We start from the raw sequence: 57,671 nt of genomic DNA on the forward strand, positions 1-57,671 counted from the left end.
TGTAGCTAACGGCAGGACTCTTCATCCCACCGTCTCTAGGCCCAATTCACTGACGCCGCGTTTATGTGACAACACCCAAAAATGTACCGGGGTTAGAAAAGCCCTAGCGTGCGCAACATGCCTTCGAATGTGAGCGCGTGCTGATCATTGTTTTCCCCATGCGGTCGGGGATGGGCGCCTCGTTGTTCGAAACCATGCCTATAGACGTTGCTGGGGCTGTATCCGAACTGTTGCGTGAAGGCGCGGCTGAAGTTCGCGGGGGAATCGATGCCGATCGCCGCACCGATCTCCGCGACCTTCCGGCCATCGGCCGGGTCCGCCAACATGGCGTGAGCCGCAAGGAGTCGGCGGCGGCGAATGTAGTTCGCAACGCCGCCCGAAGTCTCGAACAGTTCGTAAAGCCGCGTCCGGGAGATGGCCAGTTCCTTGCAGAGCGCCTCGGTGGTCAGGTCGGGCGAGGCGATATGGTTTGTGATGAAACGCCTCGCCCGTGTTATTAACCCAATATCCGAGACGTGATCCGTGCCGGCATTGCGATCCACCAGGGGCGTTACCGCCTCGAACACCATTTCCCGCAGGCGTTCCCTGACACCGGGCAGATCCTCCTGTGTGAAGAAAGGCAGATTGGTTTCGACGCTTGCGATATAGTCCGTCAGCAACCGGGCGCGATGGCCGCCCAGGACAATGTTGTTGCTGGCGGTTGGCAAGCCGCCATGATCGGAAAATAGGTCGACAGGTGCAATCAGGCTCAGCGATTCCGTTGCCAGTTTGCGCCCTCGGAAAGGGCGGCCGAGCGAGCGGATTTCCACCAGTCCCGGTTCATTCTCCGCGACGCGGCCATCGACCTCGGTCCAACTGCGACCGGACTGCAGAAAAAGGATGTGCCAGTGATCGAGGGGGCTGAGCCGCACCTTCTCGGGCGGGCGCATATAGGTGAAAGCGGGGCTGCTTTGCCTGGTCATCAGCATGCCACCCAGATTCCAGACGCTCTGGCGGGCGACAAACCCGTCGCTGGGATAAACGTCTTCCGGCAGTTGGATGTCGACTAAAGGGGAGATGTATTCCTGCCAGGCCGCAAACTGCTGGGACGGCGGTAGATTGCCGGTTTCGAAATGCAGGGGAACCAGCACGTCGCTTTGCATCTCATCCACACCCAGCGGAGCCTGGACCACGCGTGCAAAACGCCTACGTTCGACGAATTCCGACCGCGACCGAATGTCGACCATTGTCCTGACCTTGCTTACTCCGAAATGCTGGAACGTCTCGTCCCGACGCGGTTTTCAGTGGTACGCATCCTACTCTGTCACGCGCTTTGGTAGGCACCATGTGCAGAGGTGGTATTGTCTAGCTTCTTTGTACAATACTCAATTGCCCAAGAGTTAAGTGTCGATTTGCGTCTATTGTATATATACCGCACTTTCGATTTATTCAATAGTATGATTTTTTATCGTTAATTTCTATGAGTTCGCGTGGCCGTTTCATTTGAAAATAAGTGCCTAAATTCCCTCGAGCGGACTGATTCTCAGCTAGAGCGCTGGTATTGCTTGTCAAGGGTAGTGGATCATCGATTCAGGCCTGTGTCTGCGATTGCCGTACGTGCCGCGCGGTTGTGTGGCTTAAAACTTCAAGTAGAACAAATCCGAAGTAGACAAAAACCCTCATGTCACAGGAATGGATGATTCGAAAAGTTTCCGGATTTAATGATATTGTGTTAATACAATTTAGCTAATATATACATTTTCAGAGTTAATAAAAGGTAAAAATCCCTGCAAGTACTGAAAGGTATTTGCGAGATCGCCCCATTGTTTGGAGTATTGTGGGTATGCCGTACAAAACTCTCAACGCAAGCATGAATAAAAAAGCCAAGCATCGTGTTCTTGTGGCAGGTGGTGCGGGGTTTCTGGGATCACATCTCTGTGAGCGCCTCCTTAGAGGTGGTAATACCGTGATTTGCGTGGATAATTTTTCCACGGGCCGGATGGAAAATCTGCACCACCTGCTGCGCTTCGACACGTTCAGCTTCGTGCGGCACGACATCGTCGAGCCGATCGATTTCGCGGTTGATGAAATCTACAATCTCGCCTGCCCAGCTTCGCCACTGCATTATCAGGCCGACCCGGTCCATACGATGATGACCAGCGTCTTGGGCGCGCTCAACCTCTTGGAACTTGCGGCGCACTACAAGGCGCGGATTTTCCAGGCGTCGACGTCGGAAATCTACGGCGATCCCCATGTGCATCCGCAACCTGAGACCTATTGGGGCAATGTCAATTCCTTCGGCCCGCGCGCCTGCTACGACGAGGGAAAGCGGTCTGCCGAGACGCTGTTTTTCAGCTATCACCAGCAATACGGCGTCGATATCCGCATCGGGCGCATTTTCAACACCTACGGGCCGCGTATGCGTGCCGACGATGGCCGGGTTGTCTCAAATTTCATCGTTCAGGCTTTGAAGGGTGAGGACATCACCGTCTACGGCGATGGATCCCAGACCCGTTCCTTCTGTTATGTCGACGATCTGATTGAGGGCTTCTTCAGGCTGATGAACAGCCCGACGTCCATTCAAACACCGGTCAACATCGGCAATCCGGGTGAATTCACCGTCAGTCAGCTCGCCGAGCAGGTCATCGCCATGACGGGGTCGTCTTCCAAGATCGTTTATCGCTCGTTACCGGTCGACGATCCCCACCAGCGCAAGCCCGACATTACCGTGGCAGAGCTGACGCTGGGGTGGACGCCGACGGTTGCGCTGACGGAGGGCCTGAAGGCGACGATCGCCTATTTTGAGCACCAGTTGGCGCCTCTCTCCAAGGAACTCGCCATCGTTGCTTAGAGCATTTCCAGTCGAAGCAGAACCGCTTCGGCGCCGTATGATGCATTGAAAACAATGCTTTATGTCTGATCGCGCAAGAGCGGCGGACAAACCGAACCGAAAACAGTGAGGCAGCGATACTGTCGCTCCCGCCCATGCGCGGAGCGCACGGATCGTTCTATGCCTTCGAGAAGGCACTGATATGGTCAGGAAAAGGGTACTTGTCGTCGGTGGTGCCGGCTTCATTGGAAGCAATACGGCAAAACTGCTGAGCGGGCAGGGGTTCGAACCCGTCGTCTACGACAATCTTTCGACCGGAAACCGGCAGTCCGTGTGCTGGGGACGCTTCATCCAGGGCGATATCCTGGATACGCGGCGACTGCGGGCGGCGATCGAAGAGGATGAACCGGTCGCCGTGATCCATTTCGCGGCCTCGGCCTATGTCGGCGAATCCGTGGAGAATCCGGCAAAATACTATCGTAACAATGTCAGCGGCACGCAGTCGCTGCTCGATGCCTGCCTCCTCGCGGGCGTGCGCAATCTCATCTTCTCCTCAAGTTGCGCGACCTATGGGATTCCCGACAGCCTGCCGATCCGCGAGGAGGCAGGCCAGCACCCGATCAATCCCTACGGACGCACGAAGCTGATCGCGGAGCAGATGTTGGCTGACTACGCGGCTACCTACGACATGCATTATGTGGCCTTACGTTACTTCAACGCGGCGGGGGCGGATCTCGATGGGGAACTCGGTGAAGCGCACGATCCCGAAACGCATCTCATTCCGCGCGCCATGATGGCTGCCGCCGGCCGTATCGACGTCCTCGACGTTTACGGTGACGATTACGATACGCCCGACGGCACCTGCATCCGCGACTATATCCATGTCACCGATTTAGCGCGTGCGCATGTGCTGGCGATGGAACACCTGCTGGGGGGAGGCGGCAATCTGGCCGTCAATCTCGGTACGGGCCATGGCACGTCCATAAAAGAAGTCCTGGAGGCGATTCATCGCCTTACGGGCCGCAAGGTGCCGATCGCAATACGCGAGCGCCGCGTTGGCGACCCTCAGGCGCTCTATGCCGACCCAACGCTTGCAGCCGAAACGATCGGTTTCAAGGCGGTCTATTCCGACCTCGACACCATCGTCCGCTCTGCCGCCCCGTTCTTCGGCCTGGAGGTCCGGCAATGAGGACCGCTTGGATCACCTCGAGGGGAGAGAGGAACGAGCCGCTAATGGCGTCGATATTCACGGGCCGCAAGCGCGTGGAATATCTCGCCGGCGTCGCGCTCTGGGCCGCGAGCATCGTCTATCTCTGGCAATGGTGGCTGGCCAGCGTTGACGACACCCAGCTCGCCGGCGCGCTCCTGGTGACGGCGCTTCTGGCTTGGATAACGCTTCTGCCCGTTTATTTCATCACCGTCTTCTTTAATGCGCGGCGTCCCGTCGGTCCCTTGCGGATTCCCGTCGGCAGCCGGATCGCTATGGTGGTCACGAAGGCGCCGTCGGAGCCGTTCAAGGTCGTGGCCGCGACCTTGCGCGCCATGCTGGCTCAGACCGTGCCGCACGACACCTGGCTCGCCGACGAGGATCCGACGCCCGAAACGCTCGCCTGGTGCAGGGCCAACGGCGTGCACGTCTCGACGCGCAAGGGCCGCGTGGATTATCACCGCCAATCCTGGCCGCGCCGCACGCGCTGCAAAGAGGGTAATCTCGCCTTCTTCTACGACCATTACGGCTACGAGCGTTATGATTTCGTCTCGCAGCTCGACGCGGATCACATTCCCGAGCCGGACTATCTCTTCCACATGCTGCGACCCTTTGCGGATCCTGCCATCGGCTATGTCTCTGCACCCAGCATCTGTGACCGCAACGCCGCCGAAAGCTGGTCCGCGCGGGGCCGCCTCTATGTCGAGGCCAGCATGCACGGTTCCCTGCAAGCCGGCTACAATGGCGGCTTTGCTCCGGTATGCATCGGTTCCCACTATGCGGTCCGAACGAGCGCCCTCAAGGAGATCGGTGGCCTGGGGCCGGAGCTTGCCGAGGATCATTCGACGACGCTCTTCATGAACGCCCATGGCTGGCGGGGCGTGCATGCGCTCGATGCCATTGCGCATGGCGACGGGCCGCGGACCTTCACCGACCTCGTCACGCAGGAATTCCAATGGTCGCGCAGCCTGGTGATGATCCTTCTGCAATATACGCCCAAGCTGATCGATCGCTTGCCGTTGCGCCTGAGGATCCAGTTTCTGTTCTCGCAATTCTGGTATCCACTCTACGCCTTCTTCCTGGCGGTGACGTTCGTGCTGCCGACCGTCGTTTTGCTTTATGGCCACAATTTCGTCAGCGTCACCTATCCGGATTTCCTGCTCCACTTCATGCCGCAGTCCCTGATGATCCTGATCATGGCGTACTGGTGGCGCGCGAGCGGCACGTTCCGGCCCGTCGACGGCAAGATTTTCAGCTGGGAAGCTATGCTGTTCCTGCTCGCCCGCTGGCCCTGGGTTCTTGCCGGCACCTTTGCCGCGTTCCGTGACTGGATGACAGGTTCGTTCGTCGATTTCCGCGTCACGCCCAAAGGCACGACCGAGGCCGATCCACTGCCGTTTCGCGTGCTCGCGCCATACGTGTTCGTGGTGCTGATCTCGATTGCTCCGGTGCTGTTGGTTCGCGACGCCGGCGAAACGCGCGGGTTCTATATCTTCGCCATCGTCAACGCGTTCTTCTACGTGTTCCTGGTGTTCATGATCCTGCGGCAGCACGCGCGGGAGAACCGGATTCGCTATCAGGTGCGCATGTCTCAGCCCGCTTTTGCGACCTACATGCTCGTCCTCGTCGCCGTGCCAGGCTTCGCGATGATTGACCGGGGCAGGGAAGGCGTCGAGGCGCTCGCCTGGGGCACGCAAAGTTTCACCCTGTTCGACGACCGTTTTTCCGTGGCCGGCGCGGGTATCGGTAGCCATGACGTTCACCGCACCGTCTTCAATCCGCGCTGGCGCACAAGCGCGGCCAGCCGTGCAAGCCAGCCGTAAAGGGGATGAGACATGAAGATCGCAGTCATCGGGACCGGTTATGTCGGATTGGTCAGCGGCGCGTGTTTTTCCGGTTGGGGTCACGGCGTCGTCTGCATGGATAAAAATGCCCAGAAGATCGCCAGTTTGGAACGGGGCGTGGTTCCGATCTACGAACCGGGCCTGGACGAACTCGTGGAGAGAAACTTCGCGGCCGGCCGATTGCGTTTCACCTGCGATCTGGTTGATGCCGTGAGGGGGGCATCGGTCGTGTTCATCGCGGTCGGCACGCCGCCCCGTGCGGGACACGGCGATGCGGATCTCAGCTTCGTATACATGGCCGCACAAGAGCTTGCCTCGTTGATCGAAGAGAACGCTATCGTTGTCATCAAATCCACCGTGCCTGTGGGCACCGGCGATATCGTGCAGAAAATCATCGGATCGGTGCGCAGGGCTGGCTCCTTCTCGGTGGCGTCCAATCCCGAATTCCTACGCGAGGGCGTCGCCATCCGCGATTTTCTGGAGCCCGACCGCGTCGTGATCGGGATCGAGGACGACCGTGCACGTGACGTTCTGACCAAGCTCTACGGCGCGTCCCTCGACCTGCGCAGGACGCCGATCGTCGTCACGCAGCGGCGCACGTCGGAGCTGATCAAATACGCCGCCAACGCTTTTCTCGCCACGAAGATCACTTTCATCAACGAACTGGCCGATCTTTGTGAGCAAGTGGGCAGCGACGTCAGCCATCTGGCGCTCGGCGTTGGGCTCGACAAACGGATCGGGACGAGCTTCCTGAACGCCGGGCCAGGTTATGGGGGATCATGTTTCCCGAAAGACACGATGGCGCTGCTGCGGACCGCGCAGGACCATGGTGTGGCGCTGCGCATCGTGGAAGAGACCGTCACCGCGAATGAGGCGCGCAAACGTCGAATGGCTCTGAAGGTCGTGGACGCGCTGGGCGGTGACGTCGAGGATCTGACCATCGCCATCCTCGGCCTCACCTTCAAGCCGGATACGGATGATATGCGCGAGGCGCCGTCCGTCCCGCTTATCGAGACGTTGCAGCGTTTCGGTGCCCGCGTTCGCGCCTACGATCCCGCGGGTATCGAGAATGCCAGGCAGATCTTTTCGGATGTCGAGCTGCATCGCGATCCCTATGAATGCGCGCGCGACGCCGATGCGGTCGTCGTCGTCACCGAATGGGACGATATCCGCCACCTCGATCTGGCAAGCCTGAAAGCCGTGATGCGCCAAAAGATCCTGGTCGATCTGAGAAACGCATTCGAGCCGGGTGCCGCCGAGCGAGCGGGCTTTCGCGTTTCCGGCATCGGTCGCCCGACGGTGGCGCGGCATGACGCCACCACCGCGACGCCGTCCTTAGCGGCTGTGCACGTTTCCGCCGCACGCAAAACGAATCTTGCATATTTCGGGATGGCAGGAGGCTCCAATGACAATAGCTAGTTTTCTATCGCGTGCGCGGGGTCTGCGTATGCTGGCAAAGGTCGCCGCTACCGCGACTTTGCTCGCCGGATCCGCACAGACGGCACTTTCGCACGATTCCGCGTTACCCGCGGGCGCGCGCGCCATGAGCGCCCTCGAGCTTTACAAGCTCTACAGGGGCAAGAGCTGGCGCTGGGAAAACGGCGCCGGGATGATGGCGGATGTGAACCGGCGCTTCAGCGCATGGTCGAATGGCGAGACGGGCAAGACCTGGGCCGAGGGGCGATGGGTCATAACCGAGACGGGCCTCATGTGCCTCAAGGCGACGTGGCACACGGACAAGGGCGCTTTCCCTGCCAAGACCTGTTTCTCCCACCGGATCGCCTCGGGTGCCATCTACCAGAAACGGGAGCCGAATGGCGGTTGGTATATCTTCCGCCACGCGACACCCCGGAAGGAGGATGAAGCCAGCAAGCTGATCGCCGCAGATCTGGTTTCCGAACAACGCGACACTATCCAGGCTGCACTGGGTGTGCCTCTCGTAACTGAACAGTAAGCGATGAGGAGGAGGTTATGACCAATATCTTGAAAGTGGCCGTTACCGTTTTCTGCGGCGGCCTTGTCATTGCCACGGGCGGACACGCCGCCAGCGGCGTGTCGGGAGCAAACGTGGATAGCCGGGGGCGTTTTCTCGACAAGCGGCCCGTTATCGAAGCCGGCGCGGTGACGCCAGGCGCCTATGATCCCCACGGCGACTATGCCAGCGATTCCAATTCCAAGATCGAGCATCTGTTCCTTCCCTGGGAGGACGTGGATCTTGCCACGCTCGGCGCCGCTGACGATTATGCGCGGGCGCGGGGGCGAGCCTTGCTCGTGACGGTCGAACCCTGGTCCTGGGCGCGCGACTGGCGCGTCAGTCCCGGCGATCTTTTGGCGGGCATTCTGTCCGGTCAATACGATTCCAACATGGCGAGTGTCTGCTCAGCAGCGGCAAAGCTGAAGAGCCCCGTCACCATTCGCTGGGCCCAGGAAATGGAGGACGCCGACGGCCAGTTCACCTGGGCCTTCTGGAAGCCGGCGGACTATGTGAAAGCCTACAAGCGCGTCGTCGACGTATGTCGAAAGCATCTGCCGGCGGCCCAGTATATGTGGTCGCCGAAGGGGGAGAAGGGACTGAAGGCCTACTATCCGGGTGACGACTATGTCGACGTTATCGGTCTATCGGTTTTCGGTTATCAACCCTATGACAAGCTGGAAGTCGGCCGCGATACAACCTTCGTTGAGCGCACGACACCGGGTTACGATCGGGTGAAGGATTTTGGAAAGCCGGTCGTCATCGCCGAACTCGGTTATGCCGGCAGTGACGACTACGTGCGCGCCTGGGCTCTGGAAGTCAACAAGCCGCATACGGAGTTTCCGGCCTTGAACGCCGTCGTCTACTTCAACGACCTCGAGGTCTACCCTTGGCCGCGTAAAGTCGGTCGACCGGATTGGCGTGTCGCCAACCATCCGCTCGTTCCGCTGAATTGACGGTCCGCTATGAGAGAGGCGCGCGCTATCCGTAGCGCCGGGCCTCTCCATCACCGCCCTTGCGTAATTCCAGATGCAGGATCCCGAACCTTCTTGCTGGAGTTTTTGTTCAAACAGGAGGTAAAAATGTTTTCGATCCGCTTCATGTTCATCAACGCCGCGCTTTCTGCGCTGCTTTTGGCCGGTAGCGCGACCGCTGCCTCCAAGCCCAAATCTGTCGACGAAACGGCGAAGCTTGCTGAGGCCGCTTCGCCGATGAAGGCTGATGCACTTGTAAAACTATACGCCGGCAGGACTTGGAAGTGGAAAACCGGAGGCGGCTTCTTATCTGCCGAGTCGAGCAACAGTTGGTTCGTGCCCGCCGATTGGAAGCGGTTCGCCGCCTGGTCTCGCCAGGGCCGTAAATGGTCCTATGGGGAAGGGAGCTGGTTCGCAACCAATGGCGGAAAACTATGCTTGCATGCGCTTTGGACCGACGAAGATTGGCGCTCTTCCGCCCGTACCTGTTTCCTGCACCGGGAAAAGGATGGTGTCATCTACCAAAAGCGTTCCGTTGGCGGCAGATGGTATGTGTTCAGCCACAATCCAGCTCAGATGACCGATGAGGCACGCAAGTTGATTGCAGGCGATCGTGTCAGCCAGGAACTTGCACGCATGAAGACCACGCGCCGGTGAAACAAAAGCTGCCGGTGGACACACGACAGCCCTGTCTCGCTCAGTTGTCGTCGCGGGAGCGGTGCCTGGAGCCTTTCCAGCCGAAGCGGTACTGCTTCGGCGTCTAGATAGCGCGGCAGAACGCCTTCCTGCCGAAGCCGCTGGGCGTGCAGACATAAGAATTGTTGCTCATATATTCCCCGACGGTGATTTTCACGACATTGCCGGCAGGGTTCTTGCCGTAGCGTACTTCGCCACCCACACGATACTTCACAAGATAGACGGATTTCGTTTGTTTTTTCCTGCCGGTTTCTCCCGCCTGGGCACCCGCGCCGAGAACTGCGGAGAGAGCGACTCCAAGCGCAACCGTCACAGCCCACCTCAGCCGCGCCTTCTGTCCCAAGGGAAGAGTCGTATGCGAATTCATGTTTCGTCTCCGGTGCTCTTTGTCCTAGAGCGAGGTCTATCGCAGCCGGCTTAATATTTCGGCCAAGATGTTGCGACAAATTTTAGCAGGCTGAGGATTATCTCGGGCAGGTCGTTCATCGTAGGGAACTTGAATCACCCTACAGGGCGGTTCTTCACGGGAGCAGTTTCGATTTCAGCGACCGCTGATAAATCGTCTGTAGGCAAAAGTCGAGAACGAGTTCCGCCAGGTGTGGCAAGTGCATCACGACGGGGCTGCCCGGGAACGAGCGCTGGCAATAACCCGCTTGGTTGTTGCTTTCATCAACCCTGATGGGCGCCACCGCATCTGCGTCATCGCCCGGCTGCTGGAAGCCCGCGCCGGCATCGGGATAGTAACAAGAGCAGTCCAAAATCGTACGCCGCCCTCATCAACCAGTGGATTTATTGGCGATACCATCGTCGCGGCTTTGGCGCATTTTCCGGTCGCAACGATTGAAGGCTTAGTGGTTTGACTGATGGCTCCTCTCGCTTTCATAAATTAGTGTTATATATCAAATGTTTAGTTCCATAATGGAGCTTGCGCGATCTTCGTTTGTAACCCAAAGTTGAAGCGTCCTGTTTCTGCAAAGTTGGAATGTCACTCTCCACGGGTCTGAACGGCGTCAGGGAGATTGCAGATGGAACTGATTGCGATGAGCGAGCGTGATCTGCAGCGGATCGAGGTTTTGTCGTAGGTGATCGCCGGCCGCATGACGATGGTGTCGGCGTCCCATGTGCTTGACCAGAGCGTGCGCAGATCCGTCGTCTCCTGGAGCGGATGCGCACCAGCGGCGCGGCATCGGTCCGATACAAGGCGATCGGCCGACCGTTGAACAACCGGATCAGCGACCGTGTTCGGGATTACGCGGTGACGCTGGTTCGCGAACGTTATACGGATTTTGGGCCGACATTGGCAGTCGAGGAGCTTGCCGGGCGCGATGGACTGCGTGTGTCGCGCGAGACGCTGCGCAGCTGGATGGTGGATGGTGGACTTTGGTTGCCGCGCAAGCAGCGGCGGACGTTTCATCAGCCACGCTTACGTCGCGAGGCCTATGGCGAGCTGGTGCAGATCGACGGCTCTGAGCATCGCTGGTTCGAGGATCGGGAACTGCCGTGTGCGCTGCTGGTGTTCGTCGATGATGCGACCGGCAAGCTGATGCAGTTGCGCTTCGTACGCTCGGAAAGCGCCTTCACCTACTTCGAGGCGCTGGCGCTATACTTCACGCGTCACAGCGCGCCGGTTACCTTCTACTCGGACAAGCATTCGGTGTTCCGGGTGGCAAAGAAGGACGCCAAGGGCGGCCAGGGCATGCCCCAGTTCGGACGTGCGCTTTGCGAACTAAACATCGAGATACTCTGCGCAAATTCAAGCCAGGCCAAGGGCCGTGTCGAGCGGATGAACCGGACGCTGCAGGATCGGTTGGTCAAGGAGCTGCGGCTGGCCGGGATCGACACCATGGAGGCAGGCAATGGGTTTTTGCCGAGCTTCATGGAGGATTACAACGCGCGGTTTGCCATTGTCCCTGCCCGGCCCGACGACCTGCACCGGCCGATGAACCTGGCGCCCTATCGGCTGGCCGAGATCAGGTGGTATCGCGTTCATTGACTGCGCACCACATAGGGGAGGCGTCGTTGCTTTCATATGGGAGTCGGCAACGTGATGTCGGTCCAGGCGGTCATGGCCGCGGCACTCATCGGCTATCGGGTCTCTGTGTGCAGCATGGAAAAGATGGCGCTCCGGCCGTGGATGAATTGAAATGCCGGCATTGCCGAGCCCCGCCGGATTTCGCCGTTTTGCCAGTCTGATGGAACGGCACCAATCGATGCCGGCGCTCGCTCGGGCCGAGAGTCAATAACAATCCAGATGAATTTAGCTTGCGCGCTGATGCGTATAAAAGTAAATGAAATTAATGGTTTCTCTCGCGAGAAATTTATTAATTCTTTTCGATTGAAATGAAAAGCAGAAGCCCTATTTCTGTGATATAATACAGTAAATCTTGAATTGTGCGAAATCATGCGTTCCAATTTGGGGTGTACATTGATTTTTGTGATTAAATCTTGGATTTTAGTAGATTTTCTTGTGAGGATCGCCGCCTAGTTTTGATTTTAATTCTGATTATTCGGGTTTTATGGCGCATCTGATTGCGCAACGACGAGACGATTCACGGCCCCTGATGGCCGGCTCTTCGGGTTGGAGGGCCGGGCCGCCAGCGTATTTCAAGGAGTTTTCCATGAGCCTGAGTTTCCCGAACCAGAGCCGAAGCTATGAGGAGGCGGGCAAGCGCATCCGCTTCATCGGCCATGACGGCATGTTCGAAATACCCTTCTTCGCGGGAGCGGATCTTTTCCCGGCCGCGACCTCCGAGGCAGGTTACCTGAACGCCTTCGACGTCGCACGGGTTGCCATCTACAAGGCCGCCCGCCGTGCCTATTCCGGTGCCCGTCGGCCGACCTATGTCCTGACGCGTGCCGACTTCGGCTGAAGCTCGCACGCCGGGCGCGCTTTGGCGCCCTCTCCCCTGCCGCTAGAGTCGATGAACATCTAGCGGAACCGCCGGTTCGTATCGGCCGTTATCCCAGTTCGATTTGTCAAAACCGACCGCCGGGCGATGCCCGGCCGGCTGTTCGGCCGTATCCGGGCGAAGGAATGATGATGGCCAAAGGCCAAGAGCGCGACATCGAAGACACTGGCCACTCGGAAGCCCTCGTCCTGCCGGAAAAGATCGTAGCCGAGCGAACCCTGCCTTCCGATGCGGGCGCCAGACCCGTTCGGGAGGAGCAGCCGGTTGCGGACGAAAAGGGAGGCGGGACCAAGCGCCTGTCCGTTTTCGGCTTTCATCGGGCGTCGCGGCCGCCATGGAATGACCCGATGCCCGTGCGTGAAGAACTGTTCGGCATCGAACGGCTCGAACAGCACGCCGCGACCCTCGCACTCGCGCAACCGGTGACGCGGCGGCCGCCCTCCGTCCAATCCTTGCACAAACGATTGAAGAACAATGCGGCTGTCCTGCTCGCCGCTTACCGCGCCAGTGCGTTCGAGGTCGAGAACGAGCGCGGCGTCGTGCCGGCGGCGGAATGGCTGCTCGACAACTACCATCTGATCGAGCAGCAGATCCGCGAGATCCATGACGATCTGCCGCCCAACTACTACAAGCAACTGCCCAAGCTCGCCGAAGGTCCCTTCGCCGGCTATCCGCGCGTCTTCGGCATCGCCTGGGCCTTCGTCGCGCACACCGACAGCCATTTCGATCCGGAGACGCTCGTCCGGTTCATTTCCGCCTACCAGAAGGTCCAGCCGCTGACGATCGGGGAACTGTGGGCGGTGGCGATCACCTTGCGCATCGTGCTCGTCGAAAACCTGCGAAGGCTGGCCGACCAGATCACCGCCGGGCGCGGGATGCGTGCTGAGGCGGACGCACTGGCCGACCGGTTGCTTGCGGACGATGCGGGACGCGGCATGCTTCACAAGGTGTCGACCGATCCCTTGCCCGAGCTCGTCGCTGCCCAGCTTGCCAAACGCCTCCGCGATCAGGATCCCAGCACGACGCCGGCCCATGGCTGGCTGGAGATGCGGCTGGCCCAGCAGGGAACGTCGGTCGATGCCGTCGTGCGCCACGCCCAGCAACGCCAGGGCGCGTCCAACGTCACGATCCGCAACATCATCACCAGCATGCGGCTGATCTCCGATGTGGATTGGGCCGATCTGTTTGAAAGCGTCAGTCTCGTCGATGCACGGCTATCGGCTGAGGGCAGTTACGCCCACATGGATTTTGCCACGCGCAACCTCTACCGCAGCGCCATCGAGGACCTCGCCCGCGGCTCGGATATGTCGGAGCTCGACATTGCCGGCCACGCGCTGGAGGCCGCACGCGAAGCACCGGTCGAGGGCATCGCCGCGACGGAGGCCGAACGCATGGCCGATCCGGGCTATCACCTGATCGCGGAAGGGCGGCCTGCCCTCGAGCGTGTCGTCGGCTTCCGAAAGCCCCGGCGCCTGATGTTCGGGCGCCTGGTCGCCCGGGTGGGTATTGTCGCCTATGTCGGGGCGATCAGCCTCGTGACGGTGCTCCTTCTCGCGCTCGCCCTTATGCTGCTGTCGAGTTTTGGTCTTTCCCCACTCGCCATGGTTTCCTTCGCCGTACTGGCGCTGCTGCCGGCGACCGACATCGCGACCGCGCTCATCAACCGTTGCGTGAGTTGGAGCCACGGTGCCGTCGGCCTGCCGGGCATGGAGCTGACGCAGGGTGTTCCGCAAGTGTCGCGCACGCTCGTCGTGGTGCCGACGCTGTTGAGCAACCGCGCTGAACTGCTGGAGCAGATCGAACGGCTGGAGGTCCATCATCTGTCCGGTGCCGGCGGCGACCTAAGTTTCGCGCTGCTGACCGACGGCAAGGATGCGTCGCAGGAGACAGTCGAGGGCGACGCAACACTTCTCGACCTCGCCGTCGAGACCGTGGCGGACCTGAACCGTCGCCATGGCCCCGGCCCGGCCGGCGACCGCTTCCTGCTGCTGCACCGCAAGCGCCGCTTCAATGCCAGCGAAGGTGTCTGGATGGGCTGGGAGCGCAAGCGCGGCAAGCTGCACGAACTCAATCGCCTGCTGCGCGGCGCCACCGACACCAGTTTCATGGCGCTTGCGGGAAAACCGCCGGCCGTTCCGCCGGAGGTACGCTACGTCATCACCCTCGATGCGGACACGAAGCTGCCGCGCGATACGGCCCTGCGGCTGATCGGCAAGATGGCGCATCCGCTCAACCGGCCGCGTTTCGATAGCCGACAGCAGCGGGTCGTCGATGGCTACGCAATCATCCAGCCACGCGTCACACCCTCGCTTCCCGTCGGGCGTGAAGGCTCGCTCTACCAGCGGGTTTTTTCGGCACCCGGCGGCATGGATCCTTATGCCGCGGCCGTTTCTGATGTCTATCAGGACCTCTTCGGCGAAGGCTCCTACACCGGCAAGGGCATCTATGACGTCGATGCGTTCGAGGCAGCCCTTGCCGGGCGCATTCCGGATAATACCCTGCTCAGTCACGATCTTTTCGAGGGCACGTTTGCGCGGGCCGGGCTCGCCTCGGATGTCGAGGTGGTCGACGACTTTCCGTCGCGCTACGACGTCGCAGCCCGGCGCCAGCACCGCTGGACGCGCGGCGACTGGCAATTGCTGCCCTGGATTTTCGGAAAACGGCCGCTCCCTGCGCTCGGTCGCGGGAAAATGCTGGACAATCTGCGCCGCACCCTGATCGCCCCCTCGACGTTCCTGGCCCTCGTCGCCTGCTGCGCGATGCCGTTGCAGGCGGGAATAGTGGGTGCGTTGATGCTCGCCTCCAGCATCGCCATTCCCGCTTTCCTGCCGGTGCTGTTCGCCATTCTGCCGCGGCGCAGCGGCTTGCAACTGGACAGCCATGCGATCAGGCTGGCTGCCGACATCAAGCTGGCCGCCATGCAGACCGCGCTTGGCCTTGCTTTCCTGCCCGATCAGGCATGGCGCAACAGCGATGCCATCATCCGGACTTTCTATCGCATGCTGGCGACACGCCGGAAGCTTCTGGAATGGACGACCGCGGCAACCTCCGGAAAACGCACGCGGCTGACCCTTACCGGTTTCTACCACGATATGGCGGGCGGCACGGTTGTGGCATTGATCCTGCTGGCGGCCGCCGTTGCGTTTTCGCCGGCCGCCTGGCCGCTGGCACTGGTCCTGTCTCTGCTCTGGCTTGCCGCACCCGCCATCGCGCTCTGGGTCAGCCGGTCCCCGACGGCAAGACCGGGCAAGGTGCTTTCGGACGCCGATGCGGCACAGTTCCGGCTGGTTGCGCGGCGCACCTGGCGGTTTTTCGAAACCTTCGTCACGCCGACGGACAACATGCTGCCGCCGGACAATTTCCAGGAAACACCGGCACCCGTCGTCGCGCACCGCACCTCGCCGACCAATATCGGCCTCTACTTCCTGTCAACGGTTGCCGCCCGCGACTTTGGCTGGATTGGCACCCTCGAAGCGCTCGAACGGCTGGAAGCGAGCTTCACGACACTCAAGCGGCTCGACCGTTTCAACGGGCATTTCTTCAACTGGTACGATACGCGTGATCTCAGGACCCTCGAACCGGCCTATGTGTCGTCGGTCGACAGCGGCAATCTCGCCGGCCACCTGATCGCGCTGGCGAATGCCTGTGAGGAATGGGCCGAGGCGCCCCCCGCTGAAAATGTCCAGGGTTTTCGTGATACGCTGGCGCTCTCCCGCATGGCGCTTGCCGAGATACCCGGAAAACAGAGTGCCGGCCTCGCATCGGTTTTCGACGAGATCGAAACCCTGCTGGGCGGCCCGCAATCCATCGAGGCCGCAACGCCCGCCTTGACACGCCTTCTCGACAAAGCGCTGAAGCTGGCGCAGCAGACGGGACCGGCCGATAGCGGTGCGACCGTTGAGCTTTTGTTCTGGATTGCCGCACTCGCACGCTCCGTCACCCAGGCGGCGCGCGACCGGCAGGCCTTGCATGACGATGCCGTATCCTTGAAGCAGCGGCTTCAGGCGGTTGCGGACACGGCCCGCTCGATGGCGCTCGACATGGATTTCGCCTTCCTGTTCGATCCGGACAGGAAGCTGCTGTCGATCGGCTATTCGCTCGCCGACAACGGCCTCGACCGGAATTGCTACGACCTGCTGGCCTCCGAAGCGCGCCTTGCGAGCTTCTTCGCCATCGCCAAGGGCGATATCAGCACGCGGCACTGGTTCCGCCTCGGCAGGGCGGCCACGCCGCTCGGCAGCGGGTCGGCGCTGATCTCCTGGTCGGGCTCGATGTTCGAATACCTCATGCCGTCGCTGGTGATGCGCGCGCCTTCGGGAAGCCTGCTTGCCGACACCAACCGGCTGATCGTGGCGCGCCAGGAAGACTATGGGCGGTCGCGGGATGTGCCGTGGGGCGTGTCGGAATCGGCCTATAATGCGCGCGACATCGAGTTCACCTACCAATATTCCAACTTCGGCGTGCCGGGACTGGGCCTCAAGCGGGGGCTGTCGGGCAACATGGTCGTCGCCCCCTATGCCACCGGCCTTGCCGCCATGGTCGATCCCCATGCGGCACTCGATAATTACAAGCGCCTGGAGGCACTGGGTGCCCGGGGCGTGCACGGTTTCTACGAGGCGCTGGACTTCACCCGCGCCCGTCTGCCTGAAAACGAGAGCGTCGAAATCATCCGCGGCTACATGGCCCACCACCAGGGCATGACCATCGTCGCCATCGCCGTGCTGCTGCAGGACGGGCGCATGCGCAGCCGGTTCCACCGCGAGCCGATGATCATGGCCAGCGAGTTGCTGCTGTCGGAACGCATGCCGCGCGATGTTGCGATCGCCCGCCCGCGGGCAGAAGAGGTCAAGGCGTCTGCCGGCATCTCGCTGAACCCCGCGCCGTCGGTTCGCCGACTGCAATTGCCCGTCGCCGGAGCGCCGGTGACGCATCTGCTGTCCAATGGCCGTTATGCGGTCATGGTGACGGCATCGGGCGGCGGCTACAGCCGCTGGCGCGACATCGCCGTCACGCGCTGGCGCGAGGATGCAACCCTCGACGACTGCGGTGCCTTCATCTTCCTCAGGGACATGCAGAGCGGCATGGTCTTTTCCCCCGTCGCACCGGCGACCGGCGACAGGGCCGACACTTCGGTGGTCTTCGGGGAGGACCATGCGCAGTATATCCGCCATGACGATACGCTGACGACGGAGATGGATGTCATCGTCTCTGGCGAGGACGACGGCGAGGTACGCCGCATCTGCCTCACCAACAGCGGGCGACGGGCACGCGACATCGAACTGACCTCCTATGCCGAACTGGTGCTCGCCACCACGGCGACCGACAATGCGCATCCCGCCTTCGCCAAGATGTTCATCGAGACCGAGCATCTCGCCGAATACGGCGCGCTTGTCGCGACGCGCCGTCGCCGGACGCCCGCGGAACCCGAGATCTGGGCCGCCCACTTCGCCGTGGTCGAGGGCGATGCCATCGCCGATCCGCAATACGAATCCGACCGCGCCCGTTTCCTCGGGCGCAACCGCTCCATTGCCACCGCCGCCGCCATCCATGACGGGCAGGCGCTGTCCAATACCGCGGGAACGGTGCTCGACCCGATCTTTTCGCTGCGCCACAGCATACGGGTTCTCCCTGGCAAGGTGGCGCGGGTCGCCTTCTGGACGATCGTCGCAGGCTCGCGGGAGGAGCTTCTCGAACGCATCGACAAACATCACGACAGGAGCGCCTTCGAGCGGGCGAAGACGCTGGCCTGGACCCAGGCCCAGGTGCAGCTTCACCATCTCGCCGTGGACCTCGAGGAGGCGGCGGACTTCCAGCGCCTGGCAGCGCCCATCCTCTATGCCGATCCGCGCTTCCGCCCAGCCTCGGACGCCATTCTCGCCGGTGCCGGTCCGCAATCCGGTCTCTGGCCCTATGGCATCTCGGGCGACCTGCCGATCGTGCTGTTCCGCATCGACGACGTCGAGGACCTTCCCCAGCTGCGCCAGATGCTGCGTGCCCACGAATATTGGCGCATCAAGCGGCTTGCCGTCGATTTGGTGATCGTCAACGAGCGGGGTGCCTCCTATGTGCAGGACCTGCAAAACGCCATAGAGGCGGCCGTGCGCTCCAGCCAGTCGCGCCCCCGTTTCGGTGACATGCCTGCGCAGGGTGCAGTGTACGTGCTGCGCGCCGACTTCCTGAACCAGGACACGAAGAACCTGCTGGGCGCGACCGCGCGGGTGGTTCTGTCGGCCCACCGTGGCCTGATCGTCGACCAGCTCGCGCGTCTGTCCGGGGTGGTCGAGCGGGCGGTTCCGCTGGTCACCCGCCTGCCGTCGAGGCCCTCGGCTGAAACGGTGGCCCAACCCGAAGCACTCGAGTTCTTCAACGGACTGGGGGGATTTGGCGCAAACGGCAAGGAGTATGTCACCGTCCTGGAAGGTGGTTCGACGACCCCGATGCCGTGGATCAATGTGATCACCAACCCTGCCTTCGGCTTCCAGGTGTCGAGCGACGGCAGCGCCTATACCTGGGCCGACAACAGCCGCGAGAACCAGATCACGCAATGGTCCAACGATCCGGTCGGCGATCCATCCGGCGAGGCGCTCTATATCCGCGACGAGGACACGCTCGACCTCTGGAGCCCGACGGCCCAGCCGATCCGGGATGGGGGCCGTTATGTGGCGCGCCACGGCTTTGGCTATAGCCGCTTCAGCCATCGCGCATACGGCATCGAAAGCCAGCTGCTCTCCTATGTGCCGCTCGCCGACCCGATCCGCATTTCGCGATTGACGCTCACCAACCATTCGTCCCGACCGCGCCGCCTGTCGGTCACAAGCTATGCCGAATGGGTGCTGGGCACGCTACGTGGGGCAAATGGACCCTTCGTATCGACCTCTCTCGACACCGAGACAGGGGCGATCCTTGCCCGCAATCGTTGGGCCACGGCCTTTCCCGGCCGCGTCGCCTTTGCCGATCTTGGCGGACGACAGACCGCCTGGACCGCCGACCGCACGGAATTCCTCGGGCGCAATGGCAGCCCCGCAATGCCCGCGGCCCTCAGAGATCGAGCGGCGCTCGGTGCGAAGGTCGGCGCGGGCCTTGATCCGTGCGCGGCCTTGCAATGCGTGATCGAACTCGGCGCCGGTGAAAGCGTCGAGATCGTCTCCTTCCTCGGCCAGGCCGCCTCAGTCGAGGAGGCCGGCGCACTTGTCGCCCGCTATCGCGCCACAGACCTCGACGCCGTGCTGGCAGAGGTTACCGGTCATTGGCAAACGGTTTTGGAGACCATTCAGGTCCGGACGCCGGATCGGGCGATGGACATCATGCTCAACGGTTGGCTGCTTTACCAGACGCTCGCCTGCCGCATATGGGCGCGCTCCGCCTTCTATCAGGCAAGCGGTGCCTATGGCTTCCGCGATCAGTTACAGGACGGCATGGCGCTAGCCTTCACCCGACCGGAGGAGACGCGTGCGCATATCCTGCGCGCCGCCGGACGGCAATTTGCCGAAGGGGACATGCAGCATTGGTGGCTGCCCCATTCGGGCGCCGGCGTGCGCACCCGGATTTCCGACGACCGGGTCTGGCTCGCCTTCGCCGCCGCGACCTATATCGCAACGGCTGACGATGCGGCGATCCTCGACGAGGCCATTCCCTTTCTGGACGGGCCTGCCCTCGGTGAAGGGGAGCATGACGCCTTCTTCCAGCCGACGCCGTCCGGTGAGGCCGCCTCCCTCTTCGAACATTGCGCCCGCGGCCTCGACCAAGCAATCGCGCTCACCGGCAGGCACGGCCTGCCTCTGATGGGCACCGGCGACTGGAACGACGGCATGAACCGGGTGGGCGAGGGCGGGGAGGGCGAAAGCGTATGGCTCGGCTGGCTGCTGATCCGCACGATCGACCTGTTCGTGCCGCTAGCCGAGACCCGTGACCCTGACCGCGCAGCGCGCTGGAAAGCGTATGCCGCAGCGCTCAAAACCTCTGTCGAGCGCGAAGCCTGGGATGGGGCCTGGTATCGGCGGGCTACCTTCGACGATGGCACGTGGCTGGGCTCGAAGGACAGTGAAGAGTGCCGGATCGACAGCATCGCCCAGTCCTGGGCGGTCCTGTCGGAGGCTGCTGATTCCGCCCGCGCCGCAACCGCCATGGCGTCGCTGGAAAGCCACCTGATCCGCAAGGAGGACGGCCTCGCCCTCCTCTTCACGCCGCCTTTCGACACCACTCCGCGAGACCCGGGCTACATCAAGGGCTATCCGCCCGGCCTGCGGGAGAATGGCGGCCAGTACAGCCATGCCGCCATGTGGGCCATCCTTGCCTTCGCCAGGCTCGGACAGGGGGACAAGGCGCACGACCTCTTCGCCCTCCTGAACCCGATCAACCACGCAAGCACGCCCGAGGCGACGGCGCGCTACAAGGTCGAGCCCTATGTCGTGGCCGCCGACGTCTATTCGGTCGTGCCCCATGTCGGGCGCGGCGGCTGGACATGGTACACTGGGTCTGCCGCCTGGATGTACCGCGCCGGGATCGAGGGGATCCTGGGCCTGCGTAGGGAAGGTGCGGTCCTCATCGTTGAGCCTTGCATGCCCAAATCATGGCCGCGGTTCGAGGTGACAGTCAAAGTGGATGACACCCACTATGATATCCGCATCCAGAGAGCCGTGGATCAGGCAGAAAACTCGCCCTATGCGACATTGAACGGCTCCCCGTTGCCCTATGCCGGCGGCCCAATCCGGGTACCGTTGAATGGGGGTAGCCATGCTGTCCTGGTTACGGCATGTGGCGGCAAATATGTCAACACCTGAAGCTCGGAATCTGTGCGCCGTCTGCAAGTTCCCCAAGGCGGTCAAAGCGTTTTAGAAAGGTTCGCCATAGCCGCCGCAAGTCAACTTTTGGAAAGGCGACAGGCTTCTCCCTCTTGCAAAGCTGAGAGGAACAAGAAGCCTTCGTCGGTAGCAATTCCGTTTGCGTTCAATTCTGTTCGGTTCATCGATAATGTGGTGTGTTTGGCACTGCGCTCATGTTACGAGGCCCTCCGAACAACACAACGAGATACCCCGATGCTTCCTTGGATTCAGCTGGATCGCGCAACCATTCCCGGTGACGGTGGCGAGCTGCGCTTGAAGCAGCGGGGTAGCGAGTTTTCCATCATGCTTGGTGCGACGGAGCTGATGAACAGCAGGCTGAGCGGCTCGGAAGAGGCGCTGGCGACGCTTGGCTGCGAGCGGATTGCGGGCCGTAAAAACGCTGGCGTCTTGATCGGCGGCCTCGGCATGGGGTTCACGTTGCGGGCCGCCCTTGGCGCCCTGTCCGACGACGCCCGTGTCGTCATCGCGGAGCTCGTTCCGGCGATCGTCGATTGGGCGCGCGGACCTATGGCAGATCTCCACAATGGCACACTCGACGATCCACGCGTCAAGATCCATGTCGGTGATGTCGGCGCGCTGATCCGATCGACGAAGGCGGCCTACGATGCCATCCTGCTTGATGTCGACAACGGTCCCGATGGTTTGACACGGGCTTCCAACGACAGCCTCTATGACCACAACGGCCTTCGTGCCGCCAAGGCTGCCCTGCGCGCTGGCGGCGTGCTGGGTGTCTGGTCATCCGCGCCGGATAGTGCTTTTACACGCCGATTGCGTGACGTTGGCTTCGCCACCGACGAGGTGAACGTGCGTGCCAATGGTAAGCGCGGCGGTGCCCGCCATATCCTGTGGATGGCGACCAAACGTTAGGAGGAACCGGCATTCATCGCAGCCAAATCATCGCGGCGGCGAGCGGTGCAAGCGGCGAGGACATGTCGAAGACGTGTGTTCCATGGCAGCCCATTGGTTTTGTGCCTCGGTGACGCGTCGCTGATGGCGGAACCGCGAGTTGATCTCGTCCTCACCCATACCGTCGTCTTCCGTGTTGGAGCCCTTCGGCGTCATCGCCACACCCTGAACCCGCTTTGCGCGGCTTGTCGGGGCGTCAAAGATCCTCTGAAATCTATGGGGATGATAGGTCTGGGAGCGTTCGGTCATGATGGCTCCCTCGAATGAGGAATCGTTGTGCAGGGGGACGCAAGAAACAACCTGACCATTCCCCTTCGAATTGATCCCAGCCAGCGACATCCGGCTACCATAAAATATAGGCCTGCGCTGTGATTGAGAGAACCACGATGGAGGGCACGACAGGGCCTGTCGATTTGATTTTGGGTCTGAAATCGGTCTTCGTACATTTGGCGCGGCGGCACGTTCAACACGTTGAAAACACGCGATTCCCGCGTTTGGGAAAAACGAGCGTTCGCTTCGAGGGCGAAAACATTACCGTGGGCAAATTTACGTTACTTTGACCGTTCCTGAAAATTCGTCACGGTGTCGGGTTTGCCGTTTTTGCACGGTGTCTCATTCTTTTGGCCTCACGTCTCATATTGTGCATTCGGCATAGTAATACAATTGACAGTTTCAGCGGGCTGCAACTCCATGGAAAAATATGGGTCCAATTGGACCTGCGGTGCCGTGACAAGAAAAAAACAAAGCGCGCCGCTCCGGATTGGGGAAGTGCAGACATGGACCAGCATACGTTTGAAGACAGCGCGGTGGCGTTTCGCGTGCCACCGTTCGAATTTCTGAGCGCGGCTGGATTTGCACAGACCCGAGACCGGCTGATTGCCGGCAAGCTCGCCCTCTACGAAGGCAACCATCTGTTCAACCGGCTGATCCTGGAGGAGGGCCGTTTTCTCTGTTATCTCGCGGCCTTGTCGCTTCATGCCGGTCAGGACATGGCGCAGCCGTCCACATGGCTGACGCTCGGGCGCCTGCAGCGCGAAGTGACCGAACTGGGTGTCGCGAGCCGCAACCGCGTCGAGGCGCAGGTCTCTTGCCTGCGCAAATACGGGTTTCTGACACAGCAATCGCACGCCTCGGATCGGCGCGTTCGGCTGCTCGTGCCGAGCGCTACCCTTCTGGCCCGCGATGCCGGCATCCTCGGGCTTCTCGTGACAGCCGTATCGGATTTCGGCCTGTCCCCCATCGGGAAACACAGCGGTCCGCTTCCCGCGGATCTGCATCGTGCCATGCGGCGTGTGACATTGGCGCATCTGTCGGGCCTTAGCCGGCTCATCCGCCGGCATTTGCCGCTTGCCCCGTTCTTCGCGCACGACTGCGGCTATATGATCCTGCTGCTTCTCTTGCGCGACGCGCGGGAAAACGGCGATAGCATGGTTCCCACCGGGTACCAGAGGCTCGCCACGCAGACCGGTGTTTCACGCACCCATGTCCGTCGCATCATCGAGGCCGCGCGTGACGCCGGTCTGCTGACGACGGAGACGCGTGGGGGTCACGATATATGCCTGACGCCATCGATGTGGCATGCCGCCAATCGCTGGTTTGCAGACAACATGGCCCTGACCGACCTGCTGCTGCGCGAAGCAACGGTCCGCCCTCCGGGCGCGGTCGACTAACGGTCACGAAGCAGAACCTGCGGCGGCGAGAAGGATGGCCAGACCAACATGCGTCAGGTGATGCAGGGTCTGGTCCACGCCGAGAAGCCACCAGAAGGCCGATTGCCGGGGCGTCAGTTTCTGGCGGCGTGTAGCGATGCTCTTCAGCCGGTCTATGGTGCCGTGAACCAGGGCGTCGGCAAGGCCGAGCCAAACCAGCGGTGGCGACACGAGGAGGAAGAGGGCGGCGGTCAGTGCCCCATGCAGGCCCGCATGGGCTGCAAGCGGCAGGAACCAGCCGTCCGGCTGTTCCTTGCCCGCCACCATCCAGTCCGTCTGGAGCAGAAAATCCGCCAGGAAGTGTTTGGCGAGGAACGCCACCAAGGCGGCGGCGATCCACGCGGTCGAGATCTGGTCCGGTACGTCGATCATTCCACTCCCGTCTGCCTGGCGGCAGAAGCAGGCGGCCTAGTGGCCGCCGGCCTCGATGATGCCCTTGGTCAGACTGCCCGTCGCCGGATAGAGCGGGATCAGGCAGGCCTGGAGCGCATGATAGATGTCGCCCTTGCCGGCGAAAAGGGTGTAACTCGGCACAAGATCTTCGGTGAGTTCTTCATGCCAGCCGCCGCGGTCCTGATCGAGGAAATGGCGGGCGATTGAATCCCAGATCTTGCGGTACCAGATCTCGTGGAAATCGCTCGGCACGTGTTCGGCAAGGAAGGCTGCCGCTCCGACACCCTCGGCCATCGGCCACCACAGCTTGTTGCGCTTTGCCGGCGCGTCGTCCCAGTCGAGCGTATAGAAGAAGCCGCCCTTTTCCGTGTCCCAGCCAAGCGCGATGGACTGTGCGAAGAGCGCCTTGGCCGCTTCCGGCATCCAGGCGTGTTTCTTGCCGCCGAGGGCATAGAGCTGGAGGATGAGGCGGGCCCATTCCAGCCAATGGCCGGGTGTGGTGCCGGAGGGGCGGAACATCTCGTGGCCGCGATACGCCTTGTCGAGCACCCAGTTCTCGTCAAAATGCTCGGGCACGCGAAAACCGTTTTCACCCGCGTGGCGGCGAATGACGAGGTCGGCGATGCTTGTCGCCTTGTCGAGATAGGTCTTTTCGCCCGTCGCCTCGAAAGCCGCCATCAGCGCTTCCGTGAGATGCATGTTGGAGTTCTGGCCACGGTAGCCGGCGACCGGCGTCCAGTCCGCATCAAACTCTTCCGCAATCGCGCCGTATTTGTCTTCCCAGAAGCGCTTTTCCAGCACGTCTGTGACATCGGCGATCATGCGGTCGGCGTCTGGATGGCCGGCAAGCTTCGCGCTCGACGCGGCAAGCAGCACGAAGGCATGGCCATAACCCTGCTTGCTGGAATCGAGAAGGCCGGAATTGTCGAGCGACCAATGGTAGCCGCCGCGCTCCTGGTCACGGTGCTTTTCCCAGAGGTATTTCATGCCGTGATCGACGAGATCGTCGGAGCCCGGACGGCCGAGCAGGCTGCCGATGGAAAAGCAATGCACCATGCGGGCTGTCGAGTGGATGCCACGCACCGGATTTCCGGCGTTGAGCGGGCGGCCTTCGGCATCCAGCTCGTGGAAGCCGCCGACCGGATTGAAGGCCCGGTTCTGGAAGAAATCGAAGAGGCGGTTTGCTTCCCGCCAGAGCCATTGACGGTGATAGTCGCGCTTGCGCCAAGCCGTACCAAGATGTCCCGTTGCGCCCATGATGCGTTCTCCTTTTTGATCGGTCCGCATTGTTGTGCCCGATGCCGGGGCTTCGCCGGAGCGCGGGGGGAGTTGCCGTGGCGTGGGGATCACGCACGGCCCGCAACGCTCGCAATGACGGCTGGCCTCGACTGGTGGGGAGGGGAGTTATGGCCCAGAACGGAAAGTGTCGCAACCCAGGACGGGATGCCTCTAGCTGGCTTGATAGGCCGGTCCCGGGGGGCTCACTACCGAAGGGTGTGATCTGCTTCTCGTCGAAATCGTCAGACAGAAGCGCGTGCTGTCCCGGCCACGCCGGTGACGATCCGCGCGATTTCCTCCGCCGCATGCGTCGCGCCGGCCGCCTTGTGCATCTTCGCTGCATTGGTCTTCAGCCGCGCATGCATCGCCTCGTCACTGAGCAGGCCTTCTATTGCGTCCGCAAGCTCGGCGTCGCTCCAATCGTAGCGGCCAAGCCGCCGTCCGACGGCAGTTTCGGCGGCGCGTGCCGCGTTGTCGTGGCCGTCCCAGCAGTAGGGCATGATCAGTGAAGGAACACCGAAATAGAGCGCTTCGCAGAAGGAGTTGTTGCCGCCGTGGTGAATGAACAGGCTCGCCTGCTCGACCACCGAGGGCTGCGGGAACCAGCTGTCGATGAAGACGTTGTCCGGTACCTCGCGGTACTCCTCCCGCCAGTGCCCGGCATTGACGAGGAAGCGATAGGGAAGTGTCGCGAAGACGCTGATCATGCGCTTCATCATGGTAACGTCCATTGCGCCGAGCGAGCCAAAACTCGTCAGCACCAGGGGCGCTTCGTTGTGGCTGGCAAACCGTGGCGGCGTGTAGGGCGCCTCATGGCGCACGCAGCCGTCAAGGAAGACGAAAGTGGCCGGATCGAGTTTCTGACGGCGCTCATGTCGGATTATGTCCGGCGCAAGCAGCAAGTTCAGCCAGGGCGATGGATCGAGGAAATTCGGCGACGTCGGCGCCTTGAGGCCGCACTCGGCGAGGAAGCCGGCGAAGCGCTTGTGAGCCGGTGCTACCGTCCTTTCGTAGCCCGCAGCAAAGTTCGACCATGCCGCGCGCTCGTCGCCGCCACAGCCGGAGAGGTAGGGCGGGACGTTCTCGTCCGGAATTTCCGTCTCGGCGCAGGAAACGACGCGGATCCACGGCACGCCGGCATTGGCGACGGCCGGGAACATCACGACGTTGTCGAGCACGATGGCATCCGGCTTCAGCCGGCCGAGAAGCTGACGCAACGGCTCTTCCACGCGCATGGCCGTATCGACGATCGCCTCCCAGGTCGGGCCGACATAGCTTTCGAGCTGGTCGAGCGGCGCCTGGCGAAAGGCGTCCTGGTGGCGTTCGATGAAGTCGTTCCAGTCTGTCGGCACGGCATCGGCGTCGGTCAGCTGGTATTCGGCGAAACCATACTCTGCAAAGACGCCGCTGAAGCCAGGGTGACAGATGAAGACCGGCCGGTGGCCCAGACGCCGCAGTTCCTGGGCGATGCCGACGCAGTTCAGCGCCGCGCCGTAGCTCGCTTCCGGAAATAGGGCGATGGTCTTTGCTGGCGCCATGGGGACTAACGCACGACAAGCTTGAAGGCGGGAGGGACGCCACGGCCGGCGAGCCGGGGGCGCTGCGATTGGGAGAGCTGTATATGCACACGCATCAGATCGGCGGCAAGCTCCATCTGGCCGCGCTCGATCTGCTCGAGGATCTGGATATGTTCGAGATTTGACTGCATCAGCCGGAAGGCGTTGAGATGGCCTGCCGGCGGGCTCGCGCGGCGGCGGCGGTGATGATTGGTCAGCGCTTCGGCCATGAAGGGATTGCCGCAACAGCGCGCGATCAGCAGATGGAAATCGAAGTCCGTGCGGTCGAAGAGTTTGCGGTCGAACGTCGTCTCGTTCATGCCGCGCAGGATCATCATCGATTGGCGTAGCGCCGTCATCGCTGGGATGTCCCGCTTGAAATCGGGCAAGGTCAATGCCAGCGGCTCGGTCGCAAGGCGGAATTCATAGCTCTTCGCCGCTGCGTCGCCGCTAATAGCGAAGTGTTTTAGCAGCCATTGCTGGCCGGCGCCGCGCTCGGCAAGATTTTCTTCTGACAGTTTCATCAGCGCATTTTGTACCGCCTGGCGCGAGACACCGTAGCGGCGCTGGAGACCGGCAACGGTCTGGCTCTCGGTTATGCGCCCGGCTGAAAGGTCACGCAGGATCGCCGCATAGATTTCGTTTTCGCCGTCCCCATCCGCAGTGTCTTCGAGCCGCGCCGTGGCGACCGGATCGGCGGCGAGAAGATAGCCGCCCTCGGCATCGGCCGTCACTAGCCCTCGTTCGGCAAGTATCTGCAAAGCCTTGCGGATCGGTGTTCTGGAGACATTGCAGAGTGACGCGAGGGCCTGTTCGGCCAGCCGTTCGCCTGGCGCCATGCCGCGTTCACCGGCGACATCCAGTATTTTTTGCGCCAGCTCGACATGGCGAAAGTTGGTGCGTTTCGGCTCAGGGGTCATCTGCGGCATCCGCCCTCCATCACCGCGCATGCTGCCCTTTGAGGCGTTGTTTCGCAAGTCCGGATAAACGGTTTTGCGATCGCTGCACAAAAATAGAGAAAGCCTATTGACGTATTTTTTTTCTAAATAATACTGCCATGCGACGGGAACGAGACCGGAGAACCGGCACGCCCTTCAAAGAGGTAGGAACAATCGAAACAAGGGAGTCTTCCGTGAACGTGAAGAACCGACTGACTGCGCCCGCAGCGGCCGCGGCGCTTCTTGCCGCCAGCCTTTCGGCGGGCGCGGCCTCCGCCGCCGATCTCGTCATCTCGAACTGGGCCGGCTACATGGCCCCGGACATCGCCGATGCCTTCAAGGCCGCGACGGGGCTGGAGATCGAGGTCGTCAACCACGCCACCAACGAAGAGGTCATGGGCAAGCTGATGGCGAGCGGCGGCAAGGGCTATGACGTCGTCTTCGTCTCCTCGCCCTTCGCCGAAATCCTGAACGGGCAGGGGCTCGCCGAGCCGATCGACAAGGCCGCCGTGCCGAACCTCGCCAATCTCTACCCGGAAGCGACGGCGCTCGCCTATGACCCGGGCAACGCCTTTTCCGTGCCCTATACCTGGGGCACGACGGGTCTCTGCTATCGCTCCGACCTCGTCGAAGGCACGCCGGACAGCTGGATGAACCTGCTGCAGCCGACGGACAAGCTGAAGGGCAAGACCACGATGCTCGCCACCGACCGCTGGCTGATGGCGGCGGGCGAACTGGCCAAGGGCTTTTCGGTCAACGAGAAGGATCCGGCGAAGCTGGAAGAGGTGAAAAACCTCCTGGTCGAGGCGAAGAAAACCTTGCTCGCCTATGACGACACCACCTTCTATTCCAAGCTCGTTTCGGCGGAAGCCTCGCTGGTGCAGGCCTGGGACGGATGGTGCAATTACGGCATTACCGAGAACAAGGACATCAAGTTCGTCGTGCCGAAGGAAGGCTCCGACCTCTGGATCGACACGATCGTCGTGATGAAGAGCTCGGAAAACAAGGAAGCGGCGATGAAGTTCATCAACTTCATCCTCGACGCCAAGAACCATGCCTGGGCGGCCCAGAACATCCTTTACAAGGTGCCGAACAAGGCGGCGATGGAAAGCCTCGACAAGGCTCTGGCCGAGCAGTACCCGAACATGGCGATGGCCCCGGCAGAGCTCGTCAAATACGAGCTGCTGCGTGATCTCGGCACCGCGCAAAAAGACTATTCCCGCATCGTGAGCGAGATCAAGGCCGCGAACTGATCGCGCGCCTCCTCCGTGGCGGTTCGCGCTGCCACGGGCATTTCCAATCCTGAACCCATTGATGCGCGGGCGCCGGTTGCGGCCCCGCGGGAGCACAATATTGTCCATCAACGCCACCAGACCGACCCTGCTCGCCGCGCCCGGCGTCGCCTGGCTCGTCGCCTTCATGGTGGTGCCGTGCGTGCTGGTGTTGAGTTACGCCTTCTTCCAGCGCGGCGTCTGGGGCGGGGTGGAATACACGTTCACGCTGGAAAACTTCGCCCGCGTCGTCGATCCGCTCTATGCGAAGATTTTTCTCAATTCCGCGCGTATCGCGCTGACGGCGACGGTGGTCGCCATCCTCATCGCCTACCCGGCCGCCTATGCGATCTCGCGCGCGCCAAGGATGACGCAGCCGATCCTGCTGTTCTTCGCCGTGCTGCCCTTCTGGAGCAACTATCTCATCCGCACCTATGCCTGGATCGTGCTGCTCAACCGCGAGGGCCTGATCAACAATCTCTTGCGCACGCTGGGTTACACGGGCGAGCCACTGTCCATGCTCTATACAGAGAGTGCCGTCATCATCGGCCTCGTCTACAATTACCTGCCCTTCGTCATTCTCGCGATCTATTCCACGCTGTCGCGGTTGAACCCGGAGCTGATGGAGGCCTCACGGGATCTCGGCGCCGGTCCCGTCCGCACCTTCCTGCGTGTCACGCTGCCACTCACTTTGCCGGGCGTTGCGGCCGGTGGTGTCTTCGTCTTCGTGCTCTCCATCGGCAATTTCGTGACGCCGGCGCTGCTCGGCGGCGGTCGGTTCCAGATGGTCGGCAATCTTGTCTACGACCAGTTCCTGACGGCCAACGACTGGCCCTTCGGGGCGGCACTTGGCGCGGCCCTGATCCTGACCATGATCGTGCTGCTCCTTTTGCAGGCCCGCGCCACGGCCCATGCCTCCGGTGAGCGCAAAGGGGAGGTCGAGCGATGAGCGTCGCCCTTTCCGGAAAGCTGCCCGGCCGCATCGTACTCTTGCTGGTCTTCGGCTTCCTCTACCTGCCGATCGCCGTTCTGGTCTTGCTCTCGTTCAACGACAGCGGCTTGCCGACCTCCTGGCCCGGTTTTTCCACGCGCTGGTACGGCGCGTTGCTTGCCAATACCGATATTCTGCGCGCCGCCTGGAACACGCTGATCGTCGCCGTCTTCGCCACCGTGATCTCGACGGTACTCGGCACCCTGCTGGCACTCGGCATGGAAACGCGGCGACGCAAGAGCAACGGGCTGGAGGCGCTCGTCTTCGCGCCGATGGTCATCCCCGATATCGTGCTCGCCGTGGCGCTGCTCACCTTCTTCTCACGGCTTGGCCTCGCGATGGGGCTACACACGATCGTCATCAGCCACGTCATCTTCGACCTCGCCTTCGTCTGCTCGGTCGTGCGGGCGCGGCTGAAACATTTCGACTTCTCCATCGTCGAGGCTTCGCGCGATCTCGGCGCATCCGGCTGGACGACTTTCTGGCGCGTCACCTTCCCGGTGCTGCTGCCGTCAATCGTCGCGGGCGCGCTGCTCGCCTTCACGCTGTCGGTCGACGAGTTCATCATCGCCTTCTTCACGGCCGGTGCCGGACGCTCGTCGATCACCCTACCCATGCAGATCTATTCGATGATCCGCTTCGGCATCACGCCGGAGGTCAACGCGCTCGCCACCATCGTCATGGGCGTCAGCGCGACGGCACTCCTGATCTCGCAATGGCTCAACAGAGAACAGCAGGTCCCATGACGCCATCGAACAATCCAATTTTGCGCATCGAGGGCGTCGGCAAGACATTTGGCCCGGTTACAGCGGTCGACAATGTATCCCTCGATATCCGCGAAAACGAATTCTTCGCGCTGCTCGGCCCGTCCGGCTGCGGCAAGACCACGCTGCTGCGCATGCTGGCCGGCTTCGAGAGCCTGAATGCCGGGCGCATCCTGCTCGAGGGAAAGGACATCTCGCCACTGCCGCCGGAAAAGCGGCCGCTCAACCTGATGTTCCAGTCCTACGCGCTCTTTCCGCATATGACCGTTCGGCAGAACCTCTCCTACGGCCTCGAAATGGAGCGCCTCCCCAAGGCCGATATCCGCCGCCGGGTCGACGACACGATGGGCATGACGGACCTGACGCCCTTTGCCGACCGCAAGCCGGATCAGCTTTCCGGTGGGCAGAAACAGCGCGTGGCGCTCGCCCGTGCCCTGGTGAAGCGCCCGAAGGTGCTGCTGCTCGATGAGCCGCTGGGTGCGCTGGACAAGAAGCTGCGTGAGCGGATGCAGCTTGAACTGAAGCGCATGCAGAACGAGGCCGGAATCACCTTCATCATCGTCACCCACGACCAGGAAGAGGCACTGGTCATGGCCGATCGCATGGCGATCCTCAAGGACGGTCGCCTGTTGCAGGTCGGCGCACCGGAAGAGGTCTACGAACGGCCGGCCGACCGCTTCGTCGCGAATTTCATCGGCGTCATGAATTTCATCGACGGCAAGGTGGGCGCGGATGGCGTCTTTGCGGCGGAAGGTTTGCAGGTAAAGGCCGCGGGTGGAAAACCCGGAGCGGCGACGCTCGCCATCCGCCCGGAAAACATCGTCATCGGCCCACCGGGCGGTCATCCGGTCGCCGGCACGATCACCGATATCGCCTATCACGGGCTCGACCGGGTGCTGCATGTCAAAACGGCCGCTGCCGAAACGCCACTCCAGGTCCGCATCCCCGCGAGCGGGGCGGGCAACTGGAAGATCGGCGACGCGTTGAGCCTCAAGCTCGACCCGGCGAAATGCCGGCTCTTCAATGAATAAAGAGGGAAACACCATGTCCAAGACCATAGCATTCTTCCCGGAAGCGGCCTTCGGCCCGGCGCTGAACTCGGTCGGCATTGCCCAGGCCGTCGAGGCGCTCGGCCACAAGGCTGTCTTCCTCTCCGACCCCGGCTTCGTTTCCGTCTATGAGGGCTACGGTTTCGAGGCGCACGCCGTGAACCTCTCCGAACCCATGCCGCCGGAGCAGATGGCGAAATTCTGGGAGGATTTCATCAACGGCCACATCCCGAATTTCCGCAAATCCCCCTACGACCAGGTCGACAACTATGTGAAGGATTGCTGGACGGCGATCGTCGACAGCGCCAAGTGGGCGCAGAAGGACCTGCCGGGCGTGCTGGCAAGGATCAAGCCGGACCTCATCTGCGTCGACAACGTCATTCTCTTCCCGGCAATCAAGCAGTTCGGCAAGCCCTGGGTGCGCATCATCTCCTGCTCGGAAAACGAGATCGAGGATCCAAAAATCCCGCCGCATCTTTCCGGTTGCGAGGAGAAGGATTTTTCGGGCCATGCGGCGTATCGCGATCACTTCAACGCCGTGATCAAGCCGATCCATGACGATTTCAACGGCTTCCTTGGCGAGAACGGCGAGGCGGCTTACCCGATTGGCCAGTTCTTCGAGGCTTCGCCCTTCATGAATCTGCTGCTCTATCCGGAAGCGGTAAAATTCGAGCGCGAACATCCGCTCGATCCAAAGCAGTTCCAGTATCTCGAAGGCTGCGTGCGCAAGGAAAAACCCTACGAGGTGCCGGCGTTCTCCGAAAACAACGACAAGCCGTTGCTTTATATTTCCTTCGGCTCGCTCGGAGCGGGGGACACCGATCTCCTGAAGCGCCTGATTGCGACGATCGGCAAGTTGCCCTATCGCGCGCTGGTCAATGTCGGCGACTACAAGGACCAGTATGAGGACCTGCCGGGCAACATCATCGTCGACAGCTGGTTCCCGCAGCCGTCCCTCATTCCGCAGGTCGATGCGGTCATCCATCACGGTGGCAACAACTCGTTCACGGAGTGCCTCTATTTCGGCAAACCGGCGATCATCATGCCCTATGTCTGGGATGGCCACGACAACGCGACCCGCGTCGACGAGACCGGCCACGGCTTCAAGATGCCGCGCTATGACTGGGCGAATGCGGATCTCGCCGCCAAGCTCGATGCCTGCGTCAACAACCCGACCATGAAGACACGCCTTGCCGCCACCAGCGCGCATATGCAGGCGCGCAACGGCCCGAAGAAGGCCGCCGGCATTCTCGACGAACTTGTGAAGACGGGTGCCTACAATGGTTGAGACGACAAAATCCTCGGCGCCGCATATTTACGAGGCCACGACGTTCTCCGACCTCGTCGACTGGGGCGACCAGCCGGATAGCCTGGAGGGTCAATCCCATTCCTCCGGCCGGCTCGTCTTCAAGGGGCCAAACAACCAGCCGGAATCCGGCATCTGGGTCTGCACGCCCGGCCGCTGGCGGCTGTCGATCCCGCGCGACGAGTTCTGCCATTTCGTGGCAGGACGGGCGGTCTATCGTTCGGATGAGGGCGAGGTGATCGAGGTCGAGGCCGGCACCGTCGTCCTGTTCCGGGCCGGCTGGACCGGCGAATGCACTGTCATCGAGACCATGCGCAATATCTACATGCTGGCCTGACGCGAACAGAAAATGAAAGGAAACTCCCAATGACCGCGACACCTCTGATGCGCAAACCGCTCGAAGAAACCGACCTCAAGGACTGGGGCGTGATCCCCACAATGATCGAGGGCGAAAGCCGCACCTCCGGCAAGGTCATCTACAAAGGCCCGAACGGCGAATCCGAGAGCGGCCTGTGGATCTGCACGCCGGGAAAGTGGTTCTGCCACGTTACCAGCGACGAGTTCTGCCACTTCCTCGAAGGCCGTTGCACCTATGTGCATGAAAGCGGTGAGGTGATCGAGATCACGCCGGATACCGCAGCCTTCTTCCCGAAGGACTGGAAGGGCGAGTGCACCGTCCATGAGACGGTGAAGAAGGTCTACATGATCCGCTAACGGGGCACCCCCTCATCCGGCCCTTCGGGCCCCCTTCTCCCCACGGGGATGAGAGGAAGAAGCACCAGGTGAAGCTCGACATCGCCGCACACGCGGCCTCCCCCTCTCCCCTCGGGGAGAGGGTAGGGTAAGAGGGCCGCCGCCGCCGACAGCATAGGAATGAAACGATGTTCAATCCCGCCGACCCCGTGTTTTACCAGCATCCAGCCTATATCCCGAGCAGAGGCGTGCGCCACACGGTGATCGACCCCGCCACGCTCGCGACCGTCGGCACCATCGCCGACACGACGCTGGCGGAGATGGAAACGGTGCTCGACGTCGCCGCGAAGGCGCAGCGCGACTGGAAGCGGCTCGACGCCAAGTCCCGCGCGACGATCCTCCACCGCATCGCCAATCGCATCGAGGCGACCGACATGCGGCACTGCGCGGAACTGATGTCGCGCGAAATGGGAAAACCCTATCCGGAGGCGATCGGCGAGGTGGCGAATTGCGCCGGGGCCTTCCGCTATTTCGCGGAAATGGCGCGCGACGAGGCCGGCAAGGTCGCAGGCACGACGCAGGCGGGCTCCTTCCAGCATGCGCGCTACGAGGCGCTCGGCACCAGCGTGCACATCATGCCGTTCAATTTTCCGATCCTGCTGATGTGCTGGACGGTCGCCGCGTCGCTTGCCTCCGGCAATGCCTGCATCATCAAGCCCGCACCGGCGACGACGCTATCGACGCTGGAGTTCATGCAGGTTTTCGAAGCGCTGCCGGAAGGCCTGATCGCCTGCCTGCCGGGTGGAGTGGAGCTTGGCAGCGCCCTGATCGTGTCTTCAAAAACCCATGCGGTGGCCTTCACCGGTTCGGTTGCCGCCGGCAAGGCTGTGGCCATGGCCGCAGCGGCTGAGATGAAGCCTGCCGTCATCGAGGCCGGCGGCTCGGATCCGATGATCATCACCGCACATGCGCCGCTCGACGTGGCCGCCGCCGGTGCCGTCACCGCGGCCTTCCACATGTCCGGCCAGGTTTGTACCTCGGCGGAGCGCTTCTTCGTCGTTGATGCGGTGCATGACGAATTCGTCGAAAAATTCATTGCGGAAACGAAGCGCCTGCGCATCGGCAACGGGCTCACCCGCGCGGAAATCGGCCCGCTCGTCAGCGAGGCGGCGCGGGCGAAGGTCATCCGGCTGGTCGAGGATGCCAAGGCGAAGGGCGCGACCGTCGTGATCGGTGGAAAGATATCGGAGAGCGAGCCCGTCGGCTGGTTCTACGAGCCGACGATCCTGACGAACTGCACGCCGGACATGGCGATCCTGCGCGAGGAGTGTTTCGGTCCTGTTGCCGCCGTCATGCGGGTCGCTGATTTCGACGAGGCGATCGAGCGAGCGAACGACAGCGAATTCGGCCTAGGGGCTTCCGTCTTCACCACGTCACTCGAAGAGGCGATGGAGGCGGCGGACCGGCTGGAGGCGGGCATGGTGTGGATCAACAATCCGCTGATCGACAACGACGCATTGCCCTTCGGTGGCTGGAAGAAATCCGGCCTTGGGCGGGAGCTTTCGAAGCTCGGCCTCGATGTCTTCCGCCGCTCCAAGATGGTCATCATCGACCACAAGCCAGTGATACAGAGCTGGTGGTATCCCTATCCGGACGATTGGTTCTACGAGGAGGGCGGGCGCAAGCACGTCTGACACCGGCAATTCTTTGAGGAAAACACAATGATCATCACCCTTCTTGGCGGCGCGGGCTTCATGGGCGCGGGCATCGTGCGCGACCTCCTTTCCGACCGCGCCATCATCGACATCACGACCATCCGCCTCTGCGATGCCTCGCGGGAGAAGATGGAGGCGCTGGCAAAGGAGCTTGGCGATCCGCGCGTCACGCTGGTCGATCTCGACGTGACGAATGCCGCGGCTTTGAACGCCGCGATTGCCGGCGCCGATATCTGCATCAATTGCGTGCCGACCCTGCTCGGCTTCCAGATGACAATCTTTGAGGCCGCACTTGCGCTCAAGGTGCCCTACATGGATCTCGGCGGCCTCGGCACCTACACGGTCAAGCAAATTGCCCAGCATGAGCGCTTCAAGGCGGCCGGCTTGCCGGCGGTCATCGGCTGCGGTGCGGATCCCGGCATGTCGAACGTCATCTGCCGGGCGGTCGCCGATGAACTGGACGAGATCGACAAGATCAACCTCTACTGGGCAGCGGAACTGGTCGGAGACGAGAACCCGGTGCTCGTGCCGCCCTACAGCGTGTCGACCGTGCTTGCCGAATACGCCCATGCGAGCACGCAATTTTACGGCGGTAAACATGTCGAATGCGCGCCGATGAGCGGTAGCGAGTTCCTCGACCTGCCGGAGCCGTGGGGCCGTTGCGAATTCATGCATTCCCCGCATTCCGAGCAGCTGACGGTGCCGCTTGCTGATGGCATCCGCGAGAAGGGCATCAAGGAGTTTTCCTGGAAGCTGCATCTGCCGCACCGCGAGCATGAGGCCTGGGTTGGCCTCGTGAAGGCCGGCTTCGGCGATTTCGACGAGCCGGTGGAGATCGGCGGCGTCAAGGTCAAGCCGCTCGACGTTCTGAACAAGGTGATCGAGCGCAATATCCGCAAAAACGCGGAAAAGATCCCGGCGCAGGACAGCCACGAGATCCATTTCGCGATCGGCCGCGGCCGCAAGGACGGAGTGGAACGCACCGTGCGCGTCGAGGTCACGGTCTCGCCGGATCCGATCTATGCACCCTATGTCGATGCCTGCACCTCGATGAATGCGTCCATCGCCGCCCAGCTTATCCTGTCCATGCCGAGGAAACCGGGTGTCCATGCACCGGAAAGCTACTTTGACATCGCGACCTATTTCCCGGAACTGGAAAAACGGAAGTTTCGTATCGCGAAAATCGTCACATGACGGCCGTGTGAAACGCCAGTTTACGAGTATGGCGAAATTGAGAAAAAATACCCTACCAATCTTATAGGGATAATATATAAATAGTCCCAGAGAACGGGCGGGCATGAGTGTCCGTCCAGGAGAGACCGGAAATTCGGCCTCCGCAGCAAGGGATGATGGCATGAGCAGTACGAAACTCGGCGGCCGTTCTACGTTTGGTTCCTTTAGCGCGGTCAATGATCGCCGTGCCCGCCGCGCAGAGCGGCAGGTCCTCGTGAACAACATCATCGTCGCCGGTGCTTTCCTCTTCGTCAGTGCAGTGGTTTTCGGCCTCGTCGGCTGAATTTTTTCCCCCGCTTTTTTAGGCCGAGCATGATCGTGTTTCATGCTCCCATCATATCCGGCTGCTGCCATTGTCTGGCAGCGGATATGCGATAGACATTATGCCATGTCTCGCTCCCAACGCCTGTTCGATCTGCTGCAAGCCTTGCGTCGCCATCGCCGGCCCGTGAGCGGCAGGGTACTGGCGGAAGAGACCGGCGTGAGTTTGCGCACGCTTTACCGCGACATTGCCAGCCTTCAGGCGCAGGGCGCTGATATCGAAGGCGAACCGGGTCTGGGATATGTCCTAAAACCGGGATTTCTGTTGCCGCCATTGATGTTCACGCCGGAAGAGATCGAGGCGCTGGTTCTTGGCGCGCGCTGGGTTGCGCAGCGCGGCGACAGCCACCTGCAGGGTGCCGCCCGCAACGCCCTTGCCCGCATTTCCGCCGTCCTGCCACCGGAACTGCGCACCGAACTGGAAACGTCGCCCCTGCTCGTAGGTCCCGGCGACGCGTTTCCGGTCGGCGGTATTGATCTTTCCATTCTGCGGGGTGCTATCCGCGCAGAACGCAAAGTTTCGCTCACCTATCACACTGGCGGAGGAGAGGCCTCGGCGCGCGTCGTGTGGCCCTTTGCACTGTCCTTTTTCGATCATGCCCGGGTCGTCATTGCCTGGTGCGAATTGCGAAACGGATTTCGTCACTTTCGCACCGACCGTATCGAGACGGCCGACGTGCTGGAAAGCCGATATCCAAAACGGCGGCAGGCGCTGCTGCGCGCCTGGCGGGACGCGGAGGGCGTTCCCACCAGTGACGTATGATGCTGCCAAAAACTGACAGCATGAACGGTTAGAACCACCCTGTCTTCAAACACAGGAGGTTTTCATGACCGGCAATAACAGCATTCTTCTCTACGTGGCGGACGCCGAGGCAAGCGCCCGTTACTTCACCCGTCTGCTTGGCCTGGAGCCTGTGGAGGCGAGCCCGACCTTTACGATGTTCCGGCTTCCCTCGGGGCTCGGACTTGGTCTCTGGCGCCGGGACGGTGTGGAACCGGCGCCCATTTCAGCAGGCGGTGGCTGCGAAATTGCCTTCCGGGTGGCCGATGCGGCCGCGGTCGATACGCACTACCGGGATTGGTCCGGCAAAGGGGCCGACATCCTCATGCCGCCGACGGATATGGAGTTCGGCCGCAGCTTCGTCGCGACGGATCACGACGGCCATCGGCTGCGTGTCTATGCCGTCACGGATGGAGGCTGATCGTCTTCGCCTCCGGCTCGTCCGTATTGGACGCTTTGACTGGATCATGCAATGCAGCCTTGCCCGCTTGCGGAAATACCCGATAATTGCTTTGGTTCGCTGAAGATAGTTCGGGATAATCGATCAATGCTGCTTGAAAACCTCTCGCTCTTCCTGCGAATCGTGGAAAAGGGCGGGCTAGCCGTGGCGGCGCGCGAGGTTGGACTTTCGCCCGCCACCGTTTCCGAACGGCTGGCCGCGCTGGAGGCCTACTACGGCGCGGCGCTGCTGACCCGCACCACGCGCGCCATCAGCCTGACCGACGAGGGGCGGGTGCTCGTCGAAGGCGCGCGGCGCCTGTTGGCGGAGGCGGAGGAGATGGAAAGTCGCGTGCGGCACGGGGCGAATGTCATTTCCGGGCCGATCCGGCTGAGCGCGCCGGAAGACCTTGGCCGGCGCCTGCTCGTTCCGGTGATCGATACCTTCCTGGAGGAGCATCCCGCCGTCACGGTCGATATCAACCTCACGGACGGGAATGTCGACCTCGTCGGGCAGGGCATGGATTTCGCGATCCGGCACGGCGTTCTGGCGGATAGCAGCCTGCGGGCAAAGCCGCTGGGCGAGAACCGCCGCATCGTCTGTGCGTCACCCGCTTATCTCGACGCCAACGGCGTGCCCCAGCATCCGGACGACCTGGCGCGGCACGACTGTATCGTCATGCGCTTCGGGCAGAATATCGATCGTGAATGGTCCTTCGTCATCGATGGCGCGGTACGCAAGGTCGCCGTGCGTGGCCGGCGCGTGGCGAATGACGGGGGGCTTGTGCGGCACTGGTGCCGCGAGGGCCGCGGCATCGCGCTCAAATCGATCCGCGACGTGGATGCGGACCTGGCGTCCGGTGCGCTGGTCGAACTGCTCAAGGATTTTTCCGCCGGCAGCACGGCACTGCAGATCGTCTATCCACCGAGCGCGGTGCAGCCGCGGCGGGTGCGGCTGTTGATCGATCGCATCGCCGCGGCGCTGTCTCCAGGCCGCGGCGTGGTGTTCGGTCAGGGCGATACCTGATCCAGGTAGATCAGGCGCAGCGTTCTTCGAGCAGATCGTCGATCGTGGCGGCGAACGCCTGGAAATACGGCGCGGCAATATGCTCGTCGAGCGCGGCCTGGTTGGTAAAGGCCTCGCGCATGTAGAAGGTGCCAGGGTCGTCGCGAAGCTCAAACAGCACATAGTCGAGATTGCCGGCCTCCGCCCGCGTTGGTTCGATGAGAGCGAGCAGCCCTTGCCGCAGCGCTTCCCGCTTGCCGGGCCTCGCCTTCAAGACCGCAAGGGCGATGAGCTTTTCGGTCGATATCGTCATGTTGTCTCCCGTCGTGTGCTCAGAAGCCGGCGAGCACGATCTTGCCCTTGGCCCTGCCGGACTCGATGAGGGCATGGGCGCGCTTGAGGTTTGCCGCATTGATGGCGCCAAAATTCTCGTTGAGCGTTGACTTGATCTTGCCGGCATCGACTAGGTCGCTGATGCGGTTCAGCAGGTCGTGCTGCTTCTCGATATCGGCGGTGGCAAAGAGCGAGCGGGTGAACATCAGTTCCCAATGCAGCGAGATCGATTTGCGCTTCAGCGGTAGCGCGTTCAACTCCTTCGGGTCGTCGATCAGGCCGAACCGGCCCTGCGGCGCGATCAGTTCGACGATCTCGCCGAGATGGTCTCCAGTATTGGTGGTGGAGAAAACGAAGGCTGGCTCGCCGAGACCGAGCGCCTCGACCTGTGCGGCCAGCGGCTTGCGATGATCGATCACATGGTGCGCGCCGAGCGCCTTCACCCAATCCTGCGTCTCCGGCCGGGAGGCCGTGGCGATGACCGTCAGGTCCGTCAGCGCCCGGGCGATCTGGATCGCGATCGAGCCGACGCCTCCAGCGCCGCCGATGATGACGATGGCGTTTGCGGCGCCGGGCACAGGCCGGGTGACGTCCAGCCGGTCGAACAGCATTTCCCAGGCGGTGATCGAGGTCAGCGGCAGGGCAGCGGCAGCCGGGAAATCGAGGGTTTCCGGCTTTTTCCCGACGATGCGCTCATTGACGAGATGGAATTCGGCATTGGTACCCGAGCGATTGATCGCGCCGGCATAGAAGACTGCGTCACCCGGCTTGAACAATGTCGCCTCCGGCCCGACCGCGGTGACCACACCGGCGGCATCCCAGCCGAGGACCTTCCATTCCCCATCCGCAGGCTTTGCCGAGGCACGGATCTTGGTGTCGACCGGGTTGACCGAAACGGCCTTCACGGCGACGAGGATGTCGCGCCCGGCCGGCTCCGGCCTCGGCAGATCGAAATCGACGAGGGCGGTTGCGGCGTCGATGGGTTGCGGGTTCTGGTAGCCGATGGCTCGCATGGTGAAGCTCCTGATTGGCGTTTAAAAAAGGGTCAGATGGCGCGGGCGCGGCCTTCGATGTCGACGACGCTACCGTTCATGAAGGGAATGTCGCGTGATTTCATCGTGGCATTGTCGAGTTGCATGTTTGGCTCCCTCTTGGCTTGGCAATACACTTTGCGCGCAGCGCGTATAATTCGGCGCGAAACAAAATCATAATTCGGTTTTTCCGTTGATTGTCCGCGAGCCGGACCTCGGATGCTCCAAGCTTAGCGTATCCGAAACCATCGAGCGATGGTGCCGCCGCAAGACTTGAAACGAAAACTCACATATGAAATGATAATTCAAATAAGAATGAAATCATGATCGGCTGTCATCACGGCTGGAGGATATGTGAATGCAGGATGATATCGGGCTGCTGGCCGGCCTGACCGTGCTCGATATGAGCCAGTTTCTCTCCGGTCCCTATTGTTCGCTGCGGCTGCTCGATCTGGGTGCGCGGGTCATCAAGATCGAGCGCCCGGATGGCGGCGATCTTTCGCGCCGGCTCTATCTCAGCGACACGGAGGTCGGTGGCGACTCGACGCTGTTCCATGCCATCAACCGCGGCAAGGAAAGCCTCGGCGTCGACCTCAAGAATGCGGACGATCTCGCCTTTCTGCGCTCGCTCATTGCGAAGGCCGATGTGCTGATCCAGAATTTCCGGCCGGGTGTCATAGAGCGCCTTGGTCTCGATTACGAGGCGGTGAAGGCGATCAACCCTTCCATTGTCTATGCCTCGATCAGCGGCTACGGCGAGGATGGCCCCTGGGTGATGCGGCCGGGACAGGATCTGCTGGCGCAGGCGCGGTCCGGCCTGATGTGGCTGAACGGCGATGAAGAGCAGGGGCCGGTGCCCTTCGGCCTTGCTGTTGCCGACATGCTGGCCGGGGCCAATGCCTGCCAGGGCATTCTGGCGGCTCTCGTGCGTCGCGGCATTTCCGGCAGGGGGGCGTTTATCCAGACGAGCCTGCTCGAAAGCCTGGTCGATTTCCAGTTCGAGGTACTAACCACCCATTTGAATGATGGCGGTCGCCGGCCGAAGCGGGCCGGTTTCCGCAGCGCGCATGCCTATCTCTCCGCGCCCTACGGTGTCTATCCGGCGAAGGATGGCTACCTGGCGATCGCCATGACGCCGATCGGGCGCTTGCAGGATCTGTTGCAGATCGAGGCGCTTGCCCCCTTCCGCGATGACAGCAAGACGTGGTTCACGGCGCGCGACGCCATCAAGCAGATCATCGCCGAACGTATCGCGACGGAAACGGTAGACCACTGGCTGTCCATCCTCGAACCCGCCGATATCTGGTGCTCCAAAGTGCTGGAATGGCCGGAACTGCTTTCGAGCGACGGTTTTCGCATCCTCGACATGTTGCAGACGGTAACGCGCGAGGACGACGTGTCGATCGGCACGACCCGCTGCCCGGTTCGCGTTGATGGTCGCCGACCCTCCGGTGGCCGCGCTGCGCCGCGGATCGGCGAGCACACCGATCGCATCCGGGCGGAGTTCGCCCGATGAGCACGGTTACCCTCAAGGGCATGACCTGGAGCCATCCGCGGGGTTACGACCCGATGGTGGCCTGCTCGGACGATTGGTTGCAGAAGACGGGCGTTGTCGTCGAATGGGACAAACGTTCGCTTCAGGATTTCGAGAGCTTTCCTGTCGAGGAGCTTGCGCGCCGTTACGATCTCATCGTGATCGACCACCCGCATGTCGGCCAGATCACTGCGGAGAACTGCCTTGCTCCGCTGGACGTGCCAGGCCACGAAGCCGCGTTCGCGGCGCTGGCGAAGGGATCGGTCGGGGCATCGTTTCCAAGCTATCATTGGCAGGGCCATCAGTGGGCTTTCCCGATCGATGCCGCCACGCAAGTGCTCGCCTTTCGGCCGGATCGATTGGGCGTGGCGCCGACGGCATGGGCAGACGTTGTCGACCTCGCGCGGGGCGGGGAGGTCTTGCTTCCGCTGCGGCCGCCGCATTCGTTGATGTGCCTGTTCACGCTGTGCGGCAATCTTGGTCGGCCCTGTTCGGTGGAAAGAGACCATCCCTTCATCGACGCGGAAATCGGCGTGCAAGCGATCGAGATGATCCGGGAACTGGCAGCGCTCACCGATCCCGCCTGTACCGGCATGGACCCGATCGCCGTGCTGGACCGCATGGGCGAGGAGGGGTCGCGCGACAGCCTCGCGCCGCTGATCTACGGCTATGTCAGCTATTCACTGAAAGGCTTTCGGGCGAACCGCATCGCCTTCGCCGACATGCCGGTTGCCGGCACCAGCGGACCCAGAGGGTCAGCGCTAGGGGGCACGGGCATTGCCGTTTCAGCTTTTTCTGCGAACCGTGAGGCGGCTATCGACTTTGCCTATTGGATTGCCGGTGGCGCGGTACAGGCGGATCGCTACTGGCGATCCGGTGGCCAGCCCGGCCATGCAGCGGGTTGGGAGGATGACGCAGTCAACGCCGCGACGCTCGGCTTCTACCGCAGTACGCGTCGAACACTGGAGGGTGCCTGGCTGCGGCCACGGCACGATGGCTATATGCCGTTTCAGGAGGCCGCATCCCAGCGCATCAACCAGGCCGTGACGAGCCGGGAACCGGCTGCGAAGGTCGTCGGTGATCTCAACGATCTCTTCGCGAGCAGTTTTCGATAGGGAAGGGTGCCATTGGCGAGCCTCCCGGGGTTTTCGCCAGCCTTGCTCCATCCACGACGTCATCCTCGGCCTTGAGCCGAGGATCCATATATCTCAGCGGCCTATGGATGGTCGGGTAAGGCCCGAGCATGACGGTGGAGAGATTTGAATGAGGTTGCCAACACCTTGGGCACATTCACCCGTCATGCCACTGGCTTGCCGCCCCGGTATTTTACGGTCTGGATGTGCTCGCAATAGAGCACCAACTCGCCTTCGCCCTTGAAGACTTCATAGGATGCGCGGATGAGGCCGAGGTCGTCGTACTTCGGTTGTTTGTCGAGATTGGTGCGGATCGTGTAGATCGTATCGCCAATGAAGACGGGCTTGATGAAGCGCAGGCGGTCGTAGCCGTAGGAGAAGGCGTTGACGCAATTGGTCGCCACCAGCCCGAGCCCTGCCGAAAACACGAAGGCGCCAGCCACGAGGCGGCGGCCGAACAGGCCTTCCGTCTCGGCGAAGATCTGGTCGCCGACATAGGGGTGCATGTCGAGCACAAGCGCGTTGAACTGCATCGATTCGCCTTCCGAGATGGTGCGGCGCAGCGAGCGGATTTTGTGGCCGATCTCGAAATCCTCGTAGAACCAGTTTTCCGCGTTCCAGACCGGCAGCGCCGCATGGGCCTCCGGCATGGTCTTCGGGTGGGTGCTCTCGATTCCAACTGTCGACGTCATGCGGGCCTCCTCTAAATGGGAAGAAGCTGCCACATAGGAATGGATTATTCAAATACGAATTTATGTTTCGGCAGTGAAGCCGGCGCCTGCCATCTCGGAAAGCTTGCTGGTCGTCTCGCTGATTAGCTGGATCGTCGTGGAAATGTCGGGGGCGGGCGTGTTGATCAGCGTGATATAGGGCACGGTGAGTGCGGCGATCGCGGTGCCGTCGGCGCCGAGTACCGGGGCGGAAAGGTTGATGACGCCCGCAGTCTGCGCGCTCGGCATCATCTCATAGCCGCGCGTGCGGATGAGGTCGAGACGTGCCAGGAATTCCGGCGTCACGCGACCGTCCGTGCCGCCGTCACCGACATGCTCGGCAATCATGCGCTCGCGCTCCTCCGTCGAGCGGAAGGCGAGCAGAACATGGCCGGAGCCTGTGTCGAACAGACCGATGCGCGAGCCGACGCGGATGGAAATACCCCAGTAACCGGGCGCTTCCTGCTGGGCGATGACCACCGGATTGCCGCGGTCGAAGACAACAAGCTGATTGGCCTGGCGCGAGGCTTCCGCAAGCTCGCGCATCAGCGGTACGGCGAAGGAAACAAGGCGGCGCACCGGCGCGTGGAGCTGTGCCAAACCGAAGAGTTTCAAGGTCAAAGAGAAGCGGTCGCCATCGATGCGCGTGACGTAGCCGCGCTTCACCAGCCGGTCGAGCATGCGGTAGAATTCGTTCGGACTGCGATCGAGCCGCTTGGCGATTTCCGCCTGGGTCAGCCCGCCATCGACGGCCGCCAGAAGCTCCAGAATGTCGAGACCCTTGTCGAGCGCCGGCGCCCGGTAGCGATCGTTTTCCTCTTCCGACACCTGAAATCCTCCAGTGAATGAGTAAATTCATATACGCAGAAATAAGGCGTGGCAATGCGGCAAACCGGTTTTCTGCTTGACGAAGAATGAATAAATGGTTTGTATATGAATGAAGCTCTTATTGGTGAGGGCTGGCGAAAGCCACATGGGAGGAGAACATGTCGAGATTTCTAACCGGCGCCGCTGTCGGTGCGTTGATGTGCGCAGGCTCTGCGCTCGCCGCCGATCTGCCCGGAAAATTCGAAGGCGTTACCGTCGATGCGAAGCTCATCGGCGGTCAGCAATATGAAGCGCTCTATGCGCGCATCGCCGAATGGGAGAAGGCGACCGGCGCGAAGGTGAACGTTCTTTCGAAGAAGAACCACTTCGAGCTGGACAAGGAGATCAAGTCGGACATCGCGACCGGCAACATCACCTGGTGCGTCGGCTCGAACCACTCGTCCTTCGCTCCGCAATATCCGGATATCTATACCGATCTTGCGGCTTTGCTGCCGAAGGAAGAGATCGCTGCCTTCGTGCCGGCCAACATCGCTGCCTCCACGCTCGGCGGCAAGCTGGTGATGCTACCGCGCGCGCAATTCGACGTCTCGGCCCTCTACTACCAGAAGAGCCTCTACCAAGACGACGCCAAGAAGGCGGCGTTCAAGGAGAAATACGGCTATGACCTGACCCCGCCGGACACCTGGCAGCAGGTCACAGACCAGGCTACGTTCTTCTCCAATCCACCGGATTTCTACGGTACGCAATATGCCGGCAAGGAAGAGGCGATCAACGGCCGTTTCTATGAAATGCTGGTCGCCGAAGGCGGCGAATATCTCGACGCCGATGGCAAGCCGACCTTCAATTCGGAAGCCGGCGTGCGCGCCCTCGACTGGTTCGTCAATCTCTACAAGGCGAAGGCCGTGCCGGTCGGCACGACGAACTATCTGTGGGACGATCTCGGCCAGGGCTTTGCCTCGGGCACGATTGCGGTCAACCTCGACTGGCCTGGCTGGGCAAGCTTCTTCAACGACCCGAAGTCGTCCAAGGTTGCCGGCAATGTCGGCGTGAAGGTGCAGCCGGCCGGTTCTTCCGGCAAGCGTACCGGCTGGTCCGGCCACCATGGCTTCTCGGTCACGGAAAGCTGCGCCAACAAGGAAGCGGCCGCTTCGCTCGCCTGGTTCCTCACCAACGAGGACAGCCAGAAGCTCGAATCGTCTGCCGGTCCGCTGCCGACGCGCACCGCCGTTTGGGAATACAACATCCAGCAGGCCGAAAGCGATCCGTACCGCAAGGAAGTCCTGACCGCCTTCCAGGAGGCGGCAAAACACGCCTTCGCGGTTCCGCAGACGCCGTCGTGGATCGAGATCTCCAACGCCGTCTATCCGGAGCTTCAGGCCGCCATTCTCGGCGACAAGACCTCCAAGGAAGCGCTGGATGCGGCCGCTGAAAAGGCGACGCAGATCCTCGAAGACGCCGGCGCACTCTGATTGCTAAGCGTGGCGCCGGTTCGCCCGGCGCCACCTGCCACCTTTAGTGACATTCTGAAAGACAGGACCGTCTGCCGGCTTCGGCAAGCGGTGTCTTTCCTGCATTCGTGAAGACAGGAGAAGCCGACATGAAAGGCTGGAGGCCACCGGCACCGTTTCTGCTTCTGCTGCCCGCCGTCCTGGTGCTGGCAGCCGTCGTCATCATCCCGTTGATCCTGTCGCTCTATTCGAGCTTCACGCCGTTCCGGCTGACGCAGCCGGCGTCGCTCTACACCTTCATCGGCTTTCGCAACTATGCCCGCATCCTGACGGACCTGGAGTTCTGGACGGCGTTCGGCCGGACCGTGCTGTTGCTCACCGTCGCGCTCAATGTCGAAATGCTGCTCGGCCTGGGGCTGGCCATGCTGGTCGAGAAGGCGACGCGCGGCCAGCGCTTGCTGCGCACCATCATGATGTTCCCGATGATGTTCTCGCCGATCCTCGTCGGCTTCCAGTTCAAGTTCATGTTCAACGACAATATCGGCCTCGTGAACAATGCGCTCCAGTCGCTCGGCCTGACGGACCAGGCGATCCCGTGGCTGATCGACGGCACGCTCGCCTTCACCGCGATCCTCATCGCCGAAGTCTGGTCGTCCACCTCGGTCTTCGCGATCCTCATTCTTGCCGGCCTGCTCGCCATGCCGAAGGAGCCGATTGAGGCGGCGCGCGTCGATGGCTGCACCCCCTGGCAGACGTTCCGCTATGTTACCTGGCCCTTCATCATGCCCTTTGCCTATATTGCTATGACGATCCGCTCGCTCGATGTCGCCCGCGCCTATGACATCGTGAAGATCATGACGGATGGCGGCCCCGCCAAGCGCACGGAACTGCTCTGGACGCTGGTCTCGCGCACGGCTTACGCTGATGCCCGCATGGGCCTCGCCAATGCCATGGCCTATGTCGCGATCCTGCTGTCCATCGTCTTCACCGTCTATTTCTTCCGCAAGCTCTCGGCCGCGCGGACCCAGATTGCAGCCGAATGGTAGGGGGAGTGGTGAGATGAACGAGAACGCAAAAGCCCGTATCAACGGCATCCTTCTGTCGATTGCGCACAAGATCGGCCTGTTCCTGGCGATGACCGTCATCTGCCTGCCCGGTCTGTGGATCGTGCTTGCCTCCTTCCGCCCGACCGTCGAGATCATGGCGAAGCCGCCGGTCTGGATCCCGCAGGACCTCTCCTTCGATGCCTATGTCGCAATGTTCTCCGGCGTGGGGCAGGGCGGCATTCCCGTCATCGAATATTTCCGCAACTCGCTGATCATCTCCGTGACCTCGACGGCGATTGCGCTGGCGCTCGGCATGGCCGGCGGTTACGCCTTCGCCCGCTTCCGTTTTCGGGCAAAATCCTCGATCTTCCTCGGCCTGATGCTGACGCGCACCGTGCCCGGCATCGCGCTCTCGCTGCCGCTGTTCTTCGTCTATTCCAAGCTCGGCATCATCGACACGCATTTCGGGCTGATCATCGCCTATGTGGCGCTCAACGTGCCCTTCACCATCTGGTTGATCGACGGCTTCTTCCGGCAGGTGCCGAAGGATCTGGCGGAAGCCGCGCAGATCGACGGCTGCACGCGCTGGCAGGCCTTCTGGCAGGTGGAGTTTCCGCTCGCCGGCCCCGGCATCGCATCCGCCGGCATCTTCGCCTTCCTCACCTCGTGGAACGAGTTCGCGCTCGCCTCGCAGCTTACCCGTTCCGTCAATTCCAAGACGCTGCCCGTCGGCCTGCTCGACTATACGGCGGAGTTCACCATCGACTGGCGCGGCATGTGTGCGCTGGCGGTGATCATGATCATCCCCGCCCTCGTGCTGACCTTCATCGTGCAGAAGCATCTGGTTTCCGGCCTCACCTCCGGCGCAGTCAAAGGATAATCCATGGCAACCGTTTCCCTTGAAAAGCTGGTCAAGCGCTACGGCGCTGTCGAAGTGGTGCATGGTATCGATCTCGAGGTCGCCGACCGCGAATTCATCGCGCTTGTCGGCCCCTCCGGCTGCGGCAAGTCCACGACGCTGCGCATGATCGCCGGGCTGGAGCCAATTTCTGCGGGCAACCTCAAGATCGGTGGCCGCATCGTCAACGATCTGCCGCCGCGCTCGCGCAACCTTGCCATGGTGTTCCAGTCCTACGCGCTCTATCCGCATATGACAGTGCGCGAGAACATGGGGTTTTCGCTGAAAATCGCCGGCCAGAAGCCGGAGGAGATTGCGCCGCAGGTGGAAGAGGCGGCCAGGACGCTCGACCTCACTCACCTGCTTGACCGTCGCCCTTCGCAACTCTCCGGCGGCCAGCGCCAGCGGGTCGCCATGGGCCGCGCCATCGTGCGCAATCCTGAGGTTTTTCTCTTCGACGAACCGCTCTCCAATCTTGACGCGAAGCTGCGTACGCAGATGCGCGTCGAGATCAAGAAGCTGCATGCCAAGGTCCAGTCGACCGTCATCTACGTCACGCACGATCAGGTCGAGGCGATGACGCTCGCCGACCGCATCGTCATCATGCGCGACGGCTATATCGAGCAGGTCGGCACGCCGGAGGATGTCTTCCAGCGCCCCCAGTCGAAATTCGTCGCCGGCTTCATCGGTTCGCCGCCGATGAACCTCAAGGATGCCGAAGTGGCTGACGGCCAGGTGGTCTTTGAAAACGGCGACCGCCTGCCGCTGCCGGCGCGGTTCAAGGACCGCGTGACGGCCGGGCAGAAGGTGACCTTTGGTCTTCGCCCGGATGATCTCTACCCCGCCGGCCACGGCATCCATTCCGGCGAGGATGCCGACGTACACCGGCAGGATCTGCGCGTCACCCTGACGGAACCGCTCGGCAACGAAACGCTGGTCTTCTCGGACTATGCCGGCGCGGAATGGGTCGGCCGCATGCTGAACCCGCGGCGGCTTTCGCCCGGTGAGGCGCTGCCGTTCTGCTTTGACCTGTCGCAGGCTCATCTTTTCGACCGCGACAGCGGCCGCACCCTGCGAGGCTGACATGGCGAAGATCGAACGCGTCGAACTAAAAATGGTCGACCTTCGCCCGAAGGTCGAGCGCACGGATGCCATCCAGAGTTTCGTTTCCCAGGAAACGCCTCTCGTCACCATCACCGACAGCGACGGCGCGGTGGGCACCGGCTACAGCTACACGATCGGCACCGGTGGCTCGTCCGTCATGCGGCTACTCGCCGATCACCTTGCGCCTCGTCTGCTGGGACGGGATGCCGACCAGATCGAGGCGATCTGGCACGAACTGGAATTCGCCACCCACGCCACGACGATCGGCGCGATCACCTCGATTGCGCTCGCCGCCATCGACACCGCGCTCTGGGACTTGCGCGCCCGAAAACAGAACCTGCCGCTCTGGAAGCTCGCCGGTGGTGCGAAGGACCGCTGCCCGCTCTACACGACGGAAGGTGGCTGGCTGCACATTCCGGTGGAAGCCCTGGTCGAGGATGCGCTGGACGCCAAGGCGAAGGGCTTTACCGGCTCCAAGGTGAAGATCGGCAAACCGCACGGCTCCGAGGACTTTGCGCGGCTTTCGGCTGTGCGCAAGGCTGTCGGCGATGGCTACGAGATCCTGACGGATGCCAATCAGGGTTTTAGCGTCGACGAGGCGATCCGCCGGGCCGAGCGCCTGCGCGAGCTCGATCTCGGCTGGATCGAAGAACCGCTGCCGGCCGACGATATCGACGGTCATGTCCGTCTCAACCAATCGACCTCGACGCCCATCGCCATCGGGGAATCGCTCTACTCGATCCGTCATTTCCGCGAATACATGCAGAAGGGCGCGTGCTCGATCGTGCAGGTCGATGCCGGCCGTATCGGCGGTATCACGCCCTGGCTGAAGGTGGCGCATGCGGCGGAAGCCTTCGACATGCCGGTCTGCCCGCATTTCCTGATGGAACTGCATGTCAGCCTCACCTGCGCGGTGCAGAACGGCAAATATGTCGAGTACATCCCGCAGCTCGACGACATTACCACCTCGCGTCTGAAGATCGAGAATGGCATGGCGCTCGCGCCCATGACGGCCGGTCTCGGGATCGACTGGGATTGGGACGCGATCCGCAGCCGTTCGATTTCCGAATTCGAGCACGAGATCCGCAAGGGGGCTTGAGACATGCAGCGCATCGGCATGGTGATCGGCGTGAAGCCGGAGCAGATCGAAGAGTACAAGCGCCTGCACGCCGCCGTCTGGCCGGAGGTGCTGGCGAGGATTTCGGCCTGCAACATCAAAAACTATTCGATCTTCCTGAAGGAACCGGAAAACCTGCTGTTCTCCTTCTTCGAATATCACGGCACGGATTATGCCGCCGATATGGCGAAGATGGCAGCCGACCCGAAGACGCAGGAATGGTGGGCCGTGTGCATGCCCTGCCAGGCGCCGCTTGAGACGCGCAAGGAAGGTGAATGGTGGGCGGGCATGGAAGAGGTGTTCTTTCATGCCTGACTTCGATCCCAAATCGCTTGCCCAGTCCTGGCCTCTGCCGTCGAAACCACGCCCGATCGTCACCTTCGGCGCGGGCTCGATCGTTGGCGACGCGCATTATCCGGCCTATCGCAAGGGCGGCTTCCCGATTGCCGGGCTCTATGATCCGGATCATGACAAGGCGAAGGCGCTCGCAGACACATGGGGTGTCACGGCCTATCGAACCGTCGAAGAAGCGGCCGCGGTTGAGAACGCGATCTTCGATCTCGCCACTCCACCAGCCGCGCATGCCAAGGTGCTCGCAGTGCTTCCCGATGGTGCAGCGGCGCTGATCCAGAAGCCGATGGGCGCTGATCTCGCGGCGGCGACTGAGATCCTGCGCATCTGCCGCGACAAGAAGCTCATGGCGGCCGTCAACTTCCAGCTCCGTTTCGCGCCGATGATGCTGGCGCTGAAGGATGCCATCGCCAAAGGCCTGCTCGGCGAGGTCGTCGATTTCGACGTCTATCTGGCGCTCGATACGCCGTGGGAACTATGGTCCTTCCTCGAAGGCCTGCCGCGCATCGAGATCGCCATGCATTCGATCCACTATCTCGACGTGATCCGTCAGGTGTTGGGCGATCCCAAGGGCGTGCACGCCAAGTCGATCGGCCACCCGAACCACAACATGGCGCAGACGCGCACCACCGCGATCCTCGACTACGGCGACCGCGTGCGCTGCGCGCTGTCGATCAACCACGACCACAAATTCGGCCGCAAGCACCAGGCCTGTGAGTTCCGTGTCTCTGGCACGGAAGGAGCGGCCTATCTCCAGCTCGGCGTCAATCTCGACTATCCGCGCGGCGAGCCGGACATTCTCGAAATCTATCCGAAGGGCGGCGATAGCTGGGTCGCCGTGCCGCTGGAAGGGACCTGGTTTCCGGATGCCTTCGTCGGCCGCATGGCAAACCTCCAGCGCTTCGTTTCGGGCGAGGACGCCGATCTTGTCTCGTCGGTCGAGGATGCCTGGATGACTATGGCGCTCGTTGAGGCAGCCTACGCCTCCAGTGTCGCGCCCGCCACGCCGCTTGCCGCCCGGCCGTAGATCAGGAACAGGACATGGAACAGGTCAAGTATTTCGAGGACTATGCGATCGGCGAGGGCCGCACGACCTACGGCCGAACGATCACGGAAACGGATTTCGTGGTGCATGCCGGCCATACGGGCGACTTCTTCCCGCATCACATGGATGCGGAATTCATGAAGACGCAGCCCTTCGGCCAGCGCATCGCCCATGGCACCATGGTCTTTTCGATCGGCGTCGGGCTGACCGCCAGTGTCATCAATCCGGCGGCCTTCTCCTACGGCTACGATCGCATGCGCTTCATCAAACCCGTCTTCATCGGCGACACCATCCACACCCGCGTGACGATAACGGGCAAGGAAGACGACCCGAAGCGTGCCGGTTCCGGCCGCGTCGTCGAGCGCACGGAAGTCATCAATCAAAAGGGTGAGGTCGTACTTGCCGCAGATCACATCTATGTTGTCGAGCGTCGCCCGAACACCTGACATTCTACCGAGGAGTCCACATGTCCCAGTCACTTGAAAACAAGCGCGTCCTCATCACCGCCGCCGGGCAGGGGATCGGCCGGGCGAGCGCGCTCGCCTTTGCTGCCGCAGGCGCCAAGGTGATCGCCACCGATATCAATGCCGACGCCCTGAAGAGCCTTGCCGGCGAGGCCAACATCGAAACCTATGTTCTCGACGTCTTGAGTGAAGAGGCCGTCAATCGCGTCGTTTCCGCCACCGGTCCGTTCGATGTGCTCTTCAACTGCGCCGGTTTCGTGCATGCGGGATCGATCCTCGAGATGGCGGACAAGGACCTCGACTTCGCCTTCGATCTTAACGTGCGGGCCATGGTGCGCACCATCCGGGCGGTTTTGCCGGCGATGCTGGAGCGCAAGGATGGCGCCATCATCAACATGGCCTCCGTCGCCTCCAGCATGAAGGGCGTGCCGAACCGCGCCGCCTATACCATTACCAAGGCCGCCGTCGTCGGGCTCACCAAGTCGGTCGCGGCCGACTATGTGGCGCAGGGCATCCGCTGCAACGCGATCTGCCCCGGCACCGTTGAAAGCCCCTCGCTGCAGGATCGCCTGAAGGCGCAGGGCGATTATGAGACGGCGCGGGCCGCCTTCATCGCCCGCCAGCCGATCGGCCGCATCGGTACGCCGGAGGAGATCGCCGATCTCGCCGTCTATCTCGCCGGCGCCACCTACACGACCGGTCAGGCCTACGCCATCGACGGTGGCTGGACCATCTAAGACACCTCCGACCGTCGGCAGGACGCCGGCGGCCAACTCGACCACGCCAAGGGCCGTTTCCATGACCAAGATCACCAGCCTTCGCTCGATCGACCTGCGCTTTCCCACCTCCCAGAGCCTCGACGGTTCGGATGCGATGAACCCGGATCCGGACTATTCCGCCGCCTATGTCGTGCTGGGCACCGAAAAGGCCGGTCTGGAAGGGCACGGCCTCACCTTCACCATCGGCCGCGGCAACGAGATTTGCTGTGCCGCGATCGATGCAATGAAGCACCTGGTGGTTGGCCTCGATCTTGACTGGGTGCGCGAGAACCCCGGCCGCTTCTGGCGCCATGTGACGAGCGACAGCCAGTTGCGCTGGATCGGCCCGGACAAGGGCGCCATGCACCTCGCAACGGGTGCGGTGGTCAACGCGGTCTGGGACCTTCTGGCCAAGGAGGCGGGCAAGCCGGTCTGGCGCCTCGTCGCGGATATGAGCCCGGAGGAAATCCTGTCCATCATCGATTTCCGCTACCTGACGGATGCCCTGACGCCGGACGAGGCGCTTGCCATCCTAAGAAAAGCGGAGGTCGGCAAGGCGGAGCGCATCGCGAAGCTCGAGACGGAAGGTTATCCCTGCTACACGACCTCGGCCGGCTGGCTCGGTTACGGTGACGAGAAGCTGCGCCGGCTTTGCCAGGAAGCCGTCGACCAGGGCTTTACCCATATCAAGATGAAGGTCGGCCGCGATCTTGAAGATGACAAGCGGCGCCTGCGCATTGCCCGCGAAGTCATCGGCGATGATCGCTACATGATGATCGATGCCAACCAGGTCTGGGAAGTCGGGCAGGCGATCGATTGGGTGACGGAACTGAAGCCCTACAAGCCGTTCTTCATCGAGGAGCCGACGAGCCCGGACGACGTCGCCGGCCACAAGGCGATCCGCGAGGCGATCCATCCCGTCAAGGTCGCGACCGGCGAAATGTGCCAGAACCGCATTATGTTCAAGCAGTTCATCGCCGAAGGCGCGATCGACATCGTGCAGATCGATTCCTGCCGCATGGGTGGCCTCAACGAGGTGCTTGCCGTACTGTTGATGGCGGCGAAATTCGACCTGCCGGTCTGGCCGCATGCCGGCGGCGTCGGCCTGTGCGAATATGTACAGCACCTGTCGATGATCGACTACATCGCGGTGTCAGGCACCAAGGAGGGCCGGGTGATCGAGTTCGTCGACCATCTGCACGAACATTTCATCGACCCCTGCCGCATCGAGAATGCCGCCTACATGCCGCCCTCGCTGTCGGGTTTTTCCATCGAGATGAAGCCGGAATCGATCGCGGCCTACACGTTCGGCAAGTAGCGGTTTGCGCGTGGGCTTCTTATCCGCGGGCGCTGCGTTTCAGCTGCTGCTCGCGGAAGAAGATGAAGAGGCCGGAGGCGACGATGACGGCGGCGCCGATCAGCATGGCCGGGCGCGGCGTATCGCCGAAGAACATCCAGCCGAAGAGCACGGCCCAGATCAGCAGCGTGTATTGCAGCGGTACGACGGTCGAGGCGTCCGCCAGCTTCAGCGAGCGGTTGACCAGCATATGCGCGCCCATCGCCACGATGCCGAGCAGGCTCAACAGGCCGAAATCGACGCTGCTGACCGGCGCCCAGCCGGCGGGGTCGACAAGACACCAGACGCCCGCGAAGATCGCGGCACCCGCCACCTGCCAGAAGACCAGCGTCGTATCGGGTGCGGCCCGCAGCGATCGGCCAAGCACCATGGCAAGGCTGAAGGCGAGGCTGCCGGCGACCGCGATCAGGGCGGGTAGGGTGAAGCTGTCCTTGGAGGGTTCCAGCGCAATGACGACGCCGATGAAACCGACGATAATGGCCGTCCAGCGCCGCCAGCCGACGTTTTCGCCGAGCAGCAGCGGCGACATGGCAGCGACGTAGATGGGGGCTGCAAGCCAGTAGGTCATGGCGTCGGCAAGCGGCATATAGGCGACGGCGAAGTAGAAGCCGGAGGCCTCGAAGGCGAAGAGAGCGGAGCGCAGCAGGTGCAGTTTCGGCCGGTCGACATCGATGAGGCGGCGCCAGCCGACGCGCCAGAAGAACGGCGCGAGCACGACGATCGCGGCGATGCTGCGGATCAGCATGAGCTGGCCGACGGAGTAGGTCGCCACCAGCCATTTGCCGAGAACGTCGTTCAGCGAGAACATGACCATGCCGAGCAGCATCAGGATCACGCCGAGGCGGGCAGCGCTCGAAGCGGGCGAGGAGGCGGTGATATCGGTCATGGCGGAAACTCAGGTCTCGGGATGAGAGGGCTGTGACACATTCCCCACCGCCGATCCAGTCAGCAATTTTGATGGCTGCATAAAGCGGAACACTACATCGCTGGCCGGTTGATCGCGAAGGGAAGCGGTGGAACAGTGCAAACGGACATTTTCACAAGGCTGATTTCATGACGGACGAAACGACAGGCAAACGCCGGCTGCGCTCTGAGGACTGGTTCGATAACCGCGACCACATTGATATGGCCGCGATCTATCTCGAGCGCTTCATGAACTATGGCATCACGCCGGAGGAACTGCGTTCCGGCAAGCCGGTGATCGGCATTGCGCAAAGCGGCAGCGACCTGACACCCTGCAACCGCCACCATGTTGATCTGGCAAAACGTGTGCGCGACGGCATCCGCGATGCGGGCGGCATCCCGATCGAGTTCCCGACGCATCCGATCTTCGAAAATTGCAAGCGACCGACGGCAGCCCTCGACCGCAACCTCGCCTATCTCGGCCTTGTCGAAATCCTCTACGGCTATCCGCTTGACGGCGTCGTGCTAACGACGGGCTGCGACAAGACGACACCGTCTGCGCTGATGGCGGCCTCCACCGTCGATATCCCGGCGATCGTGCTGTCCGGCGGGCCCATGCTTGATGGCTGGAACGACGGTGATCTCGTCGGCTCCGGCACGGTCATCTGGCGTTCGCGCCGCAAGCTGGCGGCTGGCACCATCGATGACGAGCAGTTCCTGCAGGCGGCGATGGATTCGGCGCCTTCCATCGGCCATTGCAACACGATGGGCACAGCCTCGACGATGAACGCGCTCGCCGAAGCGCTCGGCATGTCCCTGACGGGGTGCGCGGCCATCCCAGCTGCCTATCGCGAACGCGGTCAGATGGCCTATCGCACCGGCCGCCGCGCCGTAGAACTGGTGCTGGAGGATATCCGCCCCTCGCACATTCTCACCCGCGAATCCTTCCTCAATGCCATCCGCGTGAATTCTGCGATCGGCGGCTCGACCAACGCCCAGCCGCACCTGATGGCCATGGCGAAACATGCCGGTGTGGACCTGAAGCCCGAGGACTGGCAGGTACATGGCTACGACATTCCGCTTCTTGCCGACGTGCAGCCGGCCGGTCGTTTCCTCGGCGAGCGTTTCCACCGCGCCGGTGGCGTGCCGGCGATCATGCGCGAACTGCTCGATGCTGGAAAACTACACGGAACCTGTCCGACCGTGACGGGGCGGACCATGTTGGAAAACCTGGAAGGCCGCGCGGCGACCGACCGCGAGGTCATCCGGCCCTATGGCGAACCGCTGAAAGAACGAGCGGGGTTCCTCGTGCTGAAAGGCAATCTGTTCGATTTCGCGATCATGAAAACCTCGGTGATTTCGCCGGAGTTTCGTGAGCGCTATCTGAGCGAGCCGGGCCGCGAAGGCATTTTCGAGGGTAAGGCGGTAGTCTTCGATGGCTCTGAGGATTATCACAAGCGCATCAACGATCCGGCACTCGGCATCGACGAGCGCACCATCCTCGTCATCCGGGGTGCTGGGCCGCTCGGCTGGCCGGGTTCGGCGGAGGTCGTCAACATGCAGCCGCCGGATCATCTGCTGAAGCGCGGCATTACCAGCCTGCCGACGATCGGCGACGGGCGCCAGTCCGGCACGGCGGACAGCCCGTCGATCCTCAATGCGTCGCCGGAAAGTGCCGCCGGCGGCGGGCTCGCCTGGCTGCGCACCGGCGACACGATCCGCATTGACCTCGAAAAAGGCCGCTGCGACATGCTGGTGGATACAGCCGAGATCGAGAGGCGCAAGGCCGACGGCATCCCGTCGGTGCCGGCTCATGCAACGCCCTGGCAGCGGCTCTACCGCCAGACCGTGACCCAGCTTGCGGATGGCGCGGTCATCGAAGGTGCCGCCGATTTCCGCAAGATCGCGGAGACGCCGCCGAGGCACAATCACTGAAGGCTGCGCGCGTGCGCTACGTCGATTTCCCCAATCCGGGCTGTCAGATGCAGAGCGGGCGCTGGCCGCAATTC

General features: G+C 62.1%; 49 protein-coding genes and 1 pseudogene. 39 read left to right on the forward strand and 11 right to left on the reverse strand.

The window, feature by feature from the left end:
• Positions 1-92: 92 nt before the first annotated feature.
• Positions 93-1,226 (reverse strand): helix-turn-helix domain-containing protein, encoded by a 1,134-nt coding sequence (locus ACT6VE_RS07040; protein ID WP_444797906.1) that lies wholly within the window; start codon positions 1,224-1,226, stop codon positions 93-95.
• A gap of 596 nt (positions 1,227-1,822) precedes the next feature.
• Here ACT6VE_RS07040 and ACT6VE_RS07045 point away from each other — a divergent pair.
• The 7 genes from ACT6VE_RS07045 (at position 1,823) to ACT6VE_RS07075 (ending at position 9,463) form a co-directional block, all read left to right on the forward strand.
• A complete protein-coding gene (locus ACT6VE_RS07045; RefSeq protein WP_444798251.1) occupies positions 1,823-2,830 on the forward strand; it encodes a UDP-glucuronic acid decarboxylase family protein in 1,008 nt (335 codons plus the stop codon).
• Between the two features lie 181 nt (positions 2,831-3,011).
• Positions 3,012-3,998: a UDP-glucose 4-epimerase GalE gene (galE, locus tag ACT6VE_RS07050; protein WP_444797907.1), complete on the forward strand. Its 987-nt coding sequence runs from the start codon at positions 3,012-3,014 to the stop codon at positions 3,996-3,998.
• Positions 3,995-5,839 (forward strand): glycosyltransferase family 2 protein, encoded by a 1,845-nt coding sequence (locus tag ACT6VE_RS07055; RefSeq protein ID WP_444797908.1) that lies wholly within the window; start codon positions 3,995-3,997, stop codon positions 5,837-5,839. Before galE ends, ACT6VE_RS07055 begins: the two co-directional genes overlap by 4 nt.
• 12 nt (positions 5,840-5,851) lie before the next feature.
• On the forward strand, positions 5,852-7,279 hold the full coding sequence (locus ACT6VE_RS07060) for a UDP-glucose dehydrogenase family protein (protein WP_444797909.1): 1,428 nt from the start codon (positions 5,852-5,854) through the stop codon (positions 7,277-7,279).
• Between the two features lie 28 nt (positions 7,280-7,307).
• The gene (locus ACT6VE_RS07065) at positions 7,308-7,814 is read left to right on the forward strand and encodes a DUF995 domain-containing protein (RefSeq protein WP_444797910.1); all 507 of its coding nucleotides are present in this window, start codon (positions 7,308-7,310) and stop codon (positions 7,812-7,814) included.
• A 17-nt stretch (positions 7,815-7,831) separates the two neighbouring features.
• Positions 7,832-8,788 (forward strand): glycoside hydrolase family 26 protein, encoded by a 957-nt coding sequence (locus ACT6VE_RS07070; protein WP_444797911.1) that lies wholly within the window; start codon positions 7,832-7,834, stop codon positions 8,786-8,788.
• Positions 8,789-8,914: 126 nt separating this feature from the next.
• The gene (locus ACT6VE_RS07075) at positions 8,915-9,463 is read left to right on the forward strand and encodes a DUF995 domain-containing protein (protein ID WP_444797912.1); all 549 of its coding nucleotides are present in this window, start codon (positions 8,915-8,917) and stop codon (positions 9,461-9,463) included.
• A 103-nt stretch (positions 9,464-9,566) separates the two neighbouring features.
• Here ACT6VE_RS07075 and ACT6VE_RS07080 read toward each other — a convergent pair whose 3' ends face one another.
• Entirely contained in the window at positions 9,567-9,869 is a 303-nt protein-coding gene (locus tag ACT6VE_RS07080; protein ID WP_444797913.1) for a hypothetical protein, read from the reverse strand.
• Positions 9,870-10,107: 238 nt separating this feature from the next.
• Between ACT6VE_RS07080 and ACT6VE_RS07085 the strand changes: the two genes are divergently transcribed.
• The 6 genes and pseudogenes from ACT6VE_RS07085 to ACT6VE_RS07110 all read left to right on the forward strand — a co-directional run bounded on the left by ACT6VE_RS07085 (position 10,108) and on the right by ACT6VE_RS07110 (position 23,830).
• On the forward strand, positions 10,108-10,362 hold the full coding sequence (locus ACT6VE_RS07085) for a hypothetical protein (protein WP_444797914.1): 255 nt from the start codon (positions 10,108-10,110) through the stop codon (positions 10,360-10,362).
• A 222-nt stretch (positions 10,363-10,584) separates the two neighbouring features.
• Positions 10,585-11,474 (forward strand): annotated as a pseudogene (locus ACT6VE_RS07090) (ISNCY family transposase); the annotation flags it as partial.
• Positions 11,475-12,120: 646 nt separating this feature from the next.
• Positions 12,121-12,372, forward strand: a complete 252-nt coding sequence (locus ACT6VE_RS07095) for a DUF1488 family protein (RefSeq protein ID WP_444797915.1) — start codon at positions 12,121-12,123, stop codon at positions 12,370-12,372.
• A 386-nt stretch (positions 12,373-12,758) separates the two neighbouring features.
• The gene (locus ACT6VE_RS07100) at positions 12,759-21,191 is read left to right on the forward strand and encodes a GH36-type glycosyl hydrolase domain-containing protein (protein ID WP_444798252.1); all 8,433 of its coding nucleotides are present in this window, start codon (positions 12,759-12,761) and stop codon (positions 21,189-21,191) included.
• Positions 21,192-21,446: 255 nt separating this feature from the next.
• Entirely contained in the window at positions 21,447-22,121 is a 675-nt protein-coding gene (locus ACT6VE_RS07105) for a hypothetical protein (protein ID WP_444797916.1), read from the forward strand.
• Between the two features lie 815 nt (positions 22,122-22,936).
• Positions 22,937-23,830: a hypothetical protein gene (locus tag ACT6VE_RS07110; protein ID WP_444797917.1), complete on the forward strand. Its 894-nt coding sequence runs from the start codon at positions 22,937-22,939 to the stop codon at positions 23,828-23,830.
• Positions 23,831-23,833: 3 nt separating this feature from the next.
• Here ACT6VE_RS07110 and ACT6VE_RS07115 read toward each other — a convergent pair whose 3' ends face one another.
• The 4 genes from ACT6VE_RS07115 to ACT6VE_RS07130 all read right to left on the reverse strand — a co-directional run bounded on the left by ACT6VE_RS07115 (position 23,834) and on the right by ACT6VE_RS07130 (position 28,025).
• Positions 23,834-24,241 (reverse strand): DUF3307 domain-containing protein, encoded by a 408-nt coding sequence (locus tag ACT6VE_RS07115; protein WP_444797918.1) that lies wholly within the window; start codon positions 24,239-24,241, stop codon positions 23,834-23,836.
• 36 nt (positions 24,242-24,277) lie between these two features.
• Positions 24,278-25,522: an AGE family epimerase/isomerase gene (locus ACT6VE_RS07120; RefSeq protein ID WP_444798253.1), complete on the reverse strand. Its 1,245-nt coding sequence runs from the start codon at positions 25,520-25,522 to the stop codon at positions 24,278-24,280.
• A gap of 260 nt (positions 25,523-25,782) precedes the next feature.
• A complete protein-coding gene (locus tag ACT6VE_RS07125; protein ID WP_444797919.1) occupies positions 25,783-27,078 on the reverse strand; it encodes a glycosyltransferase in 1,296 nt (431 codons plus the stop codon).
• Between the two features lie 5 nt (positions 27,079-27,083).
• Positions 27,084-28,025 carry a GntR family transcriptional regulator gene (locus ACT6VE_RS07130; RefSeq protein ID WP_444797920.1) on the reverse strand — a complete coding sequence of 314 codons (942 nt, stop codon included), beginning with the start codon at positions 28,023-28,025 and terminating at the stop codon, positions 27,084-27,086.
• A gap of 203 nt (positions 28,026-28,228) precedes the next feature.
• Here ACT6VE_RS07130 and ACT6VE_RS07135 point away from each other — a divergent pair, with 203 nt between their 5' ends.
• From ACT6VE_RS07135 to ACT6VE_RS07195, 13 genes are all read left to right on the forward strand, one after another.
• On the forward strand, positions 28,229-29,287 hold the full coding sequence (locus ACT6VE_RS07135; RefSeq protein WP_444797921.1) for a polyamine ABC transporter substrate-binding protein: 1,059 nt from the start codon (positions 28,229-28,231) through the stop codon (positions 29,285-29,287).
• 166 nt (positions 29,288-29,453) lie between these two features.
• Positions 29,454-30,254, forward strand: coding sequence for an ABC transporter permease (locus ACT6VE_RS07140; RefSeq protein ID WP_444798254.1), 801 nt, complete (start codon positions 29,454-29,456; stop codon positions 30,252-30,254).
• Entirely contained in the window at positions 30,251-31,042 is a 792-nt protein-coding gene (locus tag ACT6VE_RS07145; protein WP_444797922.1) for an ABC transporter permease, read from the forward strand. Before ACT6VE_RS07140 ends, ACT6VE_RS07145 begins: the two co-directional genes overlap by 4 nt.
• Positions 31,039-32,091 (forward strand): ABC transporter ATP-binding protein, encoded by a 1,053-nt coding sequence (locus tag ACT6VE_RS07150; protein WP_444797923.1) that lies wholly within the window; start codon positions 31,039-31,041, stop codon positions 32,089-32,091. Before ACT6VE_RS07145 ends, ACT6VE_RS07150 begins: the two co-directional genes overlap by 4 nt.
• Positions 32,092-32,104: 13 nt before the next feature.
• Entirely contained in the window at positions 32,105-33,397 is a 1,293-nt protein-coding gene (locus ACT6VE_RS07155) for a nucleotide disphospho-sugar-binding domain-containing protein (RefSeq protein ID WP_444797924.1), read from the forward strand.
• Positions 33,390-33,752, forward strand: coding sequence for a cupin domain-containing protein (locus tag ACT6VE_RS07160; protein ID WP_444797925.1), 363 nt, complete (start codon positions 33,390-33,392; stop codon positions 33,750-33,752). Before ACT6VE_RS07155 ends, ACT6VE_RS07160 begins: the two co-directional genes overlap by 8 nt.
• A gap of 29 nt (positions 33,753-33,781) precedes the next feature.
• Positions 33,782-34,129 carry a cupin domain-containing protein gene (locus tag ACT6VE_RS07165; RefSeq protein WP_064333342.1) on the forward strand — a complete coding sequence of 116 codons (348 nt, stop codon included), beginning with the start codon at positions 33,782-33,784 and terminating at the stop codon, positions 34,127-34,129.
• Positions 34,130-34,296: 167 nt separating this feature from the next.
• Positions 34,297-35,802, forward strand: coding sequence for an aldehyde dehydrogenase family protein (locus ACT6VE_RS07170; RefSeq protein WP_444797926.1), 1,506 nt, complete (start codon positions 34,297-34,299; stop codon positions 35,800-35,802).
• Between the two features lie 27 nt (positions 35,803-35,829).
• The gene (locus tag ACT6VE_RS07175) at positions 35,830-37,017 is read left to right on the forward strand and encodes a saccharopine dehydrogenase family protein (protein ID WP_444797927.1); all 1,188 of its coding nucleotides are present in this window, start codon (positions 35,830-35,832) and stop codon (positions 37,015-37,017) included.
• A 160-nt stretch (positions 37,018-37,177) separates the two neighbouring features.
• Positions 37,178-37,339: a hypothetical protein gene (locus ACT6VE_RS07180; protein WP_444797928.1), complete on the forward strand. Its 162-nt coding sequence runs from the start codon at positions 37,178-37,180 to the stop codon at positions 37,337-37,339.
• Between the two features lie 105 nt (positions 37,340-37,444).
• The gene (locus tag ACT6VE_RS07185; RefSeq protein ID WP_444797929.1) at positions 37,445-38,140 is read left to right on the forward strand and encodes a helix-turn-helix transcriptional regulator; all 696 of its coding nucleotides are present in this window, start codon (positions 37,445-37,447) and stop codon (positions 38,138-38,140) included.
• Between the two features lie 64 nt (positions 38,141-38,204).
• Entirely contained in the window at positions 38,205-38,579 is a 375-nt protein-coding gene (locus tag ACT6VE_RS07190) for a VOC family protein (protein WP_444797930.1), read from the forward strand.
• 126 nt (positions 38,580-38,705) lie between these two features.
• Entirely contained in the window at positions 38,706-39,623 is a 918-nt protein-coding gene (locus ACT6VE_RS07195) for a LysR family transcriptional regulator (protein WP_444797931.1), read from the forward strand.
• Positions 39,624-39,633: 10 nt separating this feature from the next.
• Here the strand turns inward: ACT6VE_RS07195 and ACT6VE_RS07200 are convergent, their stop codons facing one another.
• Together ACT6VE_RS07200 and ACT6VE_RS07205 are read right to left on the reverse strand one after the other, a co-directional pair.
• Entirely contained in the window at positions 39,634-39,915 is a 282-nt protein-coding gene (locus tag ACT6VE_RS07200) for a putative quinol monooxygenase (RefSeq protein WP_444797932.1), read from the reverse strand.
• 19 nt (positions 39,916-39,934) lie between these two features.
• Positions 39,935-40,948 (reverse strand): zinc-binding alcohol dehydrogenase family protein, encoded by a 1,014-nt coding sequence (locus ACT6VE_RS07205; protein ID WP_444797933.1) that lies wholly within the window; start codon positions 40,946-40,948, stop codon positions 39,935-39,937.
• 376 nt (positions 40,949-41,324) lie between these two features.
• On the opposite strand from ACT6VE_RS07205, the gene ACT6VE_RS07210 reads away from it, so the two are divergent.
• Positions 41,325-42,482: a CaiB/BaiF CoA transferase family protein gene (locus ACT6VE_RS07210; RefSeq protein WP_444797934.1), complete on the forward strand. Its 1,158-nt coding sequence runs from the start codon at positions 41,325-41,327 to the stop codon at positions 42,480-42,482.
• Positions 42,479-43,615 carry a carbohydrate ABC transporter substrate-binding protein gene (locus ACT6VE_RS07215; RefSeq protein WP_444797935.1) on the forward strand — a complete coding sequence of 379 codons (1,137 nt, stop codon included), beginning with the start codon at positions 42,479-42,481 and terminating at the stop codon, positions 43,613-43,615. The genes ACT6VE_RS07210 and ACT6VE_RS07215 overlap by 4 nt, the downstream gene beginning before the upstream one ends.
• Before the next feature lie 182 nt (positions 43,616-43,797).
• Here the strand turns inward: ACT6VE_RS07215 and ACT6VE_RS07220 are convergent, their stop codons facing one another.
• Positions 43,798-44,325, reverse strand: coding sequence for a MaoC family dehydratase (locus ACT6VE_RS07220; protein WP_444797936.1), 528 nt, complete (start codon positions 44,323-44,325; stop codon positions 43,798-43,800).
• Positions 44,326-44,385: 60 nt separating this feature from the next.
• A complete protein-coding gene (locus ACT6VE_RS07225; protein ID WP_444797937.1) occupies positions 44,386-45,171 on the reverse strand; it encodes an IclR family transcriptional regulator in 786 nt (261 codons plus the stop codon).
• 158 nt (positions 45,172-45,329) lie between these two features.
• Here ACT6VE_RS07225 and ACT6VE_RS07230 point away from each other — a divergent pair, with 158 nt between their 5' ends.
• The 10 genes from ACT6VE_RS07230 (at position 45,330) to ACT6VE_RS07275 (ending at position 54,720) form a co-directional block, all read left to right on the forward strand.
• The gene (locus tag ACT6VE_RS07230; protein WP_444797938.1) at positions 45,330-46,640 is read left to right on the forward strand and encodes a sugar ABC transporter substrate-binding protein; all 1,311 of its coding nucleotides are present in this window, start codon (positions 45,330-45,332) and stop codon (positions 46,638-46,640) included.
• A gap of 128 nt (positions 46,641-46,768) precedes the next feature.
• Positions 46,769-47,665 carry a carbohydrate ABC transporter permease gene (locus ACT6VE_RS07235; protein ID WP_444797939.1) on the forward strand — a complete coding sequence of 299 codons (897 nt, stop codon included), beginning with the start codon at positions 46,769-46,771 and terminating at the stop codon, positions 47,663-47,665.
• A 13-nt stretch (positions 47,666-47,678) separates the two neighbouring features.
• A complete protein-coding gene (locus tag ACT6VE_RS07240) occupies positions 47,679-48,545 on the forward strand; it encodes a carbohydrate ABC transporter permease (protein WP_444797940.1) in 867 nt (288 codons plus the stop codon).
• A gap of 3 nt (positions 48,546-48,548) precedes the next feature.
• Entirely contained in the window at positions 48,549-49,646 is a 1,098-nt protein-coding gene (locus ACT6VE_RS07245) for an ABC transporter ATP-binding protein (protein WP_444797941.1), read from the forward strand.
• 1 nt (position 49,647) lies between these two features.
• Positions 49,648-50,766 (forward strand): mandelate racemase/muconate lactonizing enzyme family protein, encoded by a 1,119-nt coding sequence (locus ACT6VE_RS07250; protein ID WP_444797942.1) that lies wholly within the window; start codon positions 49,648-49,650, stop codon positions 50,764-50,766.
• 3 nt (positions 50,767-50,769) lie between these two features.
• A complete protein-coding gene (locus ACT6VE_RS07255) occupies positions 50,770-51,099 on the forward strand; it encodes an L-rhamnose mutarotase (protein WP_444797943.1) in 330 nt (109 codons plus the stop codon).
• Positions 51,092-52,162: a Gfo/Idh/MocA family protein gene (locus tag ACT6VE_RS07260; protein WP_444797944.1), complete on the forward strand. Its 1,071-nt coding sequence runs from the start codon at positions 51,092-51,094 to the stop codon at positions 52,160-52,162. Before ACT6VE_RS07255 ends, ACT6VE_RS07260 begins: the two co-directional genes overlap by 8 nt.
• Positions 52,163-52,176: 14 nt before the next feature.
• Complete coding sequence (locus ACT6VE_RS07265) at positions 52,177-52,626, forward strand: MaoC/PaaZ C-terminal domain-containing protein (protein ID WP_444797945.1); 450 nt, start codon at positions 52,177-52,179, stop codon at positions 52,624-52,626.
• Positions 52,627-52,646: 20 nt separating this feature from the next.
• Positions 52,647-53,381 (forward strand): SDR family oxidoreductase, encoded by a 735-nt coding sequence (locus tag ACT6VE_RS07270; RefSeq protein WP_444797946.1) that lies wholly within the window; start codon positions 52,647-52,649, stop codon positions 53,379-53,381.
• Positions 53,382-53,442: 61 nt separating this feature from the next.
• Complete coding sequence (locus ACT6VE_RS07275; RefSeq protein ID WP_444797947.1) at positions 53,443-54,720, forward strand: L-fuconate dehydratase; 1,278 nt, start codon at positions 53,443-53,445, stop codon at positions 54,718-54,720.
• 19 nt (positions 54,721-54,739) lie between these two features.
• On the opposite strand, the gene ACT6VE_RS07280 is transcribed toward ACT6VE_RS07275, so the two are convergent.
• Positions 54,740-55,645: a DMT family transporter gene (locus ACT6VE_RS07280; RefSeq protein ID WP_444797948.1), complete on the reverse strand. Its 906-nt coding sequence runs from the start codon at positions 55,643-55,645 to the stop codon at positions 54,740-54,742.
• Between the two features lie 167 nt (positions 55,646-55,812).
• On the opposite strand from ACT6VE_RS07280, the gene ACT6VE_RS07285 reads away from it, so the two are divergent.
• On the forward strand, positions 55,813-57,597 hold the full coding sequence (locus ACT6VE_RS07285) for an IlvD/Edd family dehydratase (RefSeq protein ID WP_444797949.1): 1,785 nt from the start codon (positions 55,813-55,815) through the stop codon (positions 57,595-57,597).
• Positions 57,598-57,671: the final 74 nt, after the last annotated feature.

Source organism: Shinella sp., from assembly GCF_052438155.1.
Taxonomy (GTDB): Bacteria; Pseudomonadota; Alphaproteobacteria; order Rhizobiales; family Rhizobiaceae; genus Shinella.

Excerpts from the sequence above, each read along its gene's own strand:
- ACT6VE_RS07040 (WP_444797906.1), bottom strand. The coding sequence starts at position 1,226 with ATGGTCGACATTCGGTCGCGGTCGGAATTCGTCGAACGTAGGCGTTTT.
- ACT6VE_RS07045 (WP_444798251.1), top strand. The coding sequence starts at position 1,823 with ATGCCGTACAAAACTCTCAACGCAAGCATGAATAAAAAAGCCAAGCAT.
- galE (WP_444797907.1), top strand. The coding sequence starts at position 3,012 with ATGGTCAGGAAAAGGGTACTTGTCGTCGGTGGTGCCGGCTTCATTGGA.
- ACT6VE_RS07055 (WP_444797908.1), top strand. The coding sequence starts at position 3,995 with ATGAGGACCGCTTGGATCACCTCGAGGGGAGAGAGGAACGAGCCGCTA.
- ACT6VE_RS07060 (WP_444797909.1), top strand. The coding sequence starts at position 5,852 with ATGAAGATCGCAGTCATCGGGACCGGTTATGTCGGATTGGTCAGCGGC.
- ACT6VE_RS07065 (WP_444797910.1), top strand. The coding sequence starts at position 7,308 with ATGCTGGCAAAGGTCGCCGCTACCGCGACTTTGCTCGCCGGATCCGCA.
- ACT6VE_RS07070 (WP_444797911.1), top strand. The coding sequence starts at position 7,832 with ATGACCAATATCTTGAAAGTGGCCGTTACCGTTTTCTGCGGCGGCCTT.
- ACT6VE_RS07075 (WP_444797912.1), top strand. The coding sequence starts at position 8,915 with ATGTTTTCGATCCGCTTCATGTTCATCAACGCCGCGCTTTCTGCGCTG.
- ACT6VE_RS07080 (WP_444797913.1), bottom strand. The coding sequence starts at position 9,869 with ATGAATTCGCATACGACTCTTCCCTTGGGACAGAAGGCGCGGCTGAGG.
- ACT6VE_RS07095 (WP_444797915.1), top strand. The coding sequence starts at position 12,121 with ATGAGCCTGAGTTTCCCGAACCAGAGCCGAAGCTATGAGGAGGCGGGC.
- ACT6VE_RS07100 (WP_444798252.1), top strand. The coding sequence starts at position 12,759 with ATGCCCGTGCGTGAAGAACTGTTCGGCATCGAACGGCTCGAACAGCAC.
- ACT6VE_RS07105 (WP_444797916.1), top strand. The coding sequence starts at position 21,447 with ATGCTTCCTTGGATTCAGCTGGATCGCGCAACCATTCCCGGTGACGGT.
- ACT6VE_RS07110 (WP_444797917.1), top strand. The coding sequence starts at position 22,937 with ATGGACCAGCATACGTTTGAAGACAGCGCGGTGGCGTTTCGCGTGCCA.
- ACT6VE_RS07115 (WP_444797918.1), bottom strand. The coding sequence starts at position 24,241 with ATGATCGACGTACCGGACCAGATCTCGACCGCGTGGATCGCCGCCGCC.
- ACT6VE_RS07125 (WP_444797919.1), bottom strand. The coding sequence starts at position 27,078 with ATGGCGCCAGCAAAGACCATCGCCCTATTTCCGGAAGCGAGCTACGGC.
- ACT6VE_RS07130 (WP_444797920.1), bottom strand. The coding sequence starts at position 28,025 with ATGCCGCAGATGACCCCTGAGCCGAAACGCACCAACTTTCGCCATGTC.
- ACT6VE_RS07140 (WP_444798254.1), top strand. The coding sequence starts at position 29,454 with ATGGTGGTGCCGTGCGTGCTGGTGTTGAGTTACGCCTTCTTCCAGCGC.
- ACT6VE_RS07145 (WP_444797922.1), top strand. The coding sequence starts at position 30,251 with ATGAGCGTCGCCCTTTCCGGAAAGCTGCCCGGCCGCATCGTACTCTTG.
- ACT6VE_RS07150 (WP_444797923.1), top strand. The coding sequence starts at position 31,039 with ATGACGCCATCGAACAATCCAATTTTGCGCATCGAGGGCGTCGGCAAG.
- ACT6VE_RS07155 (WP_444797924.1), top strand. The coding sequence starts at position 32,105 with ATGTCCAAGACCATAGCATTCTTCCCGGAAGCGGCCTTCGGCCCGGCG.
- ACT6VE_RS07160 (WP_444797925.1), top strand. The coding sequence starts at position 33,390 with ATGGTTGAGACGACAAAATCCTCGGCGCCGCATATTTACGAGGCCACG.
- ACT6VE_RS07165 (WP_064333342.1), top strand. The coding sequence starts at position 33,782 with ATGACCGCGACACCTCTGATGCGCAAACCGCTCGAAGAAACCGACCTC.
- ACT6VE_RS07170 (WP_444797926.1), top strand. The coding sequence starts at position 34,297 with ATGTTCAATCCCGCCGACCCCGTGTTTTACCAGCATCCAGCCTATATC.
- ACT6VE_RS07175 (WP_444797927.1), top strand. The coding sequence starts at position 35,830 with ATGATCATCACCCTTCTTGGCGGCGCGGGCTTCATGGGCGCGGGCATC.
- ACT6VE_RS07180 (WP_444797928.1), top strand. The coding sequence starts at position 37,178 with ATGAGCAGTACGAAACTCGGCGGCCGTTCTACGTTTGGTTCCTTTAGC.
- ACT6VE_RS07185 (WP_444797929.1), top strand. The coding sequence starts at position 37,445 with ATGTCTCGCTCCCAACGCCTGTTCGATCTGCTGCAAGCCTTGCGTCGC.
- ACT6VE_RS07190 (WP_444797930.1), top strand. The coding sequence starts at position 38,205 with ATGACCGGCAATAACAGCATTCTTCTCTACGTGGCGGACGCCGAGGCA.
- ACT6VE_RS07195 (WP_444797931.1), top strand. The coding sequence starts at position 38,706 with ATGCTGCTTGAAAACCTCTCGCTCTTCCTGCGAATCGTGGAAAAGGGC.
- ACT6VE_RS07200 (WP_444797932.1), bottom strand. The coding sequence starts at position 39,915 with ATGACGATATCGACCGAAAAGCTCATCGCCCTTGCGGTCTTGAAGGCG.
- ACT6VE_RS07205 (WP_444797933.1), bottom strand. The coding sequence starts at position 40,948 with ATGCGAGCCATCGGCTACCAGAACCCGCAACCCATCGACGCCGCAACC.
- ACT6VE_RS07210 (WP_444797934.1), top strand. The coding sequence starts at position 41,325 with ATGCAGGATGATATCGGGCTGCTGGCCGGCCTGACCGTGCTCGATATG.
- ACT6VE_RS07215 (WP_444797935.1), top strand. The coding sequence starts at position 42,479 with ATGAGCACGGTTACCCTCAAGGGCATGACCTGGAGCCATCCGCGGGGT.
- ACT6VE_RS07220 (WP_444797936.1), bottom strand. The coding sequence starts at position 44,325 with ATGACGTCGACAGTTGGAATCGAGAGCACCCACCCGAAGACCATGCCG.
- ACT6VE_RS07230 (WP_444797938.1), top strand. The coding sequence starts at position 45,330 with ATGTCGAGATTTCTAACCGGCGCCGCTGTCGGTGCGTTGATGTGCGCA.
- ACT6VE_RS07235 (WP_444797939.1), top strand. The coding sequence starts at position 46,769 with ATGAAAGGCTGGAGGCCACCGGCACCGTTTCTGCTTCTGCTGCCCGCC.
- ACT6VE_RS07240 (WP_444797940.1), top strand. The coding sequence starts at position 47,679 with ATGAACGAGAACGCAAAAGCCCGTATCAACGGCATCCTTCTGTCGATT.
- ACT6VE_RS07245 (WP_444797941.1), top strand. The coding sequence starts at position 48,549 with ATGGCAACCGTTTCCCTTGAAAAGCTGGTCAAGCGCTACGGCGCTGTC.
- ACT6VE_RS07250 (WP_444797942.1), top strand. The coding sequence starts at position 49,648 with ATGGCGAAGATCGAACGCGTCGAACTAAAAATGGTCGACCTTCGCCCG.
- ACT6VE_RS07255 (WP_444797943.1), top strand. The coding sequence starts at position 50,770 with ATGCAGCGCATCGGCATGGTGATCGGCGTGAAGCCGGAGCAGATCGAA.
- ACT6VE_RS07260 (WP_444797944.1), top strand. The coding sequence starts at position 51,092 with ATGCCTGACTTCGATCCCAAATCGCTTGCCCAGTCCTGGCCTCTGCCG.
- ACT6VE_RS07265 (WP_444797945.1), top strand. The coding sequence starts at position 52,177 with ATGGAACAGGTCAAGTATTTCGAGGACTATGCGATCGGCGAGGGCCGC.
- ACT6VE_RS07270 (WP_444797946.1), top strand. The coding sequence starts at position 52,647 with ATGTCCCAGTCACTTGAAAACAAGCGCGTCCTCATCACCGCCGCCGGG.
- ACT6VE_RS07275 (WP_444797947.1), top strand. The coding sequence starts at position 53,443 with ATGACCAAGATCACCAGCCTTCGCTCGATCGACCTGCGCTTTCCCACC.
- ACT6VE_RS07280 (WP_444797948.1), bottom strand. The coding sequence starts at position 55,645 with ATGACCGATATCACCGCCTCCTCGCCCGCTTCGAGCGCTGCCCGCCTC.
- ACT6VE_RS07285 (WP_444797949.1), top strand. The coding sequence starts at position 55,813 with ATGACGGACGAAACGACAGGCAAACGCCGGCTGCGCTCTGAGGACTGG.